General features: G+C 72.5%; 50 protein-coding genes (2 of these 50 cut by a window edge). 30 read left to right on the top strand and 20 right to left on the bottom strand.

The genetic code is table 11. The features are described from left to right. The 3 genes from ACX9I7_RS05730 to ACX9I7_RS05720 all read left to right on the top strand — a co-directional run. On the top strand, positions 1–933 hold the 3' portion of the coding sequence (locus ACX9I7_RS05730; RefSeq protein ID WP_459386694.1) for a DUF2252 domain-containing protein. It extends 552 nt beyond the left edge of the window; the window shows 933 of its 1,485 coding nt (coding positions 553–1,485); its start codon lies off the left edge, out of view; its stop codon occupies positions 931–933. Positions 934–1,066: 133 nt separating this feature from the next. After that, entirely contained in the window at positions 1,067–1,894 is an 828-nt protein-coding gene (locus ACX9I7_RS05725; RefSeq protein ID WP_387577346.1) for a J domain-containing protein, read from the top strand. Between the two features lie 22 nt (positions 1,895–1,916). Then, positions 1,917–2,264, top strand: coding sequence for a rhodanese-like domain-containing protein (locus tag ACX9I7_RS05720; RefSeq protein WP_387577348.1), 348 nt, complete (start codon positions 1,917–1,919; stop codon positions 2,262–2,264). Positions 2,265–2,295: 31 nt separating this feature from the next. Here the strand turns inward: ACX9I7_RS05720 and ACX9I7_RS05715 are convergent, their stop codons facing one another. The 6 genes from ACX9I7_RS05715 to paaA all read right to left on the bottom strand — a co-directional run bounded on the left by ACX9I7_RS05715 (position 2,296) and on the right by paaA (position 7,186). Continuing rightward, positions 2,296–3,441: an acyl-CoA dehydrogenase family protein gene (locus tag ACX9I7_RS05715; protein WP_459386693.1), complete on the bottom strand. Its 1,146-nt coding sequence runs from the start codon at positions 3,439–3,441 to the stop codon at positions 2,296–2,298. A gap of 113 nt (positions 3,442–3,554) precedes the next feature. After that, positions 3,555–4,649 (bottom strand): 2Fe-2S iron-sulfur cluster-binding protein, encoded by a 1,095-nt coding sequence (locus tag ACX9I7_RS05710; protein WP_459386692.1) that lies wholly within the window; start codon positions 4,647–4,649, stop codon positions 3,555–3,557. Beyond that, positions 4,649–5,185, bottom strand: coding sequence for a 1,2-phenylacetyl-CoA epoxidase subunit PaaD (paaD, locus tag ACX9I7_RS05705; protein ID WP_459386691.1), 537 nt, complete (start codon positions 5,183–5,185; stop codon positions 4,649–4,651). Before paaD ends, ACX9I7_RS05710 begins: the two co-directional genes overlap by 1 nt. Further along, positions 5,179–5,931 (bottom strand): 1,2-phenylacetyl-CoA epoxidase subunit PaaC, encoded by a 753-nt coding sequence (gene paaC / locus ACX9I7_RS05700; protein WP_459386690.1) that lies wholly within the window; start codon positions 5,929–5,931, stop codon positions 5,179–5,181. Before paaC ends, paaD begins: the two co-directional genes overlap by 7 nt. A gap of 8 nt (positions 5,932–5,939) precedes the next feature. Further along, positions 5,940–6,227 carry a 1,2-phenylacetyl-CoA epoxidase subunit PaaB gene (gene paaB / locus ACX9I7_RS05695; RefSeq protein WP_126915001.1) on the bottom strand — a complete coding sequence of 96 codons (288 nt, stop codon included), beginning with the start codon at positions 6,225–6,227 and terminating at the stop codon, positions 5,940–5,942. Next, entirely contained in the window at positions 6,224–7,186 is a 963-nt protein-coding gene (gene paaA / locus ACX9I7_RS05690) for a 1,2-phenylacetyl-CoA epoxidase subunit PaaA (protein WP_387577358.1), read from the bottom strand. The genes paaB and paaA overlap by 4 nt, the downstream gene beginning before the upstream one ends. A 217-nt stretch (positions 7,187–7,403) precedes the next feature. Here paaA and ACX9I7_RS05685 point away from each other — a divergent pair, with 217 nt between their 5' ends. The 3 genes from ACX9I7_RS05685 to ACX9I7_RS05675 are packed head-to-tail and all read left to right on the top strand — an operon-like array spanning position 7,404 to position 10,152. Continuing rightward, on the top strand, positions 7,404–8,081 hold the full coding sequence (locus tag ACX9I7_RS05685; protein WP_459386689.1) for a DUF5819 family protein: 678 nt from the start codon (positions 7,404–7,406) through the stop codon (positions 8,079–8,081). Further along, positions 8,078–9,373, top strand: coding sequence for an HTTM domain-containing protein (locus ACX9I7_RS05680; protein WP_459386688.1), 1,296 nt, complete (start codon positions 8,078–8,080; stop codon positions 9,371–9,373). Before ACX9I7_RS05685 ends, ACX9I7_RS05680 begins: the two co-directional genes overlap by 4 nt. A gap of 5 nt (positions 9,374–9,378) precedes the next feature. Next, a complete protein-coding gene (locus ACX9I7_RS05675) occupies positions 9,379–10,152 on the top strand; it encodes a TrmH family RNA methyltransferase (protein WP_387577364.1) in 774 nt (257 codons plus the stop codon). 1 nt (position 10,153) lies between these two features. On the opposite strand, the gene paaN is transcribed toward ACX9I7_RS05675, so the two are convergent. After that, on the bottom strand, positions 10,154–11,857 hold the full coding sequence (gene paaN / locus ACX9I7_RS05670) for a phenylacetic acid degradation protein PaaN (protein ID WP_459386687.1): 1,704 nt from the start codon (positions 11,855–11,857) through the stop codon (positions 10,154–10,156). A gap of 137 nt (positions 11,858–11,994) precedes the next feature. Here paaN and ACX9I7_RS05665 point away from each other — a divergent pair, with 137 nt between their 5' ends. Together ACX9I7_RS05665 and ACX9I7_RS05660 are read left to right on the top strand one after the other, a co-directional pair. Further along, positions 11,995–13,515, top strand: coding sequence for a 3-hydroxyacyl-CoA dehydrogenase (locus ACX9I7_RS05665; RefSeq protein ID WP_459386686.1), 1,521 nt, complete (start codon positions 11,995–11,997; stop codon positions 13,513–13,515). Positions 13,516–13,517: 2 nt separating this feature from the next. Continuing rightward, complete coding sequence (locus tag ACX9I7_RS05660; RefSeq protein WP_189455597.1) at positions 13,518–14,111, top strand: TetR/AcrR family transcriptional regulator; 594 nt, start codon at positions 13,518–13,520, stop codon at positions 14,109–14,111. A gap of 55 nt (positions 14,112–14,166) precedes the next feature. On the opposite strand, the gene ACX9I7_RS05655 is transcribed toward ACX9I7_RS05660, so the two are convergent. Beyond that, positions 14,167–14,673 carry an Lrp/AsnC family transcriptional regulator gene (locus ACX9I7_RS05655; protein WP_126914994.1) on the bottom strand — a complete coding sequence of 169 codons (507 nt, stop codon included), beginning with the start codon at positions 14,671–14,673 and terminating at the stop codon, positions 14,167–14,169. A gap of 170 nt (positions 14,674–14,843) precedes the next feature. Here ACX9I7_RS05655 and pdhA (ACX9I7_RS05650) point away from each other — a divergent pair, with 170 nt between their 5' ends. The 9 genes from pdhA (ACX9I7_RS05650) to ACX9I7_RS05610 all read left to right on the top strand — a co-directional run bounded on the left by pdhA (ACX9I7_RS05650) (position 14,844) and on the right by ACX9I7_RS05610 (position 24,809). Then, complete coding sequence (pdhA, locus tag ACX9I7_RS05650) at positions 14,844–16,013, top strand: pyruvate dehydrogenase (acetyl-transferring) E1 component subunit alpha (protein WP_459386685.1); 1,170 nt, start codon at positions 14,844–14,846, stop codon at positions 16,011–16,013. Next, a complete protein-coding gene (locus tag ACX9I7_RS05645) occupies positions 16,010–17,056 on the top strand; it encodes an alpha-ketoacid dehydrogenase subunit beta (RefSeq protein ID WP_189455601.1) in 1,047 nt (348 codons plus the stop codon). Before pdhA (ACX9I7_RS05650) ends, ACX9I7_RS05645 begins: the two co-directional genes overlap by 4 nt. Continuing rightward, positions 17,056–18,498 carry a dihydrolipoamide acetyltransferase family protein gene (locus ACX9I7_RS05640; protein ID WP_387577373.1) on the top strand — a complete coding sequence of 481 codons (1,443 nt, stop codon included), beginning with the start codon at positions 17,056–17,058 and terminating at the stop codon, positions 18,496–18,498. The genes ACX9I7_RS05645 and ACX9I7_RS05640 overlap by 1 nt, the downstream gene beginning before the upstream one ends. Before the next feature lie 50 nt (positions 18,499–18,548). Continuing rightward, positions 18,549–19,406, top strand: a complete 858-nt coding sequence (locus ACX9I7_RS05635) for an NTP transferase domain-containing protein (RefSeq protein WP_387577375.1) — start codon at positions 18,549–18,551, stop codon at positions 19,404–19,406. Positions 19,407–20,065: 659 nt separating this feature from the next. Next, the gene (locus tag ACX9I7_RS05630; protein ID WP_452672847.1) at positions 20,066–21,439 is read left to right on the top strand and encodes a molybdopterin molybdotransferase MoeA; all 1,374 of its coding nucleotides are present in this window, start codon (positions 20,066–20,068) and stop codon (positions 21,437–21,439) included. Beyond that, the gene (locus ACX9I7_RS05625; RefSeq protein WP_459386684.1) at positions 21,436–22,500 is read left to right on the top strand and encodes a potassium channel family protein; all 1,065 of its coding nucleotides are present in this window, start codon (positions 21,436–21,438) and stop codon (positions 22,498–22,500) included. Before ACX9I7_RS05630 ends, ACX9I7_RS05625 begins: the two co-directional genes overlap by 4 nt. 78 nt (positions 22,501–22,578) lie before the next feature. Further along, positions 22,579–23,556: an NAD(P)H-quinone oxidoreductase gene (locus tag ACX9I7_RS05620; RefSeq protein WP_126914988.1), complete on the top strand. Its 978-nt coding sequence runs from the start codon at positions 22,579–22,581 to the stop codon at positions 23,554–23,556. 106 nt (positions 23,557–23,662) lie between these two features. After that, positions 23,663–24,151: a hypothetical protein gene (locus ACX9I7_RS05615; RefSeq protein ID WP_387577380.1), complete on the top strand. Its 489-nt coding sequence runs from the start codon at positions 23,663–23,665 to the stop codon at positions 24,149–24,151. 97 nt (positions 24,152–24,248) lie between these two features. Further along, the gene (locus ACX9I7_RS05610) at positions 24,249–24,809 is read left to right on the top strand and encodes a bacterial proteasome activator family protein (RefSeq protein WP_387577382.1); all 561 of its coding nucleotides are present in this window, start codon (positions 24,249–24,251) and stop codon (positions 24,807–24,809) included. A 164-nt stretch (positions 24,810–24,973) separates the two neighbouring features. Here ACX9I7_RS05610 and ACX9I7_RS05605 read toward each other — a convergent pair whose 3' ends face one another. After that, positions 24,974–26,752, bottom strand: coding sequence for a Stk1 family PASTA domain-containing Ser/Thr kinase (locus ACX9I7_RS05605; RefSeq protein ID WP_459386683.1), 1,779 nt, complete (start codon positions 26,750–26,752; stop codon positions 24,974–24,976). 360 nt (positions 26,753–27,112) lie between these two features. Here ACX9I7_RS05605 and ACX9I7_RS05600 point away from each other — a divergent pair, with 360 nt between their 5' ends. Beyond that, positions 27,113–28,756 (top strand): protein kinase domain-containing protein, encoded by a 1,644-nt coding sequence (locus ACX9I7_RS05600; RefSeq protein ID WP_387577386.1) that lies wholly within the window; start codon positions 27,113–27,115, stop codon positions 28,754–28,756. Between the two features lie 126 nt (positions 28,757–28,882). Here the strand turns inward: ACX9I7_RS05600 and ACX9I7_RS05595 are convergent, their stop codons facing one another. The 3 genes from ACX9I7_RS05595 to ACX9I7_RS05585 all read right to left on the bottom strand — a co-directional run bounded on the left by ACX9I7_RS05595 (position 28,883) and on the right by ACX9I7_RS05585 (position 31,178). Continuing rightward, a complete protein-coding gene (locus tag ACX9I7_RS05595; protein WP_459386682.1) occupies positions 28,883–29,953 on the bottom strand; it encodes a phosphotransferase in 1,071 nt (356 codons plus the stop codon). A 15-nt stretch (positions 29,954–29,968) separates the two neighbouring features. Beyond that, positions 29,969–30,418: a pyridoxamine 5'-phosphate oxidase family protein gene (locus ACX9I7_RS05590; RefSeq protein ID WP_189455614.1), complete on the bottom strand. Its 450-nt coding sequence runs from the start codon at positions 30,416–30,418 to the stop codon at positions 29,969–29,971. Positions 30,419–30,518: 100 nt separating this feature from the next. Then, a complete protein-coding gene (locus tag ACX9I7_RS05585) occupies positions 30,519–31,178 on the bottom strand; it encodes a response regulator (RefSeq protein WP_387577390.1) in 660 nt (219 codons plus the stop codon). A 364-nt stretch (positions 31,179–31,542) separates the two neighbouring features. On the opposite strand from ACX9I7_RS05585, the gene pdhA (ACX9I7_RS05580) reads away from it, so the two are divergent. The 6 genes from pdhA (ACX9I7_RS05580) to ACX9I7_RS05555 all read left to right on the top strand — a co-directional run bounded on the left by pdhA (ACX9I7_RS05580) (position 31,543) and on the right by ACX9I7_RS05555 (position 38,361). Further along, positions 31,543–32,688 carry a pyruvate dehydrogenase (acetyl-transferring) E1 component subunit alpha gene (pdhA, locus tag ACX9I7_RS05580; protein ID WP_189455618.1) on the top strand — a complete coding sequence of 382 codons (1,146 nt, stop codon included), beginning with the start codon at positions 31,543–31,545 and terminating at the stop codon, positions 32,686–32,688. 2 nt (positions 32,689–32,690) lie between these two features. Continuing rightward, positions 32,691–33,671 (top strand): alpha-ketoacid dehydrogenase subunit beta, encoded by a 981-nt coding sequence (locus ACX9I7_RS05575; protein ID WP_189455620.1) that lies wholly within the window; start codon positions 32,691–32,693, stop codon positions 33,669–33,671. 21 nt (positions 33,672–33,692) lie between these two features. Next, positions 33,693–35,141, top strand: a complete 1,449-nt coding sequence (locus ACX9I7_RS05570; protein WP_459386742.1) for a dihydrolipoamide acetyltransferase family protein — start codon at positions 33,693–33,695, stop codon at positions 35,139–35,141. Between the two features lie 303 nt (positions 35,142–35,444). Beyond that, entirely contained in the window at positions 35,445–36,263 is an 819-nt protein-coding gene (locus ACX9I7_RS05565; protein ID WP_459386741.1) for a helix-turn-helix transcriptional regulator, read from the top strand. Positions 36,264–36,361: 98 nt separating this feature from the next. Beyond that, complete coding sequence (locus ACX9I7_RS05560; RefSeq protein ID WP_459386681.1) at positions 36,362–37,024, top strand: GntR family transcriptional regulator; 663 nt, start codon at positions 36,362–36,364, stop codon at positions 37,022–37,024. A gap of 59 nt (positions 37,025–37,083) precedes the next feature. Then, positions 37,084–38,361 carry an MFS transporter gene (locus ACX9I7_RS05555; RefSeq protein ID WP_459386740.1) on the top strand — a complete coding sequence of 426 codons (1,278 nt, stop codon included), beginning with the start codon at positions 37,084–37,086 and terminating at the stop codon, positions 38,359–38,361. A 14-nt stretch (positions 38,362–38,375) separates the two neighbouring features. Here the strand turns inward: ACX9I7_RS05555 and ACX9I7_RS05550 are convergent, their stop codons facing one another. Beyond that, positions 38,376–39,206, bottom strand: coding sequence for a maleylpyruvate isomerase family mycothiol-dependent enzyme (locus tag ACX9I7_RS05550; RefSeq protein WP_387577397.1), 831 nt, complete (start codon positions 39,204–39,206; stop codon positions 38,376–38,378). 191 nt (positions 39,207–39,397) lie between these two features. Here ACX9I7_RS05550 and ACX9I7_RS05545 point away from each other — a divergent pair, with 191 nt between their 5' ends. Together ACX9I7_RS05545 and ACX9I7_RS05540 are read left to right on the top strand one after the other, a co-directional pair. Next, entirely contained in the window at positions 39,398–40,177 is a 780-nt protein-coding gene (locus tag ACX9I7_RS05545; protein WP_358623705.1) for a carbon-nitrogen family hydrolase, read from the top strand. 158 nt (positions 40,178–40,335) lie between these two features. After that, positions 40,336–42,150 carry an NHL domain-containing thioredoxin family protein gene (locus ACX9I7_RS05540; protein WP_387577399.1) on the top strand — a complete coding sequence of 605 codons (1,815 nt, stop codon included), beginning with the start codon at positions 40,336–40,338 and terminating at the stop codon, positions 42,148–42,150. 42 nt (positions 42,151–42,192) lie between these two features. On the opposite strand, the gene ACX9I7_RS05535 is transcribed toward ACX9I7_RS05540, so the two are convergent. From ACX9I7_RS05535 to ACX9I7_RS05525, 3 genes are all read right to left on the bottom strand, one after another. Then, a complete protein-coding gene (locus ACX9I7_RS05535) occupies positions 42,193–42,825 on the bottom strand; it encodes a DUF4232 domain-containing protein (protein WP_358623710.1) in 633 nt (210 codons plus the stop codon). A gap of 106 nt (positions 42,826–42,931) precedes the next feature. Beyond that, positions 42,932–44,224: a M18 family aminopeptidase gene (locus tag ACX9I7_RS05530; protein WP_387577401.1), complete on the bottom strand. Its 1,293-nt coding sequence runs from the start codon at positions 44,222–44,224 to the stop codon at positions 42,932–42,934. Between the two features lie 86 nt (positions 44,225–44,310). Continuing rightward, entirely contained in the window at positions 44,311–46,140 is a 1,830-nt protein-coding gene (locus tag ACX9I7_RS05525) for an acyl-CoA dehydrogenase (protein WP_387577403.1), read from the bottom strand. 140 nt (positions 46,141–46,280) lie between these two features. Between ACX9I7_RS05525 and ACX9I7_RS05520 the strand changes: the two genes are divergently transcribed. Then, positions 46,281–46,733, top strand: coding sequence for an SseB family protein (locus ACX9I7_RS05520; RefSeq protein WP_126914970.1), 453 nt, complete (start codon positions 46,281–46,283; stop codon positions 46,731–46,733). Positions 46,734–46,736: 3 nt separating this feature from the next. On the opposite strand, the gene ACX9I7_RS05515 is transcribed toward ACX9I7_RS05520, so the two are convergent. After that, positions 46,737–47,663 (bottom strand): trypsin-like serine peptidase, encoded by a 927-nt coding sequence (locus ACX9I7_RS05515; RefSeq protein ID WP_459386680.1) that lies wholly within the window; start codon positions 47,661–47,663, stop codon positions 46,737–46,739. Between the two features lie 108 nt (positions 47,664–47,771). Here ACX9I7_RS05515 and ACX9I7_RS05510 point away from each other — a divergent pair, with 108 nt between their 5' ends. Together ACX9I7_RS05510 and ACX9I7_RS05505 are read left to right on the top strand one after the other, a co-directional pair. Next, positions 47,772–48,722: a pirin family protein gene (locus ACX9I7_RS05510; RefSeq protein WP_459386679.1), complete on the top strand. Its 951-nt coding sequence runs from the start codon at positions 47,772–47,774 to the stop codon at positions 48,720–48,722. Positions 48,723–48,821: 99 nt separating this feature from the next. After that, a complete protein-coding gene (locus ACX9I7_RS05505; protein ID WP_459386678.1) occupies positions 48,822–49,856 on the top strand; it encodes a DUF2278 family protein in 1,035 nt (344 codons plus the stop codon). 13 nt (positions 49,857–49,869) lie between these two features. On the opposite strand, the gene ACX9I7_RS05500 is transcribed toward ACX9I7_RS05505, so the two are convergent. Continuing rightward, entirely contained in the window at positions 49,870–52,002 is a 2,133-nt protein-coding gene (locus ACX9I7_RS05500; protein WP_459386677.1) for an ATP-binding SpoIIE family protein phosphatase, read from the bottom strand. A 130-nt stretch (positions 52,003–52,132) separates the two neighbouring features. Here ACX9I7_RS05500 and aspS point away from each other — a divergent pair, with 130 nt between their 5' ends. Continuing rightward, on the top strand, positions 52,133–53,902 hold the full coding sequence (aspS, locus tag ACX9I7_RS05495) for an aspartate--tRNA ligase (RefSeq protein WP_126914965.1): 1,770 nt from the start codon (positions 52,133–52,135) through the stop codon (positions 53,900–53,902). Positions 53,903–53,980: 78 nt separating this feature from the next. On the opposite strand, the gene ACX9I7_RS05490 is transcribed toward aspS, so the two are convergent. Beyond that, positions 53,981–54,349: a DNA-binding response regulator gene (locus tag ACX9I7_RS05490; protein ID WP_387577414.1), complete on the bottom strand. Its 369-nt coding sequence runs from the start codon at positions 54,347–54,349 to the stop codon at positions 53,981–53,983. Between the two features lie 117 nt (positions 54,350–54,466). Continuing rightward, a protein-coding gene (gene metG, locus ACX9I7_RS05485; protein ID WP_387577416.1) for a methionine--tRNA ligase crosses the window boundary here: on the bottom strand, positions 54,467–56,050 show its 3' portion. Its footprint extends 144 nt past the window's final position; only the last 1,584 of its 1,728 coding nucleotides appear in the window; the start codon falls outside the window, past its right edge — the gene reads right to left on this strand; the stop codon is at positions 54,467–54,469.

The following is a 56,050-nucleotide window of genomic DNA, read 5'->3' as shown; positions in this document are numbered from 1 at the left end:
GAGGCCGGGGCCGACGAGGACACCTGCCGCACGGCGGCCCGCGACGCCGCCGGCGCCTACCGGCACACGATGCGGCTGCTGGCCCGGATGCCCGCGTCCGAGGCCTGGAACGCCATCGCCGACGAGGAGCTCGTCTCCCACGCCGACGCCCATCAGCTGGTGGGCACGCTGGAGCGGGTAGGGGCGAAGGCCCGGCGGAACACCAGCGCCCGCTTCGCCGCCAAGGCGACGGAGGAGGACGGCCACGGCGGCCGCCGGTTCGTGGACGCCCCGCCTGTGCTGCGCCGGGTGCCGGACGGGGAGGCGGCCGCCGTCGCGGCCTCGCTCGGCCCGTACCTGGGCACGCTGCCGGAAGAGCTGCTGCCGCTGCTGGGCCGGTACACGATCCAGGACGTGGCGTTCCGGATCGTGGGCACCGGCAGCGTGGGACTGCGCTCGTACGTGGTGCTGCTGCACGACCACCGGGGCGAGCCGCTGGTGCTCCAGGTGAAGGAGGCCCGGCCGTCGACGCTGCTGCCCTACGCGGAGAAGGCGGGCTTCGAGGCGGCGCCCGTCGCGCACGAGGGACGCCGCGTGGTGCTGGGACAGCGGTCGATGCAGGTCGTCAGCGATGTGCTGCTGGGGTGGACGACGGTCGAGGGACGCCCGTACCAGGTGCGGCAGTTCCGCAACCGCAAGGGCAGCGTGGACCCGGCGGCGCTGGCCCCCGGCGAGCTCGACGACTACGGGCGGATGACGGGCGCCCTGCTGGCACGGGCGCACGCGCACAGCGCCGACCCGCTGCTGATCGCCGGCTACTGCGGCAAGGGCGGGGAACTGGACGAGGCGATCGCCGCCTTCGCCGTCACGTACGCGGACCGCATGGAAGCCGATCACGCGGAGCTGGCGAAGGCCGTGCGTACCGGGCGGGTGGCGGCGGAGACGGGGGTGTGAGGCCGGTCGGTGATCACGGCCCGTGGGTGGGCCCGTGGGTGGGCCCGTGGGTGGGCCCGTGGGTGGGCCCGTGGGTGGTCCGGGCCGGAGCGCGGGCCCCGGGCCGGAGGCCACCTCGTACCCTGGGCGGGTGATGAACCCGGAAGCTGAGACGGAAGCCGAGACGCCCGACGAGCCGCGCGCGGAGGAACCCGGAACCGAGCGGCTCGCCCAGGCCGTGCGGTCGGCCGAACAGGCCTTGATCGAGTTCGAGATAGCGGTGGAGACCTTCCGGGTCGAGGTGGAGAACTTCTCCCGCCTCCACCACCAGCGCCTCGGCCCGATGTACGCCCGTCTCGACGAGCTCGACGCGCTGATCGCGGAGGCCGTCGCGGCCCGCTCGGGGGACGCGGAGGACACCCGCCGGGCCCGCGAGGCCCGGGCGCTGGTGCAGCCCATGCCGGGGGTCGACGACCTGCTGGGCGGCTGGATCGACGACTCCGGGATGTCGCCGGAGGCCACGGCCATGCTCACCGAGCAGCGGGTGCGCCCGCCGGCCCGGGTGCGGCCCAGTGACGGGGCCCGGCGCGCCTACCGGGAGCTCGTCCGCAAGGCCCACCCGGACCTGGCCCCGGACGAGGCGGACCGGCCACGCCGCGAGGCCTTCATGGTGCGGGTGAACGCCGCCTACGCCGACGGCGACGAGGCGCTGCTCCAGGAGCTCGCCGAGGAGTGGGCGGCGGGTCCCGTGCCGGCGCAGCGGCGCGCGAGCCGGGGCGAGGAGCTGTACGCGCGGCTGGAGTGGCTGGCCCAGCGCAAGGACATGCTCTCGGCGGTGGCCGCCGAACTGGAGGCCTCCGCGATCGGCGCGATGCTCCGGATGGCGCCGGAGGACCCGGACGGGCTGCTGGTGGAGATCGCCGACGGGCTGCTGGCACAGATCGCGGAACGGGAGGCTCATCTGGCCTCGCTGACCGGTTAGCCGGTCGGGTAGCGTCGGGGCCATGGTTTTTGGTTCCCGAGTGCCCACGGTCGGCGTCGACGCCCTGTCCGCCGACGATTTCCTGCTCGACGTGCGTGAGGACGACGAGTGGCAGGCGGGGCACGCCGACGGCGCGCTGCACATCCCGATGAGCGACTTCGTGGCGCGCTTCGGTGAGCTGACGGAGAAGGCCCCCGAGGGCGGCCGGATCCATGTCATCTGCCGGTCCGGGGGCCGCTCCGCGCAGGTCACGGCCTACCTGGTGCAGCAGGGCCTCGACGCCGCGAACGTCGAGGGCGGCATGCAGGCGTGGGCGGCCACCGGCCGTCCGGTCGTGGACGCCGCGGGCGCTCCGGGCGCCGTGATCTAGCCGTTCCTCAGCTCGTTCCTCAGCTCGTTCCTCAGGTCAGGGGGTGGGCGGCCAGCAGGTCGCCCAGGGCCTCCTCATGGGCGGCTGCCGGGCCGAGGGAGAGCTCCAGCTGCTTCGCCCAGGCGTGATAGCGGTGGAGGGCGTACTCGGTGTCCGCCCCGAAGCCGCCGTGCAGGTGCTGGGCGGTCTGGACGACGCGGCGTACGCCCTCGGAGGCCCAGACCTTGGCGACGGCGATGTCGGCGGCGACGGGCAGCGCGCCCGCTTCCTCGTGCGCCGGGGCCGTCTCGACGCGCCAGGCCGCCTGCAGAAGTGTGGCCTCCATCGCCCGCAGGTCGATATAGCGATCCGCGCACTGGACCGCCACGGCCTGGAACGTGGCGAGGGGGAAGCCGAACTGCTCCCGCTTGCTCGTGTAGTCACCGGTCATCCGGGCCGCCGCCTCGCCGACGCCCAGTGCCAGGGCGCAGGTGCCGACGGTGAGCAGCTCCCGTAGCCGCGCCCAGGCGCCGTCCGCCGTGATCACCTCGTCCTGCCCGGCGCGCACCGCGTCCAGGGTCACCCGGGCGTATCGCTCGCCGTTGGTGGAGACCTGGTCCTCCAGGGTGGCTCCGGGACGGCCGGGCGGGACCAGGGCGAGGACCGTACGGCCGTCCCCGGCGTGGGCGGGCAGCAGGATCCGGTCGGCGGTGGGCGCCCAGGGCACGGCGGTCTGCTGCCCGTCGAGGATCCAGTGGCCGTCGCTGTCCTGCCGGGCGGTGACGGCGAGTTCGGGGAGGTCGTGCCCGGTGCGGCCCTGGGCGGCGGCCGTGACGACGAGCTCGCCCCGGCCGATGGCGTCCAGCAGCGGACCCGTCGCGCCGCCGCCGTACGCGCCCAGGACGAAGGCGGCGGCGCTGGTCTCCAGCAGGGGCACGCGGGCCAGGACCCGGCCGGCCTCGCGGAGCACCAGGCACAGGGCGATCGGCCCGAGCCCCGCGCCGCCGCGCTCCACAGGCAGGAGGAGGCTCAACAGATCCGCGTCGGCGAGACGGCCCCACAGCGGGCGGTCGAGGTCCTCGGCGACCGCGCCCGGCACCAGGGCCGGGCTGGGCACCCCGTCGGCGCTCACCCCGCCGAAGACGGCCCGGGCCGCCTCGGCAGCCGCCTGCTGCTCCTCGGTGAAGGCGAAGTCCATGGCCGCCGCCCCTTCCTCGAACGCCCCGTATGACGTATGGCTATCTGACGACCTGTCAAAGTAGGGCAGCGGCGGGGAATTGGGAATGAGGAATTGGCGATCCGGGAATGCGGTCAGCGGTCGAAGTCCAGCTCCACCTTCTCCGTGGTGGCGTGGGACTGGCAGGCCAGTACGTATCCCGCGTCCAACTCCTCCTGTTCCAAAGCGAAGTTGCGGTCCATCCGTACGTCGCCCGACACCAGGAACGCGCGGCAGGTGCCGCAGACGCCTCCCTTGCAGGCGTAGGGCGCGTCGGCCCGGTTGCGCAGCACCGTCTCCAGCAGCGTCTCCCCGTCCCGCACGGGCCAACTGCCGCTGCGGCCGTCCAGCTTGGCGGTCACCTCGCTGTGCGTGAGGGCTGTGCGCGTGCCCGGCGCCGGGGCCGCGGCCGCCGTAACCGCCGAGGCGTCCTCCACGTGGAAGATCTCCTCATGGATCCGCTCGCGCGGGACGCCCAGGCCGCGCAGCGCCCGCTCCGCGCCCTGCACCAGCCCATGGGGGCCGCACAGGAACCAGCCGTCGACCGTCGCCACCGGCAGCAGCGCGGGCAGTAGCCGCGTCAGCCGCTCCTCGTCCAGCCGGCCGGAGGCGGGCCCGGCCTGCTGCTCCTCGCGGGAGAGGGTCTGTACGAGCTGGAGCCGGTCGGGATAGCGGTCCTTGAGGTCGGCGACCTCGTCGAGGAACATCGTCGAGGCGGTGGTGCGGTCGCTGCGTATCAGGCAGAACCGGGCGTCCGGCTCGCTCGCCAGCAGCGTCGAGACGATGCTCAGGACGGGCGTGATCCCGCTGCCGCCGACGATCGCCGCGAAGCGGCCGGGGCGGGGCCGCAGCACGAACCGTCCGGCCGGGGCCATCACCTCAACGGTGTCCCCCGCGGCCAGCTCCTTGAGGGCGTACGTCGAGAACGCCCCGCCGTCCACCAGCCGCACTCCGACCCGCAGTGTCTCGGGGCCCTCCGCGCCCGGGGCCCGGCCGCAGAGGGAGTAGGTGCGGCGTATCTCCGTGCCGTCCACGCTCCGGCGGAGGGCGAGGTGCTGGCCGGGCGCGTACCGGAAGGCGGCGCGCAGGGCGGGCGGGACCGCGAGGGTGACGGCGACCGAGTCGTCGGTGAGGGGCTCGACGGCCGTCACTCGCAGCGGGTGGAAGGCGCCATGGCGGGCCGCTGCCATCACAACTCCTTGAAGTGGTCGAACGGTTCGCGGCACGCCTCGCAGCGGCGCAGGGCCTTGCAGGCGGTGGAGGAGAAGCGGCTCAGCAGCGTGGTGTCGGTGGATCCGCAGTGGGGACACCGAATGGCCAGGCCGACCATGACAGGGCCTTTCGCCCCCGTCGGCCCCGGTGGCGCGATGCCGAACTCCTCCAGCTTGCGGCGGCCTTCGGCCGTGATGTCGTCGGTGGACCAGGGCGGGGAGAGGACCGTGCGGACGGTGACCTCGGCCTGCCCCTGTTCATGGAGCACGCGTTCGATGTCGGCGGACATCGCCTCGATGGCGGGGCAGCCGGTGTAGGTGGGGGTGAGCTCCACCTCGACCCGGCCGGGGCCGGTGACGCGCAGGCCGCGCAGGACGCCCAGCTCGGCCAGGCTGAGCACGGGCAGCTCGGGATCGGGCACGGACCCGGCCAGGGCCAGCAGGTCCTCTTCGAGGCGGGATACCTCTTCGAGTTGGGATACGGGGGCCGGGGCTCCCGTGGGCGTGCTCACCATGTCGCCCCCGGGTGACTGCGGTGGAGGTGCTGCATTTCCGCGAGCATCCGCCCGAACGGCTCGGTGTGGATGCCCTGTCGGCCCGCGCCGGCCGTCCACGCGCCGGCCTGGGGGCCCTCGGGCAGGGTCAGGGTGGCGCGCCGGAGGACGTCGGTCACGGAGGTCAGCCAGCCGTCGCGGAGGGCGGCCGGGTCGACGGGCAGCCCTGCCACGGGCTCGAAGAGCTCGCCCGTGAACCGCCACAGGGCGTCCAGCGCGCGCTGCATCCGGGAGTGGCTCTCCGGCGTGCCGTCGCCGAGGCGCAGGGTCCAGTGCTCGGCGTGGTCCCGGTGGTAGGCGACCTCCTTGACCGCCTTCGCCGCGACCGGGGCGAAGGGCGACTCCCCGTCGCCCGCCAACCGCTCGTACAGCAGGTGCTGGTAGGTGGAGAAGTAGAGCTGGCGGGCGATGGTGTGCGCGAAGTCGCCGTTGGGCTGCTCGACCAGCTGGACGTTGCGGAAGGCGCGTTCCTCGCGAAGGTAGGCGAGCTCGTCCTCGTCGCCCACGAGGGAGAGCAGGACGCGGGCCTGGCCGAGCAGGTCGAGCGCGATATTGGCGAGGGCGACCTCCTCCTCCAGCACGGGGGCGTGCCCGGCCCACTCGCCCAGCCGGTGGGAGAGCACCAGGGCGTCGTCACCGAGGGCGAGGGCGGCGGTCGCGTGCGCCTGCGCGGAGGCGGTCGCGGTGGTGGTCGCGGGTGTGGTCATGGGTGCGGTCACAGGTGCTTCACCCCCTCCGGGATGTCGTAGAAGGTCGGGTGGCGGTAGGGCTTGTCGGCGGCGGGCTCGAAGAAGGGGTCCTTCTCGTCCGGGGAGGAGGCGGTGACGGCTGTGGACGGCACCACCCAGATGGAGACGCCTTCGGAGCGCCGGGTGTAGAGATCGCGGGCGTTGCGCAGGGCCATCTCGGCGTCCGGGGCGTGGAGGCTGCCGGCGTGGGTGTGGGACAGGCCCCGCCTGCTGCGCACGAACACTTCCCACAGGGGCCAGTCGGTGCCGGTCATGCTGTCGCCTCTCCGTGTTCGGCCGCGTGCTTGGTGGCGTACGCGGCGGCTGCCTCGCGGACCCAGGCGCCCTCCTCATGGGCCTTGCGGCGCTGGGTGATCCGCTGTTCGTTGCACGGGCCGTTGCCTCGGAGGACCTCGTGGAACTCGTCCCAGTCGATGGCGCCGAAGTCGTGGTGGCCGCGCTCCTCGTTCCATCGGAGGTCCGGGTCGGGGAGGGTGAGGCCCAGGGATTCGGCCTGGGGGACGCAGATGTCCACGAAGCGCTGGCGCAGCTCGTCGTTGGAGTGCCGCTTGATCTTCCAGGCCATGGACTGGGAGGAGTGGGCGGACTCGTCGTCGGGTGGGCCGAACATCATCAGGGACGGCCACCACCAGCGGTTCACCGCGTCCTGCGCCATGGCGTGCTGGGCCTCGGTGCCCCGGCTGAGGGCGAGCAGCAGCTCGTAGCCCTGGCGCTGGTGGAAGGACTCCTCCTTGCAGATGCGGACCATGGCCCGGGCGTAGGGGCCGTAGGAGCAGCGGCAGAGGGGGACCTGGTTGGTGATGGCCGCGCCGTCCACGAGCCAGCCGATGGCGCCGACGTCCGCCCAGGTCAGAGTGGGGTAGTTGAAGATCGAGGAGTAGCGCTGGCGGCCGGCGTGGAGCTTGTCGAGCAGCTCGTCGCGGCCGGTGCCGAGGGTCTCGGCGGCGCTGTAGAGGTAGAGGCCGTGGCCCGCTTCGTCCTGCACCTTGGCCATGAGGATCGCCTTGCGGCGCAGCGAGGGCGCGCGGGTGATCCAGTTGGCCTCGGGCTGCATTCCGATGATCTCGGAGTGGGCGTGCTGGGCGATCTGCCGGACGAGCGTGGCGCGATAGGCGTCGGGCATCCAGTCGCGTGGCTCGATCCGCTCGTCTGCGGCCACGGCGGCTTCGAACACCGCCTCCAGCGCTCCCGTCTCCGGCGCCGTCGTGGTCATGCCGTGCCCCCTCGCCTCGATGACTCTCCCTACCGACCGATCGTTCGGTTCAATGGTGAGGGGAGCCCCAGACCCTGTCAACCCTGTGGATAACTCGTCGGCGCTGGGCCTCCTGGGGTCGCGTCGGTACGGTTCGGGTGCACACCGGGGCGCTCGGGCGCCCGGCAGCGCGCGCCACGGGCGCATGGACCGGCGGACAAGGAACAGGGGCGGGGCGATGGAGACGGACGAGGCGCGCGAGCGGGCCGACGGTGCCGCCGGACCGGAGGGCCTGTCCCTGCCGGCACGCGTCGTCGTCGCCGTCGGCGTCGCGGTGGTGACGCTGGCGGTCGCGGTGCACCTGGCGATGATGTTCCTGCACGTGGCGCCGCCGAACACGGTCAGCAAACGGCACGCGGCGGAGATAGACGACTACGTCTACCCGGAGTTCGAGCAGAACTGGAAGTTCTTCGCCCCCAACCCGCTCCAGCAGAACGTCGCCGTCCAGGCGCGCGCCGAGCTGACCGGCGCGGACGGCCGGACCACCGTCACTCCCTGGGCCGACCTGTCGGCCCGCGACGGCGCCGACATACTCCACAACCCCGTCCCCAGCCACACCCGGCAGAACGAGCTCCGCCGCGCCTGGGACTTCTACGCGGGCACCCACGACGCCCAGGAGCGCCCCAGCGGCCTGCGCGGCCGCCTCGCCGAGCAGTACGTCCGCCGCATCGCCCTCTCCCGGCTGGGCGCGAGCCAGGACGGCCGCCCGGTCGGACGCGTCCAGGTGCGGTCCGTGACCACGCCCATCGCGCCCCCGCCCTGGAGCGACGAGAAGGCCGACACCAAGCCGGTGTACCGGGTGCTGGGCTGGTGGCCGGTGAGCACCGCCGATCTCGCGGAGGCGAGGAACCGATGACCACCTCACTGACGCGCTCGCTGTCGCGCGCTCTCGCCCGCGTCACCGGCGCCTCCCTGGGTCCGTACCAGACGGCCCTCCTGCGGATCGGGCTTTCCTTCACCTGGCTGTGCTACCTGCTGCGCGAGTGGCCCAACCGCCGTGAGCTGTACGGGCCGGACGCGCCCTGGAGCTGGCGGATGGCCCACGAGCTCATCGGCGACAACCACGCCTTCACCGCGCTGATGTGGTCCGACAGCCCCGCGTGGTTCGAGACCGTCTACGCGCTCGCCATCGTCTTCAGTGCCCTGCTGATGCTCGGCTGGCGCACCCGGACCATGTCGGTCCTCTCCATGCTCGGCGTGCTCTCGCTCCAGAACCGCAGCGTGTTCATCGGCGACGGCGGCGACAACGTCGTCCATCTGATGGCGCTGTACATGGTCCTGACGCGCTGCGGCCAGGTCTGGTCCCTCGACGCCCGCCGCGCGGCACGCCTGGCGCGGGAGAGCGCCGACGGCGACGCGTGGGGACGTGCCGACGGCGACGCGCGGGACGTGCCGGGCATCGTGCTGTGGACGGTGTGCGGGATCGGGCTCGTCCTCGCCCAGGTCCTCGGCGACGACAGCATGTCCTGGACCGGCGAAGGACCGTTGCCCGGCCTCTCCTGGCCCGTCACGCTGTGGGCGCTGTGGGCCGTCCAGGGGCTGTGGTGGGCGGTGCGGCGGTACGCCCCCGGGGAGCCGCGCGCCGTGCTCGACGCGCTGGCCCATCTGACGCACAACGCCGCCCTGTTGGTGATCATGGCGGAGGTCTGTCTGATCTATGCCACGGCCGGCTGGTACAAGGTTCAGGGCTCGCGCTGGCAGGACGGCACCGCGCTGTTCTACCCCATGCACATCGACTACTTCTCCCCCTGGCCCTGGCTCTCCCACGCCCTCGCCGCGAGCAGCCTCGTCGTCCTGCTGCTCAGCTACGGCACGGTGGCCGTCCAGGTCGCGTTCCCCTTCACCCTGCTCAACCGACGGGTGAAGAACGTGCTGCTGGTGCTGATGATGGCCGAGCACCTCGGCATCGCCGTGCTGCTGGGACTGCCGTTCTTCTCCCTCGCGATGATCGTCGCGGACGCGGTGTTCCTGCCGACGTCCTTCCTGCGCCGGCTGGAGGGCGCCCGCCGTCTGCTTCCCCCGGCGCGCGGCCGGCGGGAGCCGGTGGGGCCCTGCCCCGCTCCCCGGACCCCGGCCGAGGAGGAGACCGAAGGCCCGGCCGACGCTCCGGCCGCCGTGCCGGGGCCCGGCCGGCGGACCGTAGGCTGAGGCCCATGACCCAGGACGACCCCGGCACCGCCGCGCTGCGGCGGTGGGCCGCCGACGCGCCCGGCGCCGTGCTGCTCGACGGCTTCCACGCGCTCAAGCACGCCCTGCGCTTCGGCGCGCCCGTGGGCCCCGCCCTCACCAGCGACAAGGCCTCCGTCCTGGCACTCTCCGCCGACCTGGCCGACGACCTGACGGCCACCCTCGACGACCTCCTGGTGGAGGTGCCCGCGGCGACGCTGCGCGAGCTCGTGCCCAGGATCCATCCCACCGGCGTGGCCGCCCTGGCCGCCCGCCCGGACCGCCGCGCCAACCTCGACGCGCTGGCCCGGCGGCCCCGGCAGGCGCCCGTCGTCGTCCTGGACAACCCCCGCAACCTCGGCAACGTCGGCGCGGTGGTCCGGCTGGCGGCCGGCTTCGGCGCGACCGGCGTCGTCACCACCGGGGACATCGACCCCTGGCACCCCAACGCCGTGCGGTCGGGGGCCGGGCTGCACTACGCGACGGCCGTGGAACGGCTGCCGGCCGACGAGCTGCCCCCGGGGCCGCTGTACGTCCTGGACCCGGAAGGGGACGACATCCGGGGCGTCCCCCTGCCCGACGACGCGCTGCTCGTCTTCGGGTCGGAGCGGCACGGCGTCTCGGCGGAGCTGAGGGGCAGGGCGGACCGGTTGGTCGCCCTGCCCATGCGCCCGCAGGTCTCCAGCTACAACCTGGCCACGAGCGTGGCGATGGCCCTGTTCCACTGGGGCGGGCCCGGGACGGTGCCCCCGGTGGGCTGAGTCACGCCTGGCGGCGTACCTCCACCGTGCGGAAGCGGCTGGCGACGAAGGCGCTGTCGCACAGGACCGCGTTGGCCGCGGGGTTGCCGCCCGAGCCGTGGAAGTCCGAGAACGCGGCCGTCTGGTTGACGTACACCCCGCCGGTGAGGTTGAGGGAGAGCTGGGCGCACTCCTCCAGGCATGCCTCCTCGATCAGCCGCTCGGCGTCGGCCGAGGTCGTGTACGCCCCGACCGTCATCGCGCCCTTCTCCCGCACCGTGCGGCGCAGCAGCTCCACCGCGTCGGCCGTCGAGTCGACCGCGACCGCGAAGGACACCGGGCCGAAGCACTCCGAGAAGTAGGCCGCCTCGGCGTCCGGCTTGGCGCCGTCGAGCTTGACGATGACCGGGGTGCGGACCGTGGCGCCGGGGAAGTCGGGGTTGGCCACGGTACGGGAGGCCAGAGCGACCTCGCCGAGCTGCGCGGCGGCGTCGATCCGGGCCTTCACCTGGTCGTTGACGATGGCGCCGAGCAGGGCGTTGGCCCGGGCGTCGTCACCCAGGAGCCGCTCCACGGCCGTGGCGAGGTCGGCGACGAATTCGTCGAAGGACTTGTGCCCGGCGTCCGTGGCGATGCCCTCGCGCGGGACGAGCAGGTTCTGCGGGGTGGTGCACATCTGGCCGCTGTAGAGGGACAGCGAGAAGGCCAGGTTGGACAGCATGCCCTTGTAGTCGTCGGTGGAGTCGACGACGACGGTGTTGACGCCCGCCTTCTCCGTGAAGACCTGCGCCTGGCGGGCGTTGGCCTCCAGCCAGTCGCCGAAGGCGGTGGAGCCCGTGTAGTCGATGACGCGGATCTCCGGCCGGACGGCCAGGGACTGGGCGATGCCCTCGCCGTCCCGCTCGGCGGCCAGCGCGACCAGGTCGGGGGAGAAACCGGCCTCGGCCAGCACCTCGCGGGCGACCCGCACGGTCAGGGCGAGCGGCAGCACCGCGCGCGGGTGCGGCTTGATCAGGACGGCGTTACCGGTGGCCAGCGAGGCGAACAGGCCCGGGTAGCCGTTCCACGTGGGGAAGGTGTTGCAGCCGATGAGCAGGGAGACGCCGCGCGGCACGGTGGTGAACTGCTTGTTCAGCTTCAGGGGATCGCGCTTGCCCTGCGGCTTGACCCACTCGGCGGTCTCCGGGGCGGCGTTCGTCTGCTCGGCGTAGGCGTAGGCGACGGCCTCCAGGCCACGGTCCTGCGCGTGCGGCCCACCGGCCTGGAAGGCCATCATGAACGCCTGGCCGCTGGTGTGCATGACCGCGTGGGCGAACTCGTGCGTCCGGGCGTTGATCCGGGCCAGGATCTCCAGACAGACCGCCGCCCGGGCCCGCGGGCCGGCCTCCCGCCACGCGGGCATCGCCGCGCGCAGCGCGGGCAGGAGGACGTCGACGTCGGCGTGCGGGTACTCGATGCCCAGCTCGAAGCCGTACGGCGAGACCTCCGAGCCCGCCCAGCCGTCGGTGCCGGGCTGTTCCAGCTCGAAGCGCTTGCCGCGCTGCACGTCGAAGGCTGCCCGGCCCTCGGCGGCGCCCAGGCTGCCGGGGGCGCCCTCGGGCCCGTAGGCCTTGGGGTGCTCCGGGTGCGGGGACCAGTAGGCGCGGGAACGGATGGCGTCCAGCGCCTGGTCAAGGGTGGGGCGGTGCTTCTCGATCAGCTGGGCGGTGGTGAGTCCGGCGGTCACGTCAGACCAACTCCTCGTCGAGCGGGGCTCCGATACGGGGGCCGGACGCGCCCCCGGTGGATACAGTAACCGAACGATCGGTCGGGGCAAGGGGGCCCGGCGAACCTGTGGACAACTCATCGGGGAGGATCACTGTCATGACCGCAATCGACCCGGCCCGAGCCGTCGCCGTCGTCGGCACCGGCACCATGGGCCAGGGCATCGCCCAGGTCGCCCTGGCCGCGGGCCACCCGGTACGGCTGTACGACGCGGTACCCGGCCGTGCGGAGGACGCGGCCCGGGCGATCGCCGCCCGGCTCGGCCGCCTCGTGGACAAGGGCAGGCTCGACGCGGCCGACCGGGACGCGGCTCTCGCCCGTCTGCGGCCCGTCGCGCGGCTCGACGGGCTCGCCGACTCCGCGCTCGTCATCGAAGCGATCGTGGAGCGGCTGGACACCAAGCAGAAGCTCTTCCAGGAGCTGGAATCGGTCGTCGCGGACGACTGCCTGCTCGCCACCAACACCTCCTCCCTCCCGGTGACCGCCGTCGCCGGGGCCCTGCGCCTGCCCGGCCGCTTCGTCGGCCTGCACTTCTTCAACCCCGCCCCGGTGCTTCCCCTCGTCGAGGTCGTCCGCGGCCACGCCACCGACGAGCCGGCCGCCGAGCGGGCCCGGGCCACCGTCGCCGCGTGGGGCAAGACCCCCGTGGCCTGCGCCGACACCCCGGGCTTCATCGTCAACCGGCTCGCCCGGCCCTTCTACGCCGAGGCTTTCCGCGTGTACGAGGAGCGGGGCGCCGACCCCGCCACCATCGACGCGGTGCTGCGCGAGAGCGGCGGCTTCGCGATGGGTCCCTTCGAGCTGACCGACCTCATCGGCCAGGACGTGAACGACGCCGTCACCCGTTCGGTTCACGAGGCGTTCTTCCACGACCCGAGGTTCACGCCCTCGCTGGCCCAGGGCCGGCTGGTGCAGGCCGGGCTGCTGGGCCGGAAGTCCGGCGCGGGATGGTTCCCGTACGCCGACGGCGCCCAGAAACCCGAGCCGAGCACGGCCGAGCCCCGCGAGGCCCCCGCGGAGATCGGCTGGCACGGCCAGGTGCCGCCCGTCTGCGCGCCGCTGCTCGACATGATCGAGGAGGCGGGCGTCAAGGTCGTGCGGGACCGCACGCCCCGCGAGCCCGAGTGGTACATCGCGCTGCCCGGCGGCACCCGGCTCACCCTCACCCAGGGCGAGGCCGCCACTCCCCGCTCCAGCGGGACCACGATCCACTTCGACCTCGCGCTCGACTACCGGTCCTGCGCCCGGGTCGCCCTCGCCCCCTCCCGGAAGGCGCCGGAGGCCGACGTGCGCGCCGCCGTCGGGCTGTTCCAGGCGCTCGGTAAGAAGGTCAGCGTCATCGAGGACGTCCCCGGCCTGATCGTCGCCCGCACGGTGGCCATGCTCGTCGACTTCGCCGAGGACGCCGCCGCCCGGGGCGTCGCGACCCGCGAGGACATCGACACGGCCATGCGGCTGGGCGTGAACTACCCGCGCGGGCCCCTGGAGTGGGGCCGGGAGCTCGGCCTGGGACGGGTCCGGGACATCCTGTCGGGGCTGGACCGGGAGTACCCCGGCGGCCGCTACCACCCCTCCCTGTCCCTCCGCCGCCGTGCGGCCGTCGAAGAGAGCCTGCTGTAATCATGACCATGGCCAAGCGCGACACCTACACGCCCGAATCGCTGCTCGCGGTCGCCGTCAAGGTGTTCAACGAGCGGGGCTACGACGGCACCTCCATGGAGCACCTCTCCAAGGCCGCCGGGATCTCCAAGTCCTCGATCTACCACCACGTCAAGGGCAAGGAGGAGCTGCTGCGGCTCGCCATAAGCCGGGCGCTGGACGGCCTCTTCGCGGTCCTGGACGAGCCGGGCGCCACCGGCGGACGGGCGGTCGACCGGCTGGAGTACGTCACCCGGCGGACCATCGAGGTGCTGATCACGGAGCTGCCCTACGTGACGCTGCTGCTGCGCGTCCGGGGCAACACGGACACCGAGCGCTGGGCGATGGAACGGCGGCGCGAATTCGACCACCGCGTCGCCGGGCTGCTGAAGGAGGCCGCCGCCGACGGGGACCTCCGGCAGGACGTGGACGCCCGGCTGGCCACCCGGCTGCTCTTCGGAATGATCAACTCGGTTGTGGAGTGGTACCGGCCGGAGCGGGGCGGGGCCGCCACGAGCGACGAGGTGGCCGACGCTGTGGTCCACACGGCCTTCGCGGGCCTGCGCACCTACCGCTGACGCCCCGACGCTTTCCGCCGCCCGCCGGCGGCGGCCGCGGCGCCCCACGGGCGCCCTAGCGGCCGTCGTCGAGCGGGCGGTCCTCCTTGAGGTCCGTCTCCTCGAAGACCAGCAGCGTCCGCGTGCTCAGCACCTCTTCGATCGCCTGGATACGGCTCAGGACGAGCTCGCGCAGGGCGCGGTTGTCCTTGGTGTGGACGAGCAGCAGGACGTCGAAGTCCCCGCTCACCAGGGCGATGTGGGCGGCACCCGGCAGCTCCCGGAGCTTTTCGCGGACCGTGCGCCAGGAATTCTGGACGATCTTCATCGTGATGTAGGCCGAGGCGCCGTGTCCGGCCCGCTCCTGGTCGATCCGGGCGCCGAACCCCTTGATCACCCCGTCGTCGATCAGCCGGTTGATCCGCGCGTAGGCGTTGGCCCGCGACACGTGCACCCGCTCGGCCACGGACCGTATCGAGGCCCGGCCGTCCGTCTGGAGCATGCGCAGGATCGAGCGGTCTATGTCGTCGAGCGGGCGGGCGGGCGGTCTGCCGCCCGAAGTGGCCATCTGTTCGTCCGGCATACCGCCATGCCTCCCCTTCATGGACGTCCTGCCCATATCTCAGGTTGTGGAGAACCGTTTGTCCACAGGCTTGGGTCGCCTGTAGCCAAAAAGTGCCGACGACCGAACAATCGGTAGGGAGAGCGCAGGACGCTTTCCGGTCAAGCTCGTCCCAAGAGGAGGTGCTCGCCATGACGGTTCTGGAGCAGCCCGGCTCGTACCGGCCCACCCCGCCCCCGGCCTGGCAACCCCGTACCGACCCCGCGCCGCTGCTGCCCGACGCGGAGCCGTTCCGGGTGCTCGGCACCCAGGCCGCCGGCGGGTGCGATCCGGCACTTCTGCTGCGGCTGTACGGGCAGCTCGTGCGCGGCCGCCGCTACAACACGCAGGCCACCGCGCTGACGCGGCAGGGCCGGCTCGCCGTCTACCCCTCCTCCACGGGGCAGGAGGCCTGTCAGGTCGCGGCGGCCCTTTCCCTGGAGCCGAGGGACTGGCTCTTCCCCAGCTATCGCGACACGCTCGCCGCCGTCGCCCGCGGCATGGACCCCGTGCAGGCTTTGACCCTGCTCCGCGGCGACTGGCACACCGGCTACGACCCGCACGAACACCGCGTCGCCCCGCTGTGCACCCCGCTGGCCACCCAGCTGCCGCACGCGGTCGGGCTCGCGCACGCCGCCCGTCTCAAGGGCGACGACGTCGTGGCCCTCGCCCTGGTCGGCGACGGCGGCACCAGCGAGGGCGACTTCCACGAGGCGCTGAACTTCGCGGCCGTCTGGCGGGCCCCCGTCGTCTTCCTCGTGCAGAACAACGGCTTCGCCATCTCCGTGCCCCTCGCCAAGCAGACCGCCGCCCCCTCCCTGGCGCACAAGGCCGTCGGCTACGGCATGCCCGGCCGGCTCGTCGACGGCAACGACGCGGCCGCCGTCCACCAGGTCCTCACCGAGGCGGTCCACCGTGCCAGGTCCGGCGGCGGCCCCACCCTGGTCGAAGCCGTCACCTACCGCGTCGACGCCCACACCAACGCCGACGACGCCACCCGCTACCGCAGCGACGCCGAGGTCGAGACGTGGCGCGCCCACGACCCCATCGCCCTGCTGGAGCGCGAGCTGCGCGACCGCGAGCTGCTGGACGACGCCGCCATACGGGCCGAACAGGACGCCGCCGAACGCATGGCGGCCGATCTCCGCGAGCGGATGCACCAGGACCCGGTGCTCGATCCGATGGAACTGTTCACGCATGTTTACGCCGAGCAGACTGCCCAACTGCGCGAGCAGGCAGCACAATTGCGTGCTGAGCTGACCGCCGCGGGAGAGCTCCCGGGCGCCCGCGCGGGCGGCCCCCAGGAAGGAAGCCAGCGATGACCACCGCGCCCGTCGAAACCGGCCGGAAGCCCGCCAGCATGGCGCAGGCGCTCGGGCGCGCGCTGCGCGACGCCATGGCCGAGGATCCCGCGGTCCACGTCCTCGGCGAGGACGTCGGCACCCTGGGCGGCGTCTTCAGGATCACCGACGGGCTGGCCAAGGAGTTCGGCGAGGACCGCTGCACGGACACGCCCCTGGCCGAGGCCGGCATCCTCGGATCGGCCGTGGGCATGGCCATGTACGGGCTGCGGCCCGTCGTGGAGATGCAGTTCGACGCCTTCGCCTACCCCGCCTTCGAGCAACTCGTCAGCCACGTCTCCAAGATGCGCAACCGCACGCGCGGAGCCGTGCCCATGCCGATCACCGTCCGCGTCCCCTACGGCGGCGGCATCGGCGGCGTCGAGCACCACAGCGACTCCTCCGAGGCCTACTACCTGGCCACCCCCGGCCTCCACGTCGTCGCCCCGGCGACCGTCGCCGACGCCTACGGGTTGCTGCGCGCCGCGATCGCCTCCGACGACCCGGTGATCTTCCTGGAGCCCAAGCGGCTCTACTGGTCCAAGGCCGACTGGGACCCGGACCACCCCGACGACGTGCCGGGCATCGGCAAGGCGGTCGTCCGCAGGCGAGGCACGTCCGCGACGCTCGTCACCTACGGTCCGTCGCTGCCCGTCTGCCTGGAGGCCGCCGAGGCGGCCGTGGCCGAGGGCTGGGACCTGGAGGTCGTCGACCTCCGTTCGCTGGTCCCCTTCGACGAGGAGACCGTCTGCGCGTCCGTACGGCGGACCGGGCGCGCGGTGGTCGTCCACGAGGCGACCGGATTCGGCGGCCCTGGCGGGGAGCTGGCGGCCCGCATCACCGAGCGCTGCTTCCACCACCTGGAGGCACCGGTGCTGCGCGTCGCGGGCTTCGACATCCCGTACCCGCCGCCGATGCTGGAAAAGCACCATCTGCCGGGCGTGGACCGGGTCCTGGACGCGGTGGCACGGCTGCAATGGGAATCGGAATGGACCCCTGACGAGGATGAGAGTGGTGCGCGCTGATGGCGGTGGTGCGCGAGTTCACGCTGCCCGACCTGGGCGAAGGCCTCACGGAGGCGCAGGTCGTCCGCTGGCTGGTGAAGGTCGGCGACGTGGTCGCCGTCGACCAGCCCGTGGTCGAGGTCGAGACGGCCAAGGCGATGGTGGAGGTGCCCTGCCCCTACGGGGGCGTGGTCACCGCCCGCTTCGGTGAGGAAGGGGAGGAACTGCCCGTCGGAGCACCGCTGCTGACCGTGGCGGTCGGGGAGGCGGCCACCACGGCTCCGACGGCTCCCACGGGCGGCACGGGCAGCGCGGCCGCCGGGTCCGCGGCGAAGCCGGCCGGCCAGGCGGGCCCCGAGGCGTCCCCGGCGGGCGGCGGCGAGGCCACCGGGGCCAGGGCCAACGGCGAGGAGGGCTCGGGCAACGTCCTGGTCGGCTACGGCACGCAGGCCCCGGCGGCGCGCCGCCGCCGGGTCAGGCCGCCGGCCCGCGAGACCGGACGCCCGGCCGAGCGGGCACCGGCGCCCACGGCCGTGGCGGTGATCTCCCCGCTCGTCCGGCGGCTCGCGCGGGAACGCGGCGTGGACCTGACCCGGGTCCGGGGCACCGGCCCCGACGGGCTGATCCTGCGCGCCGACGTCGAGGAGGCGGCACTCACCGCGCTCACCGCGCAGGCCCCCCGCACCGCGCCGGTCGGCCAGACGGCGCGGCACACCGCCCGTCCCGAGACGGCCCGGCCAGCCCGCCGCGCCTCCGGCGGGCGACGGGTGCCCGACGGCCTGCGCGTACCGCTGCGCGGCGTACGCGGCGTGGTCGCCGAGAAGCTCAGCCGCAGCCGCCGCGAGATACCCGACGCCACGTGCTGGGTGGACGCGGACGCCACCGAACTGCTGGCCGCGCGCCGGGCGATGAACGCCTCCGGCGGCGCCAAGGTGTCCCTGCTCGCCCTGCTGGCCCGGATCTGCACGGCGGCGCTCGCCAAGTACCCCGAGCTCAACGCGACCGTGGACACCGAGGCCCAGGAGATCGTCCGGCTGCCGGACGTCCATCTGGGCTTCGCCGCCCAGACCGATCGCGGCCTGGTCGTGCCCGTGGTGCGTGACGCCAACGCGCGCAACGCGGTCGAGCTGTCCGTGGAGATGGCCCGGCTCACCGAGGCCGCGCGGGCGGGCAAGATCAGCCCGGCCGAGCTGGCTGGCGGCACGTTCACCCTCAACAACTACGGGGTGTTCGGCGTCGACGGCTCCACGCCGATCATCAACCACCCCGAGGCGGCCATGCTGGGCGTCGGCCGCATAGCCCCCAAGCCCTGGGTGCACGAGGGGGAGTTGGCCGTGCGGCACGTGGTCCAGCTGTCCTTCACCTTCGACCACCGGGTGTGCGACGGCGGCACGGCGGGCGGCTTCCTGCGGTACGTGGCGGACTGCGTGGAGCAGCCGGCGGTGCTGCTGCGGACGGTCTGACCGGGGTGGGCTGAGCAGGGCCGCCGGGTCGGTGTCGCCATACTCGACGGGTGACGGTTTTCGACGCGGTAGTACTGGCCGGCGGCGCCGCCCGGAGGCTCGGAGGAGCGGACAAGCCCGCCGTGCGGGTCGGCGGCCGGGCGCTGCTCGACCGCGTGCTGGGCGCCTGCGGCGACGCCGGGCGGACGGTGGTGGTCGGCCCCCGGCGGCCCACGGTCCGGCCCGTGACCTGGGCCCTTGAGGACCCGCCCGGCGGTGGGCCCCTCGCGGGCCTCCACGCCGGGCTGCGCGAGGTCCGCGCGGAGCGGGTGCTCCTGCTCTCCGCCGACCTGCCGTTCCTGGCGGCGGGAGCGGTGCGGGGGCTGCTCACGGCCCTCGACGAAGGCGCCGACGGCGTCGCGGGGGCGGAAGGCGCCGTCCTCGTGGACGGGGACGGGCGGGAGCAGCCGCTGGTCGCCGTCTACCGGGCGGAGGCGCTGCGGCGGGAGCTCGGGCTGCTCGTCGCCGAGCACGGCACGCTCGTCGGCCTGCCGCTGCGGATGCTCACGGGCGAGCTGTCGCTCGCCCGGCTGCCCCACCCCACCGCCTCCTTCGACTGCGACACCTGGGAGGACATCAGCGAGGCCCGCGCGCGCATCAGGGACGATAGGCATGTGCTGGATGAATGGATCTCCGCGGTCAAGGCCGAACTGGGCATCGAACTCGACGTCGACACGGCCGGCCTCCTCGACCTCGCGCGTGACGCCGCGCACGGCGTGGCCCGCCCCGCCGCGCCCCTGACGACCTTCCTCGTCGGATACGCCGCAGCGCTGCGGGGCGGCGGCCCGGAGGCCGTGGCCGAGGCGGCCCGGGTGGCTGGTGCGCTGGCCGAGCGGTGGGCGGCGGAAGCGGACGGGAAGCCGTCATGAGCGGGCGCGCGGGTGGTGGCCGCGACCGGGACGGCGAGGACGCGCTCGAGCGCGCCACGGCGGAGGCGCTGGCGCTGCTCGCGGGGCAGTCCCGGGCGCCCCGGGGCGGACGTCCCGGGCATCCGGCGGAGGCGGCTCAGGCGGCCGACGCGGCTGGGGCGGCCGGGGTGGCTGGGGTGGCCGGGGTGGCAGAGGCCGCCGGGGCGGTGGCCCGGGGGCGAGACGAACGGTTCCGCTTCGACTTCGACGCGGATCCGTTCGCGGAGCCGTTCGTACCGCCCGCAGCGGAGCGGGGGGTGGATACCGGGCGGCTCGATGTGCCGTTCGCCGGGGTGCGGTTCTACGACACGTTGTTCGCCCCCGACCCTGCGCCCCGGGCCCCCTTTGCCGGCAGCTCCGCGCCGACCGTGCGGATCCCCGTGCCCAGTACGGAGCCGGATGCCCGGACCGTAGCCGCGCACGGAGCCGAATGCCGCTCCGCCGGTGCGGCTTCGCCCGCCGATCAGCCCGACGCCGATCAGCCCGACGCGGCTCCGGCCGACCGCGGCCGCGCGGCGGCGAAGCGGAAGAAGCGCTCTGCTTCTGCCGGGCGCCGTCGTAGTGCCATCGTTTCCACCGACGCCGAGTCCGTCGATCCGCCCGGTTCCGCTGCCGCGCCGGTGGATGCCGCCTCCGCCCGTCGCGGCGCTGCCGCCGCGTCCCCTGACGCCGGGCCCGCCACCCCTGCGGACCCCGCACCGGCGGACCCCACCCCTGCGGATCCCGACCCCGCCCCCGGCGCGCCCGCACCCGAGGAACCCGCCCCCCGCGCCCCGAAAAGCCACCCCGCGCATCCGCCCGCCACCCCCTGGGACGTCGCGCGGAACGTTGCCGGGTGGGCTGCGGTGGGGCGGAAGGAAGCCAAGACCCGAGTGGTGCCGCTCGGTGAGGCCCTGGGGCAGACGCTTGCCGGAGCGCTCGTCGCGCTCACCGATCTGCCCTCGTTCGACACCTCCGCGATGGACGGCTGGGCCGTCGCCGGGCCCGGGCCCTGGCGGTTGCCCGGCAGCGGGAGCCACCCCGGCATCCTCGCCGGGCAAGGCGGTGACGTGCGGCTCGGCGACGGCGAGGCCGTCGCGATCGCCACCGGGGCGCGGGTGCCCCCCGGCGCCACCGCCGTGCTGCGCAGCGAGCACGGCGTCGTGCGGGCGCACGGGGAGCTGTACGCCGACCGGCATCTGACGCAGGGGCAGGACGTGCGGCCCCGGGGGCAGGAGTGCCGGGAGGGGGACGAGTTGCTGCCGGCCGGGGTCGTCGTGACGCCCGCCGTGGTCGGGCTGGCGGCGGCCAGTGGGTACGACGAGCTGCCGGTCGTGCCGCGCCCCCGGGTCGAGGTGCTCGTCCTCGGGGACGAGCTGCTCCGCGAGGGGCTGCCGCACGACGGGCGGATCCGGGACGCGCTCGGGCCCATGCTCGGCCCCTGGCTGAGCGCGCTCGGCGCCGACGTCGTGGCGACGCGCCGCCTCGGCGACGACGCCTCGGCGCTGCGCGCCGCCCTGGAGGCGTCGGACGCCGATCTCGTGCTGACGACCGGCGGCACGGCCGCGGGGCCCGTCGACCATGTGCGACCCACCCTGCGCCTGCTGGGCGCCGAGCCCCTGGTCGACGGGGTAGCGGTGCGTCCGGGACATCCGATGCTGCTCGCGCGCCTCGCGTCCGGCCGGCATCTGGTCGGGCTGCCCGGCAACCCCCTCGCCGCCGTCGCGGGACTGCTGACGCTGGCCGAACCGCTGCTCCGCGCGCTCGCGGGCCGTCCCGCGCGGCGGCCGTGCCGGGCGCCGCTCACCGAGGACGTGCCCGGCCACGCCACCAGCACCCGGCTCGTGCCCGTGGTCCGCACGCCCGACGGGTACGCCCGGCCGGTGCGCTTCCACGGCCCCGCCATGCTGCGCGGCCTGGCCGCCGCCGACGCGCTGGCCGTCGTACCGCCGGGCGGGCCGGGCCCGGAGGGCGAGGCCGAGCTCCTCGCCCTGCCCTGGGAGGGCGACCGGTGAAGCTCCCCGAGCACGAGCCGCAGGACGAGCGGCACACGACCGACTCCCGCGTCCGCCTGCCCCGCTACACCGTCGCCCCGATACGGCAGGTGGGCCGGCGACTGCTGCTCGCGCTGCTGGTCATGGTCGCCACCGTCGCCATCGTCTACGGCGACCGCGGCGGCTACCACGACAACGCCGACGACGGCGTCGGCTTCCTCGACGCCGTCTACTACGCCACCGTCACCCTGTCCACCACCGGATACGGCGACATCGTCCCGTACAGCGACAGCGCCCGGCTGTCGAACATCCTGCTCGTGACGCCGCTCCGTGTCCTGTTCCTGATCATCCTGGTCGGCACCACCCTCGAGGTCCTCACCGAGCGCACCCGTGAGCAGTGGCGGCTGGCCCGCTGGAGGTCCGCCTTGCGCGAGCACACCGTCGTCGTCGGCTTCGGCACCAAGGGCCGGTCGGCCGTGCAGACCCTCTGCTCGGGCGGGCAGGCCCGGGAGAAGGAACGGATCGTCGTCGTCGACCCCAACCCCAAGGTCGTCGAATCGGCCACCGCCCTCGGTTACGCGGGCGTCATCGGCGACGCCACCCGCAGCGACGTCCTGCTGCGCGCCGAGATCCAGAAGGCCCGTCAGGTCATCGTCGCCACCCAGCGCGACGACACGGCCGTCCTGGTGACCCTCACCGCCCGCCAGCTCAACCGTGGCGCCAAGATCGTGGCGGCCGTGCGCGAGGAGGAGAACGCGCCGCTGCTGCGGCAGTCCGGCGCGGACGCGGTCATCACCAGCGCGAGCGCCGCCGGGCGGCTGCTGGGCATGTCCGTGATCAGCCCCAACGCCGGGACGGTCATGGAGGACCTCATCCAGCAGGGCAGCGGCCTCGACCTCGTCGAACGCCCGGTGGTCAAGGCCGAGGTGGGGCGGAGCGCGCGCGACACCGACGACCTGGTCGTCTCCGTGCTGCGCGGCCACCGGCTGCTCGGCTACGACGACCCCGAGGCCGGCACCCTCAAGGCCACGGACCGGCTGATCACGATCGTCCGGGCCCGCCCGGCCACGCCGGAGGAGTGACCGGTTCCGCCGCGCGCGACGGGACGAACCGTCCCGCGTACCCGGGGAGTCGGCGTCCCCCGGAGTAGCCTCGCGGTCATGCATGCGATCACCATTCCCGTACCCGGCGGACCCGAGGCCCTGGTCTGGGCCGAGGTCCCCGACCCCGCGCCCGGCGAGGGGGAGGTCCTGGTCGAGGTCGTGGCCGCCGGTGTCAACCGCGCCGATCTGCTCCAGCGGCAGGGCTTCTACGACCCGCCCCCCGGCGCCTCCCCCTACCCCGGGCTGGAGGTCTCCGGCCGGATCGCCGCGCTCGGCCCCGGCGTGAACGGCTGGACCGTCGGCGACGAGGTGTGCGCGTTGCTGGCCGGCGGTGGTTACGCGGAGAAGGTCTGCGTCCCGATGGGGCAGTTGCTGCCCGTGCCCACCGGCATGGACCTCGTCTCGGCGGCGGCGCTGCCCGAGGTCACGGCCACCGTCTGGTCGAACGTCTTCATGATCGCCCACCTGGGGCCCGGTGAGACCTTCCTGGTCCACGGCGGCGGCAGCGGCATCGGCACCATGGCCGTGCAGCTGGCCAAGGCGGTCGGCGCGCGCGTCGCGGTCACGGCGGGCGGGGCGGAGAAGCTGGAGCGCTGCCGGGAGCTGGGCGCGGACATCCTCATCGACTACCGCGAACAGGACTTCGTCGAGGAGCTCCGCAAACTCACCGGCGGCATCGGCGTGGACGTCGTCCTCGACATCATCGGCGCCAAGTACCTGGAGCGGAACCTCGACGTCCTGGCCGTCAACGGCCGGCTCGCCATCATCGGCCTCCAGGGCGGCCGCAAGGGCGAACTGGACCTGGGCAAGCTGCTGGCCAAGCGCGCGGCGATCACGGCGACCTCGCTGCGCGGCCGCCCGCTCGCCGAGAAGGCCACGATCGTGGCGGCGGTGCGCGAACACGTGTGGCCGCTGATCGCGGGCGGCCGGGTGGGGGCGGTGATCGACCGCACCATGCCGATGACGGACGCGGCGGCCGCCCACCGCGTCGTGGAGGACAGCGCGCACGTCGGGAAGGTCCTGCTCACCCTCTGACGTCCTGAGCGTTCACCCTCGTACGCCGCCCAGCGCGCCCCGTGCCCGGTGGCGTGTGAGGGTGGAGGGGTCCGTAGGGGGGTCTCCCGTACGGAGGTCGGCGACCATGAGCACCGGACCGCGAAGGGCGTTCCTTTTCGGCCTGACGATATCGACGGCGCTGGCACTCCCCTCGCCGGCGTGGGCCGACGACCGGGAGCCGACGGCCCCGGCGCCCTCGGTCCCGGCCGTGGCCACGACGACCACGGTGTTCCCGTCCGCGCCGCCCTCCCCGGTGGCCGGTCTGCTGGCAGGCACCGTCGCGGGCGAGGGGCGGGGGCACCCCGGCCGTACGGAGATACCGCCGTCCGCACCCGCCGGAGCCTCGCCCTCCGTGTCTTCCACGTCGGGCGGGACACCGGCCACGGCCGAGGGGCACCGGGCGCCCCAGCACTCGAACGCGCCGGGCGGCGCCGCTCCCGCGCCGGGGCGGCGGGAGGCCGTCGAGACGGACCGGGAGACGGAGCGGGTGATGCGGGTGCTCCCGCTGGGCACCGGCATGACGCTCACGGGGCTGGGACTGGGCTTCATCGCCCTCCGTTTGCGGCGCAGATAATCCGAAACACCGGTCGCTTCCGTGCGCCCCCTACGGTGGATCAGGCGTGTACGAGGGCATCAAGAGGGGGAAATCACCTGTGCGAGAGAATGGCGGCATGGATATGCCGAGGAATGAACGGTCGCAGGAGAGCCCGCACGTCCTGGTCGTCGGACCGGACGGCATGGCTCTCGGCAGCGCCAGCCCCGGCGGCGGGGAGGGCGAGGACGAGCCGCGCGAGGTCCCGGTGACGGAGATGGTGGAACAGCCCGCCAAGGTCATGCGCATCGGAAGCATGATCAAGCAGCTGCTGGAGGAGGTCCGGGCGGCTCCTCTCGACGAGGCGAGCCGGGTCCGCCTCAGGGAGATCCACCACAGCTCGGTCAAGGAGCTGGAGGACGGCCTCGCGCCCGAGCTGGTGGAGGAACTGGAGCGGCTGTCGCTGCCCTTCACCGACGAGACGATCCCCACCGAGGCGGAGCTGCGGATCGCGCAGGCCCAGCTCGTCGGCTGGCTGGAGGGGCTCTTCCACGGCATCCAGACCACGCTCTTCGCCCAGCAGATGGCCGCGCGCGCCCAGTTGGAGCAGATGCGGCGCGCCCTGCCGGCCGGCGTCACCATCGACGACGACCACGAGGGCCCGCAGCACGGCGGCGCCCGCTCGGGCCCGTACCTGTAACCGCGGACCGGTAACCGCGGACCGGTAACCGCGAACCTGTAACCGCGAACCGGTAACCGCGAACCGGTAACCCGTACCTGTGATGCGGTCCTGTGATCGCGGTCCCTGACACGCGAAGGCCGGCCGGCACATCCTCTGTGCCGGCCGGCCTTCGCGTCACGGCGTCAGGAGCCGGACTCGCCCGTCGAGACCGTCAGGACGAACTGGTCGGTCTTCGGGTCGAACGGGTCGCCCGACTGCGGCTGCTGGGTCATCACGGTGCCCTTGCCCCAGGTGCTCTCGTTCACCTTGTCGACGCGGTACTTCCAGCCCGCCGCCTGCATGCACTCCTTGACGGAGTCGATGTAGATGTACTTGAAGTCCGGGGAGCTCTTCTTCGACTTGTCCTGGAAGCTGTCGTACGCCTTGGTGCACTTGTCCGGCTCGATGGTCTTGGACTTGTCGCCTTCCTTGACCTTCGCCTGGGCGCCGCCCGCGGTGCCGTTCGCGTTCCCGTTGGCGTTGCCGTTCCCGTTGCCCTTGCCCGTCCCGCCCGTGTTGCCGCCGGCCGAGCCGCCCGAGGTGTTCGCGCCGCCGGCCGAGCCGCCGGTGGTGCTGCCGTTGCCGCCGCCGGGGTCGGCGGGGGCCGGGGCGGCCGAGCCGCCGCCGGTGCCGCCCGCGTTGGTGTTGTCCTTCTCGTGCCCGTTGAGCGCGATGGCCACGATCACGCCGATGACCGCGAGCACGGCGACGACGCCCGAGCCGATGAGCACCGACTTGTTGCTCTTGCCGCCGGAGCCCGCGCCGCCGCCCGCACCGACGGGCGCCGAGGGAGCCGCGTAGGCGGGCGTCTCCGCGTACGCGGGCGTCGCGTAGCCCTGGGGGCCCGGAGGGGGCGTGGAAGGCCCGTAGCCGCCGTTGTAGGGGCTCGCGGGGGCCGGGTGGGGCTGGTACGGGGTCTGGACGCTCTGCGGCCCCGGAGCGGGCGTCTGGCCGTCCACGGGAGGGAAGACCGCCGAGCCGACGCCGGCGCCACTGCGGGCCGGCGGGCCGCCCGCGATGATGATCGGCGCGGGCGCCGTCTGGGCGGTGCCCGCGACACGGGCGCACTCGTCGCGCATGGCCTCGGCGCTCGGGAAGCGCTCGTTCGGGTTCTTCTTCAGGGCGCGCATGACCAGCGCGTCCACGGCCGGCGGGATCGAGCGGTTGATCGTGGAGGGCGCGACCGGCTCCTCCTGGACGTGCGCGTAGGCGATCGCCAGCGGGGAGTCCGCGTCGAAGGGCAGCCGGCCGGTCAGCAGCTCGAAGAGCATGATGCCGACCGAGTAGAGGTCGGAACGGGCGTCGACGCCGCGGCCCAGGGCCTGCTCGGGCGAGAGGTACTGCGGGGTGCCGACGACCATGCCGGTCTGGGTCATGGAGGTGACGCCCGACTGCATGGCGCGGGCGATGCCGAAGTCCATGACCTTGACCACGCCGCGCTTGGTCATCATCACGTTGCCGGGCTTGATGTCCCGGTGGACGAGGCCCATCTCGTGGCTGACCTCGAGCGCGGCCAGCACATCCGCTGTGATCTTGAGCGCTTTCGCGACGGGCATCGCGCCGTACTGGGCGACGTCCGCGTCGAGCACGGAGCGCAGCGGCTGGCCCTCGACGTACTCCATGACGATGTAGGGCATCGTCGAGCCGTCGAGGTCGTCCTCGCCCGTGTCGAACACCGAGACGATGTTGGTGTGCGTGAGCTTGGCCACGGACTGGGCCTCGCGGCGGAAACGCTCGCGGAAAGAGGACTCGCGGCCCAGCTCGGTGTGAAGGGTCTTGACCGCGACCTGCCTGTCGAGCACCGTGTCGTAGGCCAGGTGCACCGACGCCATGCCGCCCTCGCCGAGCAGGTCGCGCAGCTGGTAGCGGCCCCGGCCGACAGATCGTCCCGCGTAGCGGCCCTGAGCGCCGTCCTGGCTCATGGTGTTGCTTCCCCCTCGGCCTCGGCGCGCTGCCTGGCAGTACTGGCGTCGCTGGAGTGGTTTCGTGACGCGCCCGGGGCGCGTGGATCCAGCTGTTCTCCGACGTATCCCGGCCAAGTCTGCCCGAGGCGCCGGGCACGTCAAGCCGCGTGCCCGTTCCGTGACCGGATGCGCGACAAGGTGTCACGGGATTTGCCTTGCTCGTACCGGTACGGGTTTGATAGCCGGTCCATCCCGGACCGGGACACGTCGCAAAGCCTGTAGCGTGCCCTAGCGGAAGACAGCTTTCTCGAGTGACCCCGCGCAATCGACTTCCGGTGAGAAGCGGCGGCGGCGGACCAGAGACGACGGCGAGGACTGATGGCACAGACGCAGAGCGCCCAGGGTCCGTCCGACCCTGACGCCAACGGGGGCGGCATGCCCGATGTGCCTGAAATGTGGGGTAACGGCGGGCTGGTCGGCGACGGCCGCTACCGGCTGACCCACCGGCTGGGCCGGGGCGGCATGGCGGAGGTCTTCGCCGCCGAGGACGTACGGCTGGGCCGTACCGTCGCGGTGAAGCTGCTCCGCGCGGATCTCGCCGAGGACCCGGTCTCCAAGGCGCGTTTCACCCGTGAGGCACAGTCCGTGGCCGGCCTGAACCACCACGCCGTGGTGGCCGTCTACGACTCCGGCGAGGACACCGTCGGCCGCAACGTCGTGCCGTACATCGTCATGGAGCTGGTCGAGGGCCGCACCATTCGCGACCTCCTGCTCAACGCCGAGGCGCCGCCGCCGGAGCAGGCGCTGATCATCGTCTCCGGGGTGCTGGAGGCGCTGGCCTACAGCCACCAGCACGGCATCGTGCACCGCGACATCAAGCCCGCCAACGTGATCATCACGAACACGGGCGCGGTCAAGGTCATGGACTTCGGCATCGCCCGCGCCCTGCACGGCGCGGCGTCCACCATGACCCAGACCGGCATGGTCATGGGCACGCCCCAGTACCTCTCGCCGGAGCAGGCCCTCGGCAAGACCGTCGACGCCCGCTCGGACCTCTACGCCACCGGCTGTCTGCTCTACGAACTGCTGGCCCTGCGCCCGCCGTTCACCGGTGAGACCCCGCTCTCGGTGGTCTACCAGCACGTCCAGGACACCCCCGTGCCGCCGTCGCAGGTGCAGCCGTCGGTGCCGCCGGAGCTGGACGGGCTCGTCATGCGCTCCCTCGCCAAGGACCCGGACGACCGGTTCCAGAGCGCGGAGGAGATGCGCGGGCTGGCCCAGTACGCGCTGCAGATGCTGCACGACGCGGGCAGCCACACGGGCCAGTGGAACACCGGCCCGGTCGACGAGGCCGCCGCCGCCACCCAGGTCATGGGCGGCATGGGCCTCGGCGGCGGTGTGGGCGCCACGGCGGCCATGCCGCACTCGCAGCACGGCAACACCTCGCAGCAGCCGGTGATCCCGCGCCGCCAGGGCGCCGACGACGGCGGTTTCGACGGCTACAACGGCGGTTACAACGGCGGCCGCGGCGGCTCGGGCGGCGGCAGGGGCAAGACGTGGCTGATCGCCGCGCTCGCGGTGGTCGCGGTCGTGGCGGGCATCGCGTTCGTGGTCAAGGGCATGAACACGGGCAACACCAGCAACCAAAAGACGACCACGGACAAGGTGTCCACCACCCCCAGCGCGCCGTCGTCGCCCAGTGGCAGCGAGAAGGCCAGCAAGAAGCCGTCCAAGGGCCACACGTCCGACACGAACACCGGCACGGGCAGCGACAGCGGCGACTGGAACGACAACACCTGGGACCGCTCGCGCGAGCCCGCGGACGATTCGACCAAGCACCCGAGCAAGAAGCCGTCCGGCAATCCGTCGGACAACCCCTCGGGCGGCACGGACCCGTCGACCAACCCGTCCAAGACCCCGGACGACGGGAAGCCGCCGACCCACACGGCGGACCCGCCGGACAAGGGCACCCCGGGCACCACGACGCAGGGCGGCGCCAACCAGGGCCCCGTCGGCGGCTGAGCCGACGCGAACGAGGCCGGACCCCATCTCGGGGTCCGGCCTCGCGCCGTTCGTGCGCTCGGTGGGCGCAAACGCCCGGTCCGTGAAAACGCTCGATCCGGGAAGCGCCTCAGTCCGGGAAGCGCCTCAGTCCGTGAAGGCGGCGCGCACCGACTCGTACGCGCTCGTCCACCACACCGCCAGCGCCGCCGAGGACGGGAAGCCGGGGTCGGCGCGGTGGTCGCGCAACTGGTAGCGCCAGCGCAGCATCCAGAAGTCGTTCAGCCGCTCCCACCACACCCGGTGGACGGCGGCGCCGAGCTCCGCCGCGTCCGCGCCGGTGACCCGGCGGTAGGCGCGCGCGTAGGGGCGTATCTTCGCCAGGTCCAGCGTGCCGTCCGGGCGCAGGAAGAAGATCACCGCGGCCCGTACGGCCTCCTCGGCGCGCGGCTGGACGCCCAGCCGGTCCCAGTCGACGATCGCGGCGGGCTCGGCGCCCCGGTAGAGCAGGTTGAGCGGGTGGAAGTCGCCGTGCACCCAGCCCCGGGCGGGGATGGCGGCGGCGGGCGGGCGCCGGTGGGCGTGCAGCTCCAGCAGCGCGCGGCGCTCGACGAGGCGGTGCTCGGCCAGTTCGTCGAAGGAGTCGCGGGGGCGGCTGCCCTCCCCCCGGCGGATCAGGCCCAGCAGCTCCTCGATCAGCGCGAAGGTGTCCTCGGGGTCGGCCGCCGCGTCCGGGGCCGCTCCGGCGCCCTGGAAGGCCCTCTCAGGGCCTTCCATGACCTGCTCCAAGGTTTTGTGCACCCGGCCCAGCAGCGCGCCCAGGCGGCGCGACTGGGCGGCCGTGAGCTCGCCCCCGTCCCGGTGCCGGCCCTCGATCCACGGGTGCAGCGCGTAGCAGCGGCCGCCGACGACCACGACGGTCTCGCCGGCGGCGGCCGCCACGGGCGGCGCGACGGGCAGGCCGAGCGCGCCCAGTCGGCGGGTGGCCTCGTGCTGGCGGGCGATGGCGTCCCGGTCGCCGTCCAGGTGGTGCTTGAGGAAGAAGCGGCCGCGCGTGGTGGTGAGCCGGTAGCCGCGGTTGAGCAGGCCCTCGGTCAGCGTGTCGCAGGCGACGGGCTCGCCGGCCCTGTCGTAGCGGCGCAGCAGGGCGCGCAGGGTGCCGGTGTCGGGTCCGGTGTCGGCTGGGGCATCGGCATAGGTGACAAGTGAGCGCGGCACGCCCCAAATGTTAGTTCACGCTGAGTGCGCGGGCCGTCGCGCGGGTACGCCCTCGAGGTGGTGCAGCGTGATGAACTGAGGTTCTATGCACAGGTATTCGGGGACGAAGGGCGCGTCGTCGGCGGAGTGGGGGGCGCGGCCGAATAGCCGGAGCTCCTCCGGTCCGGGTACGAAGATCCGCGCTGTGCCGACGAACTGGACGGTCCAGACGGATTCGTCGCCCTCCTCGCGGTCGGCGAGGTTGTCGGCACCGTACGCCACGACGCTGCCGTCACAGGCCTGGGCGTAGCCGAAGCCGCCGTGCAGCCGCATGAGGACCTTTCCGTCGACGACGACATGGCGGGCGACGGTGACGAAGGGCAGGGCGCGCATGCTCACCGAGACCCTGCCGTAGGGCGTGCGGGAGAGCAGTTCGAGCGCGCGGTACTCGTCCGCTCGGTATCCGTCGTGGGGCGCGGTTGGCATGGGCACCACTCTGCCCTGCCGTCGCTCGCGTCTCGTAGGGGCCACCCGCCCCGGATGTCCGGGACCTAGGTCCCGTCGAGCGTGCCGCCCGGGCCGCTCGTTAGCGCTTCTCCGCCTGGAGCCGGGCCACATAGGCGGCGGCCTGGGAGCGGCGCTCCATGCCCAGCTTGGAGAGCAGGCTGGAGACGTAGTTCTTGATGGTCTTCTCGGCCAGGTGCAGCCGTTCGCCGATGGCGCGGTTGGTCAGGCCCTCGCCGATCAGGTCGAGGATGCGGCGCTCCTGGTCGGTGAGGGAGGCGAGCCGGTCGTCGCCCCGGGAGGTCCTGCCGTCGCGCAGCCGCTCCAGGACGCGCGCGGTGGCCACGGGATCGAGCAGGGATTTGCCGGCCGCCACGTCGCGCACGGCGGAGAGGAGCTCATTGCCGCGGATCGCCTTGAGGACATAGCCCGCCGCGCCCGCCATGATGGCGTCGAAGAGTGCCTCGTCGTCCGCGTACGAGGTGAGCATCAGGCATTTGATGTTTTCGTCCTGCGAACGGATCTCACGGCATACTTCTACTCCGCTGCCATCCGGAAGACGAACGTCCAGTACGGCGACGTCCGGTCTGGTGGCGGGAATGCGCGTCAGCGCGTCCGCGGCGGTTCCGGCCTCGCCCACGACCTCGATGTCCGGCTCCCCGGCGAGCATCTCGTGGACGCCGCGACGTACGACTTCATGGTCGTCAAGCAGAAATACCGTGATTTTTCCTTGTTCGCGCACGGTGCCAGTCTCGCACGTCAAGTCTTCCCCCGCCCTTGTCCGGCGGGATAACGTGCCCCCGTTCCGACGGCGGTTCGCAAGGCGCTGACCAGTGGATTGGCACTTCCATTGGCCCGGCTTTCTCGATTTACTTGGATTTCCAAGCAAAATCGCAGGTCAGGCGGGGTTTCGCAGGAATGCCTCGCACTGGGTAACGTGCTTATTGCAGGCCATTCGCCGGGGCAACCTGTCACGCCCGGTTCCGGCCTCGGCACACCCACCCCGTGTGCCGTCGGGGATCGAGCGAGCCTCTTCCCGCCTCACGGCGGGGAGACCCCCTCTGGCCGCCGGCGACCCCGGGGGCCGGACAGACGGAGGAGCACACGTGACCGTGGACAGCACTGCCGCGCGCAAGTCGCGACGCAGCGGCGGCAAGCGCGCCGTGGCCAAGAAGGCCACCGGCGAGCCCGAGCTCGTACAGCTGCTGACGCCGGAAGGCGAGCGGGTCGAGCACCCGGACTACTCCATCGACCTGTCGCCCGAGGAACTGCGGGGTCTGTACCGGGACATGGTGCTGACCCGCCGCTTCGACGGCGAGGCGACGACCCTGCAGCGGCAGGGCGAACTGGGCCTGTGGGCCTCGCTGCTGGGCCAGGAGGCCGCGCAGATCGGCTCCGGCCGGGCCACCCGCGACGACGACTACGTCTTCCCGACCTACCGCGAGCACGGCGTCGCCTGGTGCCGCGGGGTCGACCCCACGAACCTGCTGGGCATGTTCCGCGGCGTGAACCACGGCGGCTGGGACCCCAACGAGAACAACTTCCACCTGTACACGATCGTCATCGGCTCCCAGGCGCTCCACGCCACCGGCTACGCCATGGGCGTCGCCAAGGACGGCGCGGACTCCGCCGTGATCGCCTACTTCGGCGACGGCGCCTCCAGCCAGGGCGACGTGGCCGAGGCCTTCACCTTCGCCGCCGTCTACAACGCGCCGGTCGTCTTCTTCTGCCAGAACAACCAGTGGGCCATCTCCGAGCCCACCGAGAAGCAGACCCGCGTCCCGCTCTACCAGCGCGCCCAGGGCTACGGTTTCCCCGGCGTCCGGGTCGACGGCAACGACGTGCTGGCCGTCCTGGCCGTCACCAAGGCCGCCCTGGACCGCGCCCGCACCGGCGAGGGCCCGATGCTGATCGAGGCGTTCACCTACCGCATGGGCGCCCACACCACCTCCGACGACCCCACCCGCTACCGCCGCGACGAGGAGCGGGAGCTGTGGGAGGCGAAGGACCCGATCCTGCGCCTGCGCGCCCATCTGGAGCGCGAGGGCCTCGCCGACGAGGCGTTCTTCGCCGGCCTGGAGACCGAGAGCGACGCGCTCGCCAAGCGGGTCCGCGACACCGTGCGCGCCATGCCCGACCCCGACCACATGGCGATGTTCGAGCACACCTACGCCGACGGCCACGCGCTGGTCGACGAGGAGCGCGCCCAGTTCGCCGCGTACCAGGCTTCGTTCGCAGAGGAGACCAACTAGCCATGAGCGTCGAGAAGCTCACGATCGCCAAGGCGATCAACGCCTCCCTGCGGACCGCCCTGGAGACCGACCCCAAGGTCCTGATCATGGGTGAGGACGTCGGCAAGCTCGGCGGCGTCTTCCGCGTCACCGACGGCCTCCAGAAGGACTTCGGCGAGGACCGCGTCATCGACACGCCGCTGGCGGAGTCCGGCATCGTCGGCACCGCGATCGGCATGGCGCTGCGCGGCTACCGGCCGGTGGTGGAGATCCAGTTCGACGGTTTCGTCTTCCCGGCGTACGACCAGATCGTCACGCAGCTGGCGAAGATGCACGCCCGCGCGCTCGGCAAGATCAAGCTGCCCGTCGTCATCCGCATCCCCTACGGCGGCGCGATCGGCGCGGTGGAGCACCACAGCGAGTCGCCGGAGTCGCTGTTCGCGCACGTGGCCGGTCTGAAGATCGTGTCGCCGTCGAACTCCGCCGACGCCTACTGGATGATGCAGCAGGCCATCCAGAGCGACGACCCGGTCATCTACTTCGAGCCCAAGCGGCGCTACCACGACCGCTCCGAGGTCGACACGGCCGCGATCCCCGGTCCGCTGCACGCCGCGCGCACGGTCCGCGAGGGCACGGACCTGACGCTGGTGGCCTACGGCCCGATGGTCAAGACGTGTCTGGAGGCCGCCGCGGCGGCCGCGGAGGAGGGCAAGTCGCTGGAGGTCGTGGACCTCCGGTCGATCTCGCCCATCGACTTCGACGCGATCCAGCGTTCGGTGGAGAAGACCCGCCGGCTGGTCGTCGTCCACGAGGCGCCCGTCTTCTTCGGCTCGGGCGCCGAGATCGCTGCCCGGATCACCGAGCGCTGCTTCTACCACCTGGAGGCCCCCGTCCTGCGGGTCGGCGGCTACCACGCCCCCTACCCGCCGTCCCGGCTGGAGGACGAGTACCTGCCGGGCCTGGACCGTGTGCTCGACTCCGTCGACCGCGCGCTGGCGTACTAGGGACGAGGAAGAGTCGTGACGATGACCGCTAACAACCAGCGCTTCCGTGAGTTCAAGATGCCGGACGTCGGCGAGGGACTCACCGAGGCCGAGATCCTCAAGTGGTACGTGAACGTCGGCGACACGGTCGCCGACGGACAGGTGGTCTGCGAGGTCGAGACCGCCAAGGCAGCCGTGGAGCTGCCGATCCCGTTCGACGGCGTGGTGCACGAGCTGCGCTTCGGCGAGGGCACGACGGTGGACGTCGGCCAGGTGATCATCTCGGTGGACACCCAGCCCGGCGCGGGGCCCGCGGAGGAGGCCCCGGCGGCGGCCCCGGCCGCCACCGAGGAGCCCGAGCCGGAGCAGCAGGGCCGCCAGGCCGTGCTGGTCGGCTACGGCGCCGCCCCGTCCTCGACCAAGCGCCGGCCGCGCAAGGCGCCCGCCGCCGCGCCGGCCACGACCGTCGCCGCCGCCATCCAGGCCGAGCTCAACGGGCACGCGGCGGCCCCGGCCGCTCCCGTCGCCCCGGCCGCACCGGAGCCCGCTCCGGCGGCTGCCCCGGTGGCCACCGCGCCCGCGTCGCCCGTTGGTGCTCGTCCGCTGGCCAAACCTCCGGTGCGCAAGCTCGCCAAGGACCTCGGCGTCGACCTGGCCGCGGTCGTGCCGACGGGCCCCGGCGGGGTCGTCACCCGGGAGGACGTCCACGCCGCGCTGACCGCCGGGAACCAGGCCGTCGCCGAGCCGGCCGCGGAGGCCGCGCCCCCCGCCGCGCCCGTCGCGAGCGGCGCGCGGGAGACCCGGATCCCCGTCAAGGGCGTCCGCAAGGTCACCGCCCAGGCGATGGTCGCCAGCGCCTTCACCGCGCCGCACGTCACGGAGTTCGTCACCGTCGACGTCACCCGCACGATGAAGCTCGTCCAGAAGCTCAAGGCCGACCCCGACATGGCCGGTCTGCGCGTCAACCCGCTGCTGCTCGTCGCCAAGGCCCTGCTCGTGGCGGTCAAGCGCAACCCGGACGTCAACGCGGCCTGGGACGAGGCGAACCAGGAGATCGTCCTCAAGCACTACGTCAACCTGGGCATCGCGGCGGCGACGCCGCGCGGGCTGATCGTGCCGAACATCAAGGACGCGCAGGAAAAGACGCTCCCGGAGCTCTCGCGTTCGCTGTCCGACCTCGTGGCCACCGCGCGCGAGGGGAAGACGTCCCCGGCGGACATGTCCGGCGGCACCATCACCATCACCAACGTCGGCGTCTTCGGCGTCGACACCGGTACGCCCATCCTCAACCCGGGCGAGTCCGCGATCCTGGCCTTCGGCGCGGTCAAGCTCCAGCCGTGGGTCCACAAGGGCAAGGTCAAGCCGCGTCATGTCACCACGCTGGCGCTCTCCTTCGACCACCGCCTGATCGACGGCGAGCTCGGCTCCCGCTTCCTCGCGGACATCGCCGCCGTCCTGGAGGACCCCAAGCGCCTGATCACCTGGGCGTGACCGGACCGTCTCCGGAAGCCCACGGGCTCCCGGAGATGCGTTCATAGGCCATATAAAACCGGCTCGGCGGTCCGGAAAACGGGCGGAAGGGCCGAGAGGTCACGTACAGGACAGAGGGCCCGGACGCTCTCTCCTCACCCCCCTCCAGTGAGGAGAGAGCATGGCGTCCGGGCCCTCTGTCCGTGTGCGGAGCGGCCTCGGGGCATCACCCCGGCAGAGGGTGGAATGGCCCGTGCTGGGCAATTTACTTAAGATTGACCGACACTTGCACTGTCGGATTGGGAGGCCGCTTTGAAGGCCGCGGTGGACCGCGCGGACGACGGTGAATCCATCAGCCGTCTGCTCCGGGCCTGGCGGGGCCGCGTCGACGCGCGGACGGTCCGCGAGCTGCGCGGGGTTTTTCCCAGACCGGGGCGTCGGCTTTCGCAGGCGCATGTCGCGCGGATGACCGGCGTCAGCGAGGGCTGGTACCGCGCGCTGGAGGCCGGCCGTCGGCAGGACTTCTCCGAAAGGTTTCTGCTGAGGGTCGCCGAGGCCCTCCGGCTCAGCGAGGCGGAGACGCTCACCCTCTTCCTCGCCGTCTCCGGCCGCCGCCCACCCGAGGCCGGGCGCGACCGCACGGATCTCCCCCGGGGCGTCCAGACCCTGCTCCATCAGCAGGTCACCTACCCCGCCTACCTCTCCGACGGCGCCTGGAACGTCGTCGCCGCCAACGCGCTCATGGGCGAGTGGTTCCCCTGGGTCCTGCGCCCCCGGCCCAATCTGATGCGCTGGGCGCTCCTCGAACCCGAGGCCCGCGAGCAGATGCTCGACTGGGAGGACTCCTGCGCCCGCGTCTACCTCGCCATGCTCCGCGTCGCCGCCAACAGCAACCCCGGCAACGCCGAACTGCGCGCACTCGTCCAGGAGATCCTCGACTCCGACGCCGACTGCCGCCGTATCTGGGCCGAGGAGCACGACGTGGTCGAGCACCGCGACGGCCATGACTTCCGGCTGCGCCTGCCGTACCACGGGCACGCCGAGGTCCGCGTGACCAGCCATGTGCTGCTGCCCATACAGCGCACGGATCTGCGCTTCGTCTTCATCACTCCGGCGGACGGCTGGGCGGGCGTCGCGAGGTGACGTTTCGCCGGCGCGCCGGAGCCGGCTCCTAGACGGACGATCGTCCGTATCGCGGACAGGGTCTCATCACGCATCTGTGTTGTATCTATGCTGTGCGCATGTCGAGCGCCCCCACCGTCCAGAGCAGACGTCCCGCCGCCGCCGACCGTGTCTACGCGCATGTGAAGGACGCCGTACTGCAACGGCGTTACGAAGGCGGCACGCTCCTCACCGAAGGCGATCTGGCGCAGGCCGTCGGGGTCTCCCGGACCCCGGTGCGCGAGGCGCTGCTGCGGCTGGAGGGCGAGGGGCTGCTCAAGCTCTACCCGAAGAAGGGGGCGCTCGTGCTGGCCGTGTCCGCACAGGAGATCGCGGATGTGGTGGAGACCCGGCTGCTGGTCGAGAAGTACGCGGCGGGCAAGGCCGTACCGGCCCCGCCGGGGCTGATCGCCCGGCTGGAGGAGCTGGTGGACGAGATGCGGGAGCAGGCCGCGGTGGGCGATCTGAACGCCGTCTCCCGCAGCGACCGCGCCTTCCACGCGGAGATCGTGCGCAGCGCGGGCAACCGCATCCTCTCCGACCTCTACGAGCAGCTGCGCGACCGGCAGCTGCGGATGGGCGTGGCCGTGATGCACGCCCACCCCGACCGGATCGCCAAGAACATCGCCGAGCACACCGAGATCCTCACCGCCCTGCGCTCCGGGGACGCCGAGGCGGCGACGGACATCGTCCACCGGCACGTCAGCTGGGTCCGCAACCTCGCCCGAGGGGAGACTCGGTGAGCGCCGGCGGGGGCGCCGCACCGGGGCTGCCCGGCGACCCACCCGGTGGCCGCCGGGCCATGGTCGTCTGGGGCGTCGGCGTCACCGTCTACTTCGTCGCGATCATCTTCCGCACCAGCCTGGGGGTCGCCGGCATCGACGCCGCCGACCGCTTCCACGTCGGCGCCTCCGCGCTGTCGACGTTCTCCATACTCCAACTGCTCGTCTACGCGGGCATGCAAATACCCGTCGGCCTGATGGTCGACCGGATGGGCACCAGGAGGGTGCTCGCCCTGGGCGCGGTGCTCTTCACCACCGGCCAGCTCGGCTTCGCCTTCGCCCACTCCTACGGCGCGGCGCTCGCCTGCCGGGCCCTGCTGGGCTGCGGCGACGCCATGACCTTCATCAGCGTGCTGCGGCTGGGCGCCCGCTGGTTCCCCGCCCGCCGGGGCCCGATGATCGCGCAGGTGGCGGCGCTCATCGGGATGGGCGGCAACCTCGTGTCGACCGTCGTCCTGTCCCGGCTGCTCCACGACATCGGCTGGACCCCGGCCTTCGCGGGCAGCGCGGCCGCCGGTCTCGTCGCCCTGGCCCTGCTCCTGCTGTTCCTGAAGGACCACCCCGAGGGGTACGAGCCCGCCCCCGGCCCCCGTCCGGGCAAGGGCGCGGTGCGAAGGCAGCTCGTGGGGGCGTGGCGGGAGCCCGGCACCCGGCTGGGTCTGTGGACGCACTTCACCACCCAGTTCCCCGCGATGGTCTTCCTGTTGCTGTGGGGCATGCCGTTCCTGGTGGAGGCCCAGGGGCTGGGCAGGGACACGGCGGGCACCCTGCTGACGCTCGTGGTGCTGTCCAACATGGGCGTCGGCCTGGTTTACGGACAGGTCGTCGCCCGCCACCACGAGGCCCGGCTGCCCCTCGCGCTGGGCACGCTCGCGGCGACGGCCCTGCTGTGGGCGGCGGTCCTCTCCTGGCCCGGGGCGCACGCGCCGCTGTGGCTGCTGGTCACGCTGTGCGTGGTGCTCGGCGCCTGCGGCCCGGCCTCGATGATCGGCTTCGATTTCGGCCGCCCCGCGAACCCGCCCGAGCGCCAGGGCACCGCCTCCGGCATCGTCAACATGGGCGGCTTCCTCGCCACCATCACGACCCTGCTGGTCGTGGGCGTCCTGCTGGACGCCACCGGTGGCAGCTACCGGATCGCCTTCTGCGCCGTCTTCGTCCTCCAGGCGCTCGGGTTGTCGCGGATCCTGCTGCTGCGCGGTCCGGCGCTGCGGCGCGAGCGGGAACGGATCGTGGCGTCGCGCGTGACGACCGTGCACGTACCGGTGCGGGACAACGAGGGCGGTGGACTGCGCGCCTGAGCGGCCTCACGGGCTCAGGGGGTGACCGCGAACTCCCGGAGGACCGACCACGCCAGTTCCTGATCGCCCTCGGTCTTGATCCGGTCGGCCACCGCCTCCGCCCGGACGCGCCCGCACGCGAGGCGCACATAGGTCTCCCAGTCCAGGATCAGCGTCGCCGTGGGCCCCAGGGAGACGCTGCCGTCGATCGTCCCCCTGCCGTTCGGGCCGACCCGCACGGTGCGCAGGAACTCCAGCGGGCCGTGCACGTCGAAGGCCACCGTCGTGCCCGGCCGCGCCCCGGCGTCCTGGGCCACCACCTGGGGCAGCGCCGCCAGCAGCATGTCCCGGGCGATGACGGCGGCGGGCGAGTCGAGGTTGCCGGGGACGCCCAGGGCGCGCCGGAGGTCCTGCTCGTGGGCCCAGACGTCGAAGGCCCGCATGGCCAGCGTCCGTTCGAGCGTCCGCTCGCTGCCACCGCCCAGCGGCCAGCGGACGGTCGCCTGGGGGGAGCGTTGCTCGTTGCGCAACTGCCGGGACCGCCGGATGATCGTGTAATCCAGCTCCGAGGTCATCTCCGGTGCCGTGTGACAGCGCCGCACATCCACCTGGACCTCGATGTAGCGCGAGAACTCATCGGTGACGTGCCGCAGATCGCGCGGGAGGGTGTGGATCGGCCGTGGCTCGCCCAGCATTTCGCACTCCACGCCGATGATGTGCGAGACCACGTCCCGGACGGACCAGCCGGGACACTCGGTGGCCCGGTTCCAGTCACTCTCGGCCAGGGGGTTGACCAACTCGTGCACGGATTCGATGGATTGGGTCCAGGCGTCGATCGCGGGCTGAAGGCTGGGGTGGACTGTCACGGGCGGATCCCTCGGCGGTGCTGGGCGGCGGCTGCGGTGACGTGGCGGGCGACGGACGACGGCGGGCCGCGGCGGGCTGGCGGCGGGCTGCGGGGCGAGCGAGGCTGTCGGGGTTCTCACTCGTTAAGTTACGCTGCGGACGGTCGCCACGGCAGAGGTTTCGTGTGACGCATGCGGAGAGTGGTGGTACTGTGCGCGCTTCCCTGGTCCAGTTCGATGTCGATCCGTTCGAACCGGTCGCCGCGCGCCGTGAGCGCGCCGCCGGGCTCGTCCGGTCGCTGGGCGACAGCGATCTCGTGGTGCTCCCGGAGCTCTGGCCCGTCGGCGCCTTCGCCTTCGAGTCCTTCACCACCGAGGCCGAGCCCCTCGACGGCCCCACGGCCGAGGTCATGGCGGCGGCCGCCCGGGACGCGGGCGTCTGGCTGCACGCGGGCTCGATCGTCGAACGGGCCGCCGACGGGGCCCTGTTCAACACCTCGCTCGTCTTCTCGCCCGACGGCGCGCTCGTCCGCACGTACCGGAAGATCCACCGCTTCGGCTTCGACAAGGGCGAGGCGGTCCTGATGAGCGCGGGCACGGACCCCGTCACCGTGCCCCACCCGAAGGCCACGCTGGGCCTGGCGACCTGCTACGACCTGCGCTTCCCCGAGCTGTTCCGGGCCCTGGTCGACGCGGGCTCGCGGCTCTTCGTCGTCCCGGCGGGCTGGCCGGAGCGCCGCCGCGAGCACTGGACCCTGCTCGCCCGCGCGCGGGCCGTGGAGAACCAGTCCTACGTCCTCGCCTGCGGCACGGCGGGCACCCACGCGGGCGTCGAGCAGGCCGGCCACAGCATCGTCGTCGGCCCGTGGGGCGAGGTCCTGGCGGAGGCGGGCGCGGACGAGGAGGTGCTGACCGTCGACCTGGACCCGGCGCGGGTCGACATGGTCCGCGAGGAATTTCCGGCGCTGAAGGACCGCGTGCTCGGGCGATAGCCCGGGATTCCCGAGGCCCGCACGATTCCCGAGGCCCGCACGATTCCCCAGGTTTCCAGCATTCCCCAGGTTCCCTGGATTCGCCGTTTCATCGGATATTCATACTTCGCCGGGTCGCCTGTGGAAGACCGCCGGGCCCGATGTTGTTGGATGGACGCATGGCTGCTTCTCACGCTCGCGTCCGCGCCCCTGAACTGACCGGAAAAGGCGGCTGGCTGAACACCGGCGGCACCGCCCTGACCCTCGCCGACCTGCGGGGTCGCATCGTGATACTGGATTTCTGGACGTTCTGCTGTGTGAACTGCCTGCACGTCCTGGACGAGCTCCGCGAGCTCGAGGAGAAACACCGCGACACCGTGGTGATCATCGGCGTCCACTCGCCGAAGTTCGTCCACGAGGCCGACCACCAGGCCGTCGTCGACGCCGTCGAGCGCTACGGGGTCCACCACCCCGTCCTCGACGACCCCGAGCTCGCCACCTGGAAGCAGTACGCGGTCCGGGCCTGGCCCACGCTCGTCGTCATCGACCCCGAGGGCTACGTCGTCGCCCAGCACGCCGGCGAGGGCCACGCCCACGCCCTCGCCAAGCTGGTCGAGGAGCTGGAGGCGGCCCACGACGCCAAGGGCACCCTGCGGCGCGGCGACGGCCCCTACGTCGCCCCCGAGCCGGTCGCCGGCGACCTGCGCTTCCCCGGCAAGGCGCTGCTGCTGCCCGACGGCGGCTTCCTCGTCTCCGACTCCACCCGCCACCAGCTCGTCGAGTTCGCCGCCGACGGCGAGACCGTCGTCCGCCGCGTCGGCACGGGCGAGCGCGGCCTCGTCGACGGCCCGGCCGCCACCGCCGCCTTCAGCGAGCCCCAGGGCCTCGCCCTGCTGCCCGACGGCACGGTGATCGTCGCCGACACCGTCAACCACGCGCTGCGCGCCTACGACCCCGCCACCGGGGCCGTGACGACCGTCGCCGGCACCGGGAAGCAGTGGTGGCAGGGCTCGCCGACGGACGGCCCGGCCCGCGAGGTCGACCTCTCCTCCCCCTGGGACGTCGCCTGGTTCGACGGCCGCGTCTGGATCGCCATGGCGGGCGTCCACCAGCTGTGGACGTACGACCCGCGGGCCGGCACCGTCCGCGTCGCCGCCGGGACGACCAACGAGGGCCTGGTGGACGGCCCCGCCGCCGAGGCGTGGTTCGCCCAGCCGTCCGGGCTCGCGGCCTCCGCCGACGGCGAGCGGCTCTGGCTCGCCGACTCGGAGACGTCCGCGCTGCGCTGGATCGACCGCGAGGGCACGGTGCGCACCGCCGTGGGCGCCGGCCTCTTCGACTTCGGCCACCGCGACGGCGACGCCGCCCAGGCCCTCCTCCAGCACCCCCTCGGCGTCACCGCCCTGCCCGACGGCTCGGTGGCCGTCTCCGACACCTACAACCACGCGCTGCGCCGCTACGACCCGGCGACGGGCGAGGTGTCGACGCTGGCGACGGATCTGCGGGAGCCCTCGGACGCCGTCCTGGTCGGTGAGGACATCGTCGTGGTCGAGTCCGCCCGGCACCGGCTGACGCGGCTGCGGCTGCCGGAGGAGGCGGTGCGGGTGGAGTCCGTCGCCCACCGCACCCGGCGCGAGGCCACGGAGATCGCCCCGGGCGTGCTCCGGCTGGACGTGGTCTTCCAGGCGCCCGCCGGGCAGAAGCTCGACACCCGCTACGGGCCGTCGACGCGGCTGCTGGTCAGCTCCACCCCGCCGGAGCTCCTCGCGGAGGGCGCCGGGAAGGGCACGGACCTCAGCCGTGAGCTGCGGCTCGCGGACGGGGTGGCAGAAGGCGTCCTCCACGTCTCGGCCATGGCGGCGTCCTGCGACGACGACCCGGAGAACGAGTACCCGGCGTGCCACGTCCACCAGCAGGACTGGGGCGTCCCCGTGCGGGTGGCCCCCGGCGGCGCGGACCGGCTGCCGCTGGTCCTGGCGGGGCTGGACGGGTAGGGGGAGCCCGGGGCCCCGGCCGTCAGCCGGGTGCCCCCGGGATCACCACTTCAGGGCGGCGTCCTCCGCGTCGAGCCAGTACGTCGTGCGTGCCGAGTCGTCCACGTGCAGCGAGCCGCCCGGCGCGGGCGCCGAGGACGGGTCGCCGGCGAGGGGGTCGCCGTCCGGGGTCTGGAAGGTGACCGACAGCTGCTTGGCGTCCCGGCCGGTGCCGCCCGAGCCATCCGCGGCGGAGGCCAGCACCCCCGCGTAGGCCGACTTGCCCGGGGCGATCGTCACCTTGCCCTTCGGCTTGCTCTCCTCGACCGCGATCGCCGTGGCCTGGTCCTGGTCGAAGCGCAGGAACGGGAAGCCATAGGCGGTGCAGGGAGACTTGGAGGTGTTCGTCGCCACCAGCAGGACGTGGTTGACGGGCGACTTCACGGCCCTGGTCTCGATCTTCACGGTGCCGGGACCGCAGGCGTCGCCCTTCTCCTGCTCCTGGCCGTTCTCGTCGTCGGAGGTGGTCTCCCCGCCCGCCTCGTCCCCGCCGGTGGCGGCGTCGGCCGCGACCTGCCCGTCCTTGGCCGCCTTGGTCTCCTCGCCGTCCGAGCCGCCACAGGCGGTGAGCGTGAGGGCGGCCGTGGCGGTGAGCGCGGAGACGGTGACGGCGAACCGCAGGGTGCGGGTGGTCATGGTGCTTCCCCCGGGGGGTGGGACGGACGTATGACGTGTGAAGGCTGTATATCAGCCCCGGGTAGCGACCATCGAGAACGATCAGTCAAGAACGATCAGTCGGCGATCATCCCTCAAGGAAGGCGGTCAGCGCGGCGGCGAGAAGATGGGGGTCCTCGGCGCCGCAGAGCTCGCGCGCGGAGTGCATCGAGAGAATCGCCACACCGATGTCGACCGTGGCGATGCCGTGCCGCGCCGCGGTGATCGGGCCGATGGTGGTGCCGCACGCCACGGCGTTGTTGGAGACGAAGTGCTGCCACGGCACCCCGGCCCGCTCGCAGGCGCCGGCGAAGACGGCCCGTCCGGCGCCGTCGGTGGCGTAGCGCTGGTTGACGTTGACCTTGAGGATGGGGCCGCCGTTGGGCATGGGGTGGTGGCCCGGCTCGTGGCGCTCGGCGTAGTTGGGGTGGACGGCGTGGCCGGTGTCGGAGGACAGGCAGATCGTGCCGGCGAAGGCGCGGGCCCGGTCCTCGAAGGTGCCGCCGCGGGAGAGGACGGAGCGCTCCAGGACGTTGCCGAGCAGCGGGCCCTCGGCGCCGGTGTCGGACTGGCTGCCGTTCTCCTCGTGGTCGAAGGCGGCCAGCACGGGGATGTACGGCAGGCTCGCGGAGGAGGCGGCGGCGATGAGGGCGGCGATGCCGGCGTGCACGGAGAGCAGGTTGTCCATGCGCGGGCCGGCCAGCAGCTCGCGGTCGCGGCCGAGGTAGGCGGGTGCCTCGACGCTGTGCAGCATCAGGTCCCAGCCGCGGATCTCATCGGCCGCGACGCCGGTCTCCTCGGCGACGAAGCGGATCAGATCGCCCTGGCCCACCTCGCCGAGGCCCCAGATGGGCGTCATGTGGCGCTGCTTGTCGAGCTTGAGGCCGTCCTGGTTGACCCCTCGGTCGAGGTGGATGGCGAGCTGCGGGACGCGCATGAGCGGGCGGTCGACGTTGACGAGCCGGTGGCTGCCGTCGCTCAGGGTGATCCGGCCGGAGAGGCCGAGGTCGCGGTCGAGCCAGGTGTTGAGCAGCGTGCCGCCGTAGAGCTCGACGGCGGCCTGCCGCCAGCCGTGCGAGGACGTGTCGGGCAGGGGCTTGATCCGCAGGTTGGGGGAGTCGGTGTGCGCGCCGACGACGCGGAACGGAGTGGCCGGGGTGGCCCCGTCGGGCACGTACCAGGCGATGACGGCGCCGCCCCGGCGCACGTACGCCCCGCCGGTGCGGCCGTCCCAGGCGTCGGTCTCCACGACCTCGCGGAAACCGGCCTTCTCCAGCCGCTCCGCGGTGTTGGCCACCGCGTGGTACGGCGAGGGGCTGGCCGCGAGGAAGGACATCAGGTCGTCGGTGTGGCCGCGGTCGAAGCGGTGCGCAGAGCTCATGGCCTCAGAATAAGGATCAGGGCAAGAGCCGGACGGGGCTTTGCGCGTCCGGCTCCTGCCCTCGGGTGTTCAAGGGAAAGGCTTCCTTAGAAGGCGGCCTCGTCCAGCTCCATCAGGGACTGGTCGACGGACTCGGCGAGCGCGCGCTCGACGGCGAGGGCCGGCAGGACCGTGTGGGCGAAGAACTTCGCCGCCGCGATCTTGCCCGTGTAGAAGGCCTTGTCCTTGGCGGAGGCGGTCGGCAGCTTCTCGGCCGCCACGGCCGCGCCCTTGAGGAGCAGGTAGGCGACGACGACGTCACCGGAGGCCATCAGCAGGCGGGTGGTGTTCAGGCCCACCTTGTAGATGGACTTGACGTCCTTCTCGGTGGCGGCGAGGTCGGTCAGCATGGCGCCGACGATGCCCTCCAGGTCCACCGCGGCCGTCGCGAGCTTCTCGCGGGCCTCGGCGAGCTCCTCGCCGCCGGCGGCCTCGGCGAGGAACTTCTTGATCTCCTCGGAGAGGGTGGTGAGCGCCTGGCCCTGGTCACGGACGATCTTCCGGAAGAAGAAGTCCTGGCCCTGGATGGCGGTGGTGCCCTCGTAGAGGGTGTCGATCTTGGCGTCCCGGATGTACTGCTCGATCGGGTACTCCTGGAGGTACCCGGAGCCGCCGAAGGTCTGGAGCGACTGGTGGGACAGCAGCTCGTAGGACTTCTCGGAGCCGTAGCCCTTGACGATGGGCAGCAGCAGGTCGTTGAGGCCGTGGAGGGCCTTGGCGTCCTCGCCCGCGGCCTCCTTGACGGCGATCTCGTCCTGGACGGTCGCGGTGTAGAGGACGAGGGCGCGCATGCCCTCCGCGTACGCCTTCTGCGTCATCAGCGAGCGGCGGACGTCGGGGTGGTGGGTGATGGTGACCTTGGGCGCGGACTTGTCCATGAAGTTCGCCAGGTCCGGGCCCTGCACGCGCTCCTTGGCGTACTCCAGCGCGTTGAGGTAGCCGGTGGAGAGGGTGGCGATGGCCTTCGTGCCGACCATCATCCGGGCGAACTCGATGATCATGAACATCTGGCGGATGCCGTCGTGCTTGTCACCGATGAGCCAGCCCTTGGCGGGGTGCTTGTCGCCGAAGGTCATCTCGCAGGTGTTGGAGGCCTTGAGGCCCATCTTGTGCTCGACGTTGGTGGCGTAGACGCCGTTGCGCTCGCCCAGCTCGCCGGTCTCGAAGTCGAACTCGTACTTCGGCACGAGGAAGAGGGAGAGGCCCTTGGTGCCGGGGCCGGCGCCCTCGGGGCGGGCGAGGACGTAGTGGAGGATGTTCTCCGCCATGTCGTGCTCACCCGAGGTGATGAAGCGCTTGACGCCCTCGATGTGCCAGGAGCCGTCCTCCTGCTGGACGGCCTTGGTGCGGCCGGCGCCCACGTCCGAGCCCGCGTCGGGCTCGGTGAGGACCATGGTGGAGCCCCACTGCTTCTCCACCGCGATCTTCGCGATGTGCTTCTGCTGCTCGGTGCCCTCGTCGAAGAGGATGCCCGCGAACGCGGGGCCCGAGGAGTACATCCAGATGGCGGGGTTGGAGCCGAGGATCGCCTCCGCGTACGCCCAGATCAGGGAGCGCGGCGCGGTGGTGCCGCCGATCTCCTCCGGGATGCCCAGACGCCACCACTCGGCGTCCATGAAGGCCTTGTAGCTCTTCTTGAACGAGGCCGGGATCGGGGCCGTGTTGGTCTCCGGGTCGAAGACCGGCGGGTTGCGGTCGGTGTCCGCGAAGGACTCGGCCAGCTCGTTCTCCGAGAGGCGAGTGATCTCCGAGAGGACGCTCTTCGCGGTCTCGACGTCCATCTCCGCGAACGGGCCGGAGCCGTACGCCTTGTCGCGGCCGAGGACCTCGAAGAGGTTGAACTCGATGTCGCGAAGATTCGACTTGTAGTGGCCCATGACAGACGGCTCCGTAGGTGACGGGAGGGCGATCCTCTGTGCGTACCGGTCAGTAAGCAGCATGATGCTACCCACCGGTAATAAGACGCAAGACCTGATCGGCCAACTGTGACCCGTACGACCCTCTAGGCTTTGGAGTCATGTACGGCTACGACCAGAACGCGGCACAGCAGGGCTACGCGCCCCCGCAGCAGCCCGGCGGCTACGGCGAGCAGCCGCTGTACCCCGAGCCGTCGCCCCCGTCGCTCGCCGACGCGGTCCGGGCCTTCACCACGGGCCAGATGTCCGCCGAGGACTTCCAGACGGTCTTCTCGAACTCCAAGGTCTACTGCCCGCGCGGGGAGAACCCCGGTTTCCTCGCGCTCCACAACACCCAGCAGCCGGTGATCCCGATGTTCACCTCGCTGAAGGAGCTGCGGCGGTACGCGGGCAAGGAGTCCAAGTACTTCGTCATCACCGGCGCGGAGGTCCTGGACCTGCTGCCGACCGGCTACGGCTTCGTCCTCGACATGGAGGGCGACCACCGCATGGTCTTCGACGCGAAGTCGGTGGAGCAGATGGTGGACTTCGCGATGCGGCGGATGTACGGCTGAGTCCTACGCACGCGTCGCGCGCTCGTACAGCCGCTTGACGGCGGGTCCGAAGTACGACGCGTAGGACGTCTCCTCGTCGCCGCCCTCGTCCTTGCCGCCGAGGACGCCGACGAGCGTTCCCAGGTCCGTCCCCCGGTCCACGTCCGTCAGGAACGGGCTGCCGCTCGTGCCGTTGGGCAGCCCCTCGCAGTCGAAGCGGAGCTGGGTGTCGCCCTCGGCCGCCGTGGTGTTGCGGCAGGACACGGGTCGCTCCTCGTCGTTCGGGTAGCCGAGCACCTGGGTGGCCCGCTCGCGCGGCGGGTCGAAGCGCAACCGCTCCGCCCCCGTCACCCGCTCGACGGGCGGGCCGCCCTTCGCGGGGCGGACGCGCAGGAACGCCACGTCGTGGTCGGGGTCCCGGTCGGCCGCCCACTCCGGGTCGATGTCGATGGAGGTCGGCACCCACACACCGTAGGGAGCCGTCTCGTCCTGGTAGCCCGGGACGAAGGCGAGGTCGGTGCGGAAGCCGTCCATGTACACGCAGTGCGCTGCGGTGACGACGAGATCGCCCGCCGGGCTGTGCACCACGCTCGCGGTGCAGCCGTGCGCCGGGACGCCCTCGGCGGTGTAGAACAGCGGCCCCACGGCGGGGGAGGGCGCCGCCTCCGCCGCCGAGGGCGGCTGCGCGGCGGACGCCGGCGCGGCGTCGGCGGGGCCGGCCTGCTGCGGGGCGTTCAGCGGCGCGGGAGCGGCCTGCCGGGGGTTCTTCAGGACGCCCTTCAGCGCATCCGCCGCCGCGTCGGCCGCCGCCTTCTGCTGTCTGTAGTGCCCGGTCGCGTCACCGGCGGCCAGGGGCGCGCCCGCGGCCGGGCCGCGGCTCGCCACGAGGATGCCCAGGGCGACGAGGGCCAGCACTGTGACGGAGACGAGAGCGACGTGAGTCGGGCGCATTGATCAAGTGTCCCTCTTCCGGGAACGGACCCTCCGGGAATGTACGCGCCTTGAATGTGGTTCACCATTCAACTAACTTGGAACCGCACCCCAGCCGAGGAGGCCGCCATGCCCGCCGTGACCGTAGAGAACCCGCTGACCCTGCCCCGCGTCGCCGCGCCCGCCGCGGACGCGACCCGGCGCCCGGTGCTGTACGTCGGCACCGCCCCCGGCGGCTTCGAGGGGGAGGGCTTCCCCGTCCGCCGCGCCTTCGCCGGCATCGACTACCGCTACCTGGACCCGTTCATCATGATGGACCAGATGGGCGAGGTGGAATACGCCCCGGGCGAGCCGAAGGGCACCCCCTGGCACCCCCACCGCGGCTTCGAGACCGTCACGTACATCATCGACGGGATCTTCGACCACCAGGACTCCCACGGCGGTGGCGGCACCATCACCAACGGCGACACCCAGTGGATGACCGCCGGCTCGGGCCTGCTGCACATCGAGGCGCCGCCGGAGCACCTGGTGGTGTCGGGCGGTCTCTTCCACGGCCTGCAGCTGTGGGTGAACCTCCCGGCCAAGGACAAGATGATGGCCCCGCGCTACCAGGACATCCGCGGCGGCTCCGTCCAGCTGCTCACCTCCCCCGACGGAGGCGCGCTGCTGCGGGTCATCGCCGGTGAGCTGGACGGCCACCAGGGACCCGGCGTCACCCACTCGCCGATCACGATGGTGCACGCGACGCTGGCGCCGGGCGCCGAGGTCACGCTGCCGTGGCGGGAGGACTTCAACGGCCTGGCGTACGTCCTCTCCGGGCGTGGCTCGGTCGGCGCGGAACGGCGCCCGGTCCACACGGGGCAGACGGCCGTGTTCGGCGCGGGTTCCTCGCTGACCGTCCGCGCGGACGAGAAGCAGGATTCCCACACCCCGGACCTGGACGTCGTCCTGCTCGGCGGCCGGCCGATCCGGGAGCCGATGGAGCACTACGGCCCGTTCGTGATGAACACCCGCGCCGAGCTCGCCCAGGCCTTCGAGGACTTCCGGGCCGGCCGGCTCGGGACCGTCCCGGCGGCCTGAGCACGCCCCGCCCAGGGCCCCGGCACTGATCGAGTGGTGCCGGGGTCCCGGCGGGCGCAGAGTGGAATCGGGTGAACCCTCCAGAACGGAGGCCCGGCCATGCCGATCAGCCCCTATGGCGTACTGGCCGCCCGTGCCACCGACCGACGTCGGGAGTCCGGCACCCAGACGCCGCACTACCAGCTCTTCCTCAAGGACAACGCCGGCGCCTCCTACCAGGTGCCCGTGAACGTCCTGTCCAAAGTGGCCCCGTCCGAGCTGCTGTTCCTCGCGGACGACGACTTCCGTCACCCCGTGACGCGGCTCCTGCCCCCGGCGGGCAGCGGCTGGAGCCCGCTCGCCTCGCAGGCGGGCTCGGGCGCCCTCGACTTCATCCGCGGCAATCTGTTCGACCCCGCCCGGATGCGCCCGCTCCCACCGGACCGCCCCGGCGTGGACAACGACCTCTCCGACTTCCTGGACCACTACGCGGAACGCGCCATCGCCGATCCCACAGTGGCCGTCTACGCCTTCGGCCAGGGCTTCGGGCCCCACCGCTCCCTGCTCGCCAGGATCTTCCGGTTCCAGTCCGCGCGCGGCGGGCCCGCCGTCATCGGCGTCCACGACATCCATATGAACCAGGGCAACGTCGAGCCGTTCGTCCCGGACGACGGCGTGTGGCAGGACGGCGGGCTGCTGTTCCACATGACCGCCGAGGACCGCTGGGTGGGCGTCTTCCTGGCCTTCCAGTCGCAGGCGTGGCACACCGACGACACCACGGGGCACACCCTCCCCGCACCGGGCGCGCGGCCGTTCCCGGTTGGGGAGCACGAGGCCCCCGTGCGCATCGTGGCCGCCCGCGTCGCCTCGGCGGGACCGGGGCGGGGCGCCGACTCCGTCACGCTGCTCAACGCCTCCCCCGACCCCGTCGACATGGGCGGCTGGCGGCTCGCCGACGCGGGCGGACACCGCCGTCCGCTCCCCGCAGGCTCCCTCGCCTCCGGGACGACCGTCACCGTCGCGGGAGGCGACGGATTCCGGCTCGGCCCGGAGGGCGGAGCGGTCACCCTGATCGATCCGGCGGGGCTCAAGGTGCATGGCGTGGCCTACACCCGCGACCAGGTCCGGGGCGTGGGCTGGACGACGACGTTCTGAGGGCCCGACCCCCCTACGTCACGCCCTCGAACTGCGCCGCCACCCCGGAGGCGGCCTCGTACAGTTCGAACCAGATGTTCTTGCCCTCGCCCCGGGGGTCGACGCCCCAGGCCCCCGCCAGCAGCTCCATCAGCACCAGGCCGCGGCCCGAGGAGGCCATCTCCCCGGGGTGCCGCCGGTGGGGCAGCTCGTCGCTCGCGTCCGCGACGTCGACGCGGACGCAGCGGGTGCCGCGCTCGCCCGATATCTCGGCGATGAGCAGCGCGTCGCCGTCCGTGTGGACGAGGACGTTCGTCACCATCTCGGAGACCATCAGCACCGCCGAGTCCGTCTGATCCGGGTCCGGCCAGTCGTGCATGAGCTCGCGGATCTGCTGCCGGGCCTGCGCGATCCGCTCCGGCTCGGCCTGGGCGATGGCCATGACCGTGCGGCGCGGCGGATGCGGCAGCGCCCCCGGCTCCGCGCCCTCCGGCGCGCCAGCCGGGACCGTGCGGCGGAGCAGCAGCAGGGCGATGTCGTCCTCGCGGCGGTCGATGAGCGGTCCGGTCGTGTAGTGCGAGGGCGGCCCGTGGACGGCCTGGACGAGGGCGTCGGCGAGCTTCTCCAGATCGCCGTCCACGTCCAGGGCGTGGCCCTCGACGGTCTGCCGCAGCCGGGCCATGCCCGACTCCAGGTCGTGGCCGCCGGTCTCGACGAGCCCGTCCGTGAAGACGAGCATCGTCTCGCCGGGCTCCAGGACGATCCGGGTGGTGGGGTAGTCCGTGTCGGGGATGATCCCCAGCGGCAGCCCGCCCGCCGTGGGCCGTACCAGCAGGGTGCCGTCGCTGAGCCGGATCGCCGGGTCGGGGTGGCCGGCGCGGGCGATCACCAGCAGTCCGCTGGAGGGGCAGACCTCGATGTAGAGGCAGGTGGCGAAGCGCTGCTCGTCGTCCGCGTCGCCGGAGTCGTTGATGCCGGCCAGAAAGCGGGAGGCGCGGGAGAGCACCGCGTCGGGGTGGTGGCCCTCGGAGGCGTACGCGCGCAGCGCGATCCGCAGCTGGCCCATGAGCCCGGCGGCCCGTACGTCGTGGCCCTGGACGTCGCCGATGACCAGGGCGATCTTGCCGTTGGGCAGCGGGATCATGTCGTACCAGTCGCCGCCGACCTCCAGCCCGCCGCCGGTGGGCACATAGCGGGCGGCCACCGCCATGCCGGGGATGCCGGGCTGGACGGTGGGCAGCATCGAGCGCTGGAGGCCCACGCTGAGCTCGCGCTCGGACTCCGTGACGCTGGCCCGGCCCAGCGCCTGCGCGAGCATCCGCGCGACGGTGGTGAGCACCGAGCGCTCGTCGGGGGTGAAGGCGACGGGCACGCTGAAGCCCGCCATCCAGGCGCCGATGGTCCGGCCCGCGTTGATCAGCGGGAGGAAGGCCCAGGACGTGCGGCCGAAGTGGGCCACCTTGCGGTAGGCGTCGGGGAAGCGCCGCCGGTAGTCCTCGGGCGCGGGCAGGTAGACGGCGCGGCCGGTGCGGATGACCTCGGCGGCGGGGTAGGCCGCGTCCAGCGGCTGTTCGAGGAACGGTTCCGCCTCGCCCGGCGCGTAGCCGTGGTGGCCGATCACCCGCACCCGGCTTCCCTCGCCGACGAAGACCGCCAGCCCCGACGGCTCGAACCCCGGCATCGACAGCCCGGCCGCCACCCGCAGCACCTCGGACGTCGAGTGGGCCTCGGCCAGGGCCCGGCCCGCGTCCAGCAGGAACGCCTCGCGGTTGCGGTGCCAGTCGGCGACGATGGGCATCCGGGCGGTGGAGGTGCCCTCCATGGCCTCGGCGATCTCCTCGATCGTGCCGACCATCAGACGGTCCGTGCCGCCGTCGACCGGCTTGGCGCGCAGCCGTACGGTCCGCAGCGTCTCGCCCCGCTCGTCCACCACGCGCATCCGCAGCTCGCCGAGGGTCCCCTCGGCGCCGGAGAGGGCGAGGAGGCTCCGGAACTCCAGCCAGTCGACCGCGTGGAACCGGGCGCGGATGACGCCCTCGGTCAGCGGGGCGTGCTCGGGCAGCGCCAGCAGCCGCCTGGCCTCGGCGTCGAGGGTGACGGCTCCGGCGGCGTTGTCCCAGCACCACAGACCGGTCGCCGCGGTGGCCAGAACGTCCTCGGTGCGCATTGCCCCACCTTATGCAGGTATGCACAGGGGAGACCACCGACGCCGGACGGGAGCAGTACCCTTGCTTGGTGCTGTATGCACTGTGCGGCGCACCTTAGACCAACGCCCTCGACCACGACTTGGATGAACGATGCATCGGTACCGGTCCCACAACTGCGGCGAGCTCCGTGCGGCTGACGTCGACACCGACGTCCGTCTGAGTGGCTGGCTGCACAATCGGCGCGACCTGGGCGGCATCCTCTTCATCGATCTGCGCGACCACCACGGCATCACCCAGCTGGTGGCCCGCCCCGGCACGCCGGCGAACGAGGCCCTGAGCCACCTCACCAAGGAGACCGTCGTCCGCGTGGACGGCAAGGTCGCCAGCCGTGGCGCGGACAACGTCAACCCCGAGCTGCCCACCGGCGAGGTCGAGATCGAGGTCACCGCGGTCGAGGTGCTGGGCGCCGCGGAGCAGATCCCCTTCACGATCAACACCGAGGACGGGGTGAACGAGGAGCGCCGTCTGGAGTACCGCTTCCTCGACCTGCGCCGCGAGCGGATGCACAGCAACATCATGCTGCGCTCCGCCGTCATCTCCTCCATCCGCGAGAAGATGACCAACCTCGGCTTCAACGAGATGGCCACCCCGATCCTGTCCGCCACCTCCCCCGAGGGCGCGCGCGACTTCCTGGTGCCGTCCCGTCTCCACGCCGGCCGGTTCTACGCGCTGCCGCAGGCCCCCCAGCAGTTCAAGCAGCTGCTGATGATCGCGGGCTTCGACCGCTACTTCCAGATCGCTCCCTGCTTCCGCGACGAGGACGCCCGCGCCGACCGCTCGCCGGGCGAGTTCTACCAGCTCGACATGGAGATGTCCTTCGTCGAGCAGGAGGACGTCTTCCAGGTGATCGAGAAGGTCATGACCGACCTCTTCGAGGAGTTCGGCAACGGCCGCCACGTCACCTCCCCCTTCCCGCGCATCCCGTTCCGCACGGCGATGCTGAAGTACGGCTCCGACAAGCCGGACCTGCGCGCCAAGCTGGAGCTCGTCGACGTCACCGACGTCTTCGAGGGCTCGGAGTTCAAGGCGTTCGCGGGCAAGCACGTCCGCGCCCTGGCCGTGCCGGACACCGGCGACCAGCCGCGCAAGTTCTTCGACGGCCTCGGCGACTACGCGGTCGAGCAGGGCGCGAAGGGCCTGGCCTGGGTCCGCGTCGGCGAGGGCGACGTCCTCACCGGCCCGATCGCCAAGTTCCTCACCGCCGAGAACGTCAAGGCCCTCGTCGAGCGCCTCGGCCTCACCCCGGGCCACGCCGTCTTCTTCGGCGCCGGCGAGTTCGACGAGGTCTCCAAGATCATGGGCGCCGTGCGCGTCGAGGCCGCCAAGCGCGCCGGCCAGTTCGAGGAGAACGTCTTCCGGTTCTGCTGGATCGTCGACTTCCCGATGTTCGAGAAGGACGAGGAGACCGGCAAGATCGAGTTCTCCCACAACCCGTTCTCCATGCCCCAGGGCGGCCTTGAGGCCCTGGAGACGATGGACCCGCTGGACATCCTCGCCTGGCAGTACGACATCGTCTGCAACGGCACCGAGCTGTCCTCCGGCGCCATCCGTAACCACGAGCCCGAGGTCATGTACAAGGCGTTCGAGATCGCCGGTTACAGCAAGGACGAGGTCGAGAAGGAGTTCGGCGGCATGCTGCGCGCCTTCAAGTTCGGCGCCCCGCCGCACGGCGGCATCGCCCCGGGCATCGACCGCATCGTGATGCTGCTGGCCGACGAGCCGAACATCCGCGAGACGATCGCCTTCCCGCTCAACGGCAACGCCCAGGACCTCCTGATGGGCGCCCCGAGCGAGGTCGACGAGTCCCGCCTGAAGGAGCTCCACCTGTCGATCCGCAAGCCGCAGACCCAGGTGAAGTAACCCTCTTCCGCGCAAGCGAAACGCCGCCGGGCGGGCTCGACATCGAGCCCGCCCGGCGGCGTTTTCGTCATGACGGGGTCAGACCAGGGCGACGGACACCGGCTCTCTCGGACAGCAGCCCGCAGCCTGGTGGACCGCCCGCGACAGCCGCCCCGGAGTGAGCCGCTCGCCCCACAGGACGGACCGCACGCCGTACTCCGACACGGCCATCAGCTCCGTCTCGCCGAGCTCGTCGGCTATCACCACCAGGGGGGCGCGGCCGGCCCGGGCCAGTCTGCGCAGTCTCCCCGGGGCGTCGGCGTCGTGCCGCCCCATCAGCAGGATGTCGACCGCCGGCGTCTCGCTGACGACGTCGACACCGGGCAGCGACCGGAGCTGCCGGACGATCCGGTGCCGGCCGACCTCGTCGGCGGAATGAACGTTTACGGTGATGGACTTCTCGAACACATGGTGAAGCCTCCCGCGACGGGCTGAACGAACGATTGCCGAACGATCAACGTCCGCACGACGCGCGAGGGCCCGGGGCCGCGACAGCGGTCCCGGGCCCTCGGCGATCGGTGCCCGTCAGGCTCGGACGGCGGTCTCCTCGCCACCGCCGAAGCGCTCGCGGTACGCCGCCAGGTCGTCCTCGGTGATCTTCGCGAAGAGCACCGGCGGGACGGTGAACGGCGTGCCCGCCGGAACGAAGGTCAGCGAGCGGGCCTCGTCCTGCGTCACCCAGGTGGCGTTGTCGGCTTCCAGCTGGAAGGCCGAGCGCATCGCGGCCGCCGAGGCCGGGATGAAGGGCTCGGAGACGATCGCGTACAGGTGGATGAGGTTCATCGCCGTACGCAGCGTCAGCGCGGCGCCCTCGGGGTTGGTCTTGATCTCCAGCCAGGGGGCCTTGGTCTCCAGGTAGGAGTTGCCCGCGCTCCACAGGGCGCGCAGCGCCTGCGCGGCCTTGCGGAACTGGAGCTCCTCCATGTGCCGCTCGTACTCGGCGAGCAGTTCCGCGATCTGGTGGCCCAGCTGCGCCTCGGCCTCGCCCTCCTCCAGACCGGCCGGGACCTCGTCGCCGAACCGCTTGCGGGAGAAGGACAGGACGCGGTTGACGAAGTTGCCCAGGGTGTCGGCGAGGTCCTTGTTGACCGTCGCGGCGAAGTGCTCCCAGGTGAAGGACGAGTCGTCGGACTCCGGGGCGTTCGCGATGAGGAAGTAGCGCCAGTAGTCGGCGGGGAGCACCTCGAGGGCGGCGTCGGTGAAGATGCCGCGCTTCTGGGAGGTGGAGAACTTGCCGCCGTAGTACGTCAGCCAGTTGAAGGCCTTGACGTAGTCGACCATCTTCCAGGGCTCGCGGGTGCCGAGCTCGGTGGCCGGGAACATCACCGTGTGGAACGGGACGTTGTCCTTGGCCATGAACTGCGTGTAGCGGACGTCCTCGGCCTCGTACCACCAGGACTTCCAGTCGCGGTTCTCCGGGTCCGCGTCGGCCCACTCCTTGGTGGCGCCGATGTACTCGACGGGCGCGTCGAACCAGACGTAGAAGACCTTGCCCTCGGCGGCCAGCTCCGGCCAGGTGTCCGCGGGGACGGGCACGCCCCAGTCCAGGTCACGGGTGATGGCGCGGTCGTTGAGGCCCTCGGTCAGCCACTTGCGGGCGATGGAGGACGCCAGCACCGGCCAGTCCTTGCCGTGCTCGTCGATCCAGCCCTCGACCTCGCCCTGGAGCTTCGACTGCAGGAGGAAGAGGTGCTTGGTCTCGCGCACCTCCAGGTCGCTGCTGCCGCTGATGGCCGAGCGGGCGTCGATCAGGTCGGTGGGGTCGAGGACGCGGGTGCAGTTCTCGCACTGGTCGCCGCGCGCCTTGTCGTAGCCGCAGTGCGGGCAGGTGCCGACGATGTAGCGGTCGGGGAGGAAGCGGCCGTCGGCCAGGGAGTAGACCTGGCGGATCGACCGCTCCTCGATGAACCCGTTCTTCTGCAGCTGGCGCGCGAAGTGCTGGGTGATCTCCCGGTTCTCCGGCGAGGAGCTGCGGCCGAAGTAGTCGAAGGACAGCCCGAAGCCGTCGTAGATCGCCTTCTGCGCGTCGTGCTGCTGGGCGCAGAAGGTGTCGACGGGCAGCCCCGCCTCCTTGGCCGCCAGCTCGGCGGGCGTGCCGTGCTCGTCGGT

The organism is Streptomyces sp. L500 (genome assembly GCF_054551825.1).
This window is presented reverse-complemented; position numbering and strand designations above follow the sequence as displayed.

Excerpts from the sequence above, each read along its gene's own strand:
- ACX9I7_RS05720 (WP_387577348.1), top strand. The coding sequence starts at position 1,917 with ATGGTTTTTGGTTCCCGAGTGCCCACGGTCGGCGTCGACGCCCTGTCC.
- ACX9I7_RS05515 (WP_459386680.1), bottom strand. The coding sequence starts at position 47,663 with ATGCGCCCGACTCACGTCGCTCTCGTCTCCGTCACAGTGCTGGCCCTC.
- ACX9I7_RS05675 (WP_387577364.1), top strand. The coding sequence starts at position 9,379 with ATGACCCAGGACGACCCCGGCACCGCCGCGCTGCGGCGGTGGGCCGCC.
- paaC (WP_459386690.1), bottom strand. The coding sequence starts at position 5,931 with ATGACCACACCCGCGACCACCACCGCGACCGCCTCCGCGCAGGCGCAC.
- ACX9I7_RS05640 (WP_387577373.1), top strand. The coding sequence starts at position 17,056 with ATGGCGGTGGTGCGCGAGTTCACGCTGCCCGACCTGGGCGAAGGCCTC.
- ACX9I7_RS05510 (WP_459386679.1), top strand. The coding sequence starts at position 47,772 with ATGCCCGCCGTGACCGTAGAGAACCCGCTGACCCTGCCCCGCGTCGCC.
- ACX9I7_RS05710 (WP_459386692.1), bottom strand. The coding sequence starts at position 4,649 with ATGGCAGCGGCCCGCCATGGCGCCTTCCACCCGCTGCGAGTGACGGCC.
- ACX9I7_RS05665 (WP_459386686.1), top strand. The coding sequence starts at position 11,995 with ATGACCGCAATCGACCCGGCCCGAGCCGTCGCCGTCGTCGGCACCGGC.
- ACX9I7_RS05645 (WP_189455601.1), top strand. The coding sequence starts at position 16,010 with ATGACCACCGCGCCCGTCGAAACCGGCCGGAAGCCCGCCAGCATGGCG.
- ACX9I7_RS05620 (WP_126914988.1), top strand. The coding sequence starts at position 22,579 with ATGCATGCGATCACCATTCCCGTACCCGGCGGACCCGAGGCCCTGGTC.
- ACX9I7_RS05570 (WP_459386742.1), top strand. The coding sequence starts at position 33,693 with ATGACCGCTAACAACCAGCGCTTCCGTGAGTTCAAGATGCCGGACGTC.
- aspS (WP_126914965.1), top strand. The coding sequence starts at position 52,133 with ATGCATCGGTACCGGTCCCACAACTGCGGCGAGCTCCGTGCGGCTGAC.
- ACX9I7_RS05540 (WP_387577399.1), top strand. The coding sequence starts at position 40,336 with ATGGCTGCTTCTCACGCTCGCGTCCGCGCCCCTGAACTGACCGGAAAA.
- ACX9I7_RS05535 (WP_358623710.1), bottom strand. The coding sequence starts at position 42,825 with ATGACCACCCGCACCCTGCGGTTCGCCGTCACCGTCTCCGCGCTCACC.
- ACX9I7_RS05715 (WP_459386693.1), bottom strand. The coding sequence starts at position 3,441 with ATGGACTTCGCCTTCACCGAGGAGCAGCAGGCGGCTGCCGAGGCGGCC.
- paaD (WP_459386691.1), bottom strand. The coding sequence starts at position 5,185 with ATGGTGAGCACGCCCACGGGAGCCCCGGCCCCCGTATCCCAACTCGAA.
- ACX9I7_RS05655 (WP_126914994.1), bottom strand. The coding sequence starts at position 14,673 with ATGCCGGACGAACAGATGGCCACTTCGGGCGGCAGACCGCCCGCCCGC.
- ACX9I7_RS05610 (WP_387577382.1), top strand. The coding sequence starts at position 24,249 with ATGGATATGCCGAGGAATGAACGGTCGCAGGAGAGCCCGCACGTCCTG.
- ACX9I7_RS05505 (WP_459386678.1), top strand. The coding sequence starts at position 48,822 with ATGCCGATCAGCCCCTATGGCGTACTGGCCGCCCGTGCCACCGACCGA.
- ACX9I7_RS05600 (WP_387577386.1), top strand. The coding sequence starts at position 27,113 with ATGGCACAGACGCAGAGCGCCCAGGGTCCGTCCGACCCTGACGCCAAC.
- ACX9I7_RS05500 (WP_459386677.1), bottom strand. The coding sequence starts at position 52,002 with ATGCGCACCGAGGACGTTCTGGCCACCGCGGCGACCGGTCTGTGGTGC.
- ACX9I7_RS05680 (WP_459386688.1), top strand. The coding sequence starts at position 8,078 with ATGACCACCTCACTGACGCGCTCGCTGTCGCGCGCTCTCGCCCGCGTC.
- ACX9I7_RS05555 (WP_459386740.1), top strand. The coding sequence starts at position 37,084 with ATGGTCGTCTGGGGCGTCGGCGTCACCGTCTACTTCGTCGCGATCATC.
- paaA (WP_387577358.1), bottom strand. The coding sequence starts at position 7,186 with ATGACCACGACGGCGCCGGAGACGGGAGCGCTGGAGGCGGTGTTCGAA.
- paaB (WP_126915001.1), bottom strand. The coding sequence starts at position 6,227 with ATGACCGGCACCGACTGGCCCCTGTGGGAAGTGTTCGTGCGCAGCAGG.
- ACX9I7_RS05725 (WP_387577346.1), top strand. The coding sequence starts at position 1,067 with ATGAACCCGGAAGCTGAGACGGAAGCCGAGACGCCCGACGAGCCGCGC.
- ACX9I7_RS05605 (WP_459386683.1), bottom strand. The coding sequence starts at position 26,752 with ATGAGCCAGGACGGCGCTCAGGGCCGCTACGCGGGACGATCTGTCGGC.
- ACX9I7_RS05660 (WP_189455597.1), top strand. The coding sequence starts at position 13,518 with ATGACCATGGCCAAGCGCGACACCTACACGCCCGAATCGCTGCTCGCG.
- ACX9I7_RS05575 (WP_189455620.1), top strand. The coding sequence starts at position 32,691 with ATGAGCGTCGAGAAGCTCACGATCGCCAAGGCGATCAACGCCTCCCTG.
- ACX9I7_RS05525 (WP_387577403.1), bottom strand. The coding sequence starts at position 46,140 with ATGGGCCACTACAAGTCGAATCTTCGCGACATCGAGTTCAACCTCTTC.
- ACX9I7_RS05560 (WP_459386681.1), top strand. The coding sequence starts at position 36,362 with ATGTCGAGCGCCCCCACCGTCCAGAGCAGACGTCCCGCCGCCGCCGAC.
- ACX9I7_RS05520 (WP_126914970.1), top strand. The coding sequence starts at position 46,281 with ATGTACGGCTACGACCAGAACGCGGCACAGCAGGGCTACGCGCCCCCG.
- pdhA (WP_459386685.1), top strand. The coding sequence starts at position 14,844 with ATGACGGTTCTGGAGCAGCCCGGCTCGTACCGGCCCACCCCGCCCCCG.
- ACX9I7_RS05530 (WP_387577401.1), bottom strand. The coding sequence starts at position 44,224 with ATGAGCTCTGCGCACCGCTTCGACCGCGGCCACACCGACGACCTGATG.
- ACX9I7_RS05685 (WP_459386689.1), top strand. The coding sequence starts at position 7,404 with ATGGAGACGGACGAGGCGCGCGAGCGGGCCGACGGTGCCGCCGGACCG.
- ACX9I7_RS05615 (WP_387577380.1), top strand. The coding sequence starts at position 23,663 with ATGAGCACCGGACCGCGAAGGGCGTTCCTTTTCGGCCTGACGATATCG.
- ACX9I7_RS05590 (WP_189455614.1), bottom strand. The coding sequence starts at position 30,418 with ATGCCAACCGCGCCCCACGACGGATACCGAGCGGACGAGTACCGCGCG.